This is a genomic window from Micromonospora sp. HM5-17 (genome assembly GCF_003762835.1).
Lineage (GTDB): Bacteria > Actinomycetota > Actinomycetes > Mycobacteriales > Micromonosporaceae > Plantactinospora.
This window is the reverse complement of record NZ_RJWA01000001.1, coordinates 977,461-1,035,131: the sequence shown is the minus strand read 5'-3', so window position 1 is coordinate 1,035,131 and position 57,671 is coordinate 977,461. Positions and strand designations below refer to the sequence as shown.

Genomic DNA, 57,671 nt, shown 5'->3' with positions numbered 1-57,671 from the left:
CGATCAACTGCTTGCCGTCGCGGTTGGGCAGCGTCGACTCGAGCAGACCGGCGATCTCCTCCTCGCGGGCGCCGTCGAAGACCGGCGTCGCCACGTTGGTGTCCGGTTCGGCCTCGTGGGCGTCGATCGCGCGCAGCGCTCGCTTCCAGTCCGCGTCGTCGCCCACGACCTTCCACCCGGTCTTGGCTACCCAACCGAGGTGGGTTTCCAGGACCTGGCCGATGTTCATCCGGCTCGGCACACCGAGCGGGTTGAGCACGATGTCGACCGGCGTGCCGTCCTCCAGGAACGGCATGTCCTCGACCGGCAGGATCTTGGAGATGACCCCCTTGTTGCCGTGCCGACCGGCGAGCTTGTCACCGTCCTGGATCTTCCGCTTCTGCGCCACGTAGACCCGGACCAGCTCGTTGACGCCCGGCGGCAGCTCGTCGCCGTCCTCCCGCGAGAAGGTCCGTACACCGATCACCGTGCCGGTCTCGCCGTGCGGCACCTTCAGCGAGGTGTCCCGGACCTCCCGGGCCTTCTCACCGAAGATCGCACGGAGCAGCCGTTCCTCCGGGGTCAGCTCGGTCTCACCCTTGGGGGTGACCTTGCCGACCAGGATGTCCCCGGTCACCACCTCGGCGCCGATCCGGATGATGCCGCGCTCGTCGAGGTCGGCGAGCATCTCCTCGCTGACGTTCGGGATGTCGCGGGTGATCTCCTCCGGCCCCAGCTTGGTGTCCCGCGCGTCGACCTCGTGCTCCTCGATGTGGATCGAGGTGAGGATGTCCTGCTGGACGAGGCGCTGCGACAGGATGATCGCGTCCTCGTAGTTGTGGCCCTCCCAGGGCATGAAGGCGACGAGCAGGTTCCGCCCGAGCGCCATCTCGCCCTTGTCGGTGCACGGCCCGTCCGCGATGACCTGGCCGGCCTCGACCCGGTCCCCCTCGAAGACGATCGGCTTCTGGTTGACGCAGGAGCCGGCGTTCGAACGACGGAACTTGTGCAGCAGGTACGTCCGCCGGTGGCCGTCGTCCTGGTGGATGGTGATGTAGTCGGCGCAGAGGTCCTCGACCACGCCACCGACCTCGGCCACCACCACGTCACCGGCGTCGACCGCGGCCCGGTACTCCATGCCGGTGCCGACCAGCGGCGCCTCGGCCTTGATCAGCGGGACCGCCTGGCGCTGCATGTTGGCGCCCATCAGGGCCCGGTTGGCGTCGTCGTGCTCCAGGAACGGAATCATGGCCGTCGCGACGGAGACCATCTGCCGCGGCGAGACGTCCATGTAGTCGACGGCGGACGGCGCGACGAAGTCGACCTCGCCGCCCTTCCGGCGGACCAGCACCCGGTCCTCGGCGAAGCGGCCGTCGCTGGTCAGCGGCGCGTTCGCCTGGGCCAGGACGTACCGGTCCTCCTCGTCCGCGGTCAGGTAGTCGATCTGGTCGGTGACCCGGCCGTCCACGACCTTCCGGTACGGCGTCTCGATGAAGCCGAACGGATTGACCCGGGCGAAGGTGGAGAGCGCACCGATCAGGCCGATGTTGGGGCCTTCCGGCGTCTCGATCGGGCACATCCGGCCGTAGTGCGACGGGTGCACGTCCCGGACCTCGAAGCCGGCCCGCTCCCGGGACAGACCGCCGGGGCCGAGCGCGCTCAGCCGGCGGCGGTGGGTGAGACCCGCCAGCGGGTTGGTCTGGTCCATGAACTGCGAGAGCTGCGACGTACCGAAGAACTCCTTGATCGCCGCCACCACCGGGCGGATGTTGATCAGGGTCTGCGGCGTGATCGCCTCGACGTCCTGGGTGGTCATCCGCTCGCGGACGACCCGCTCCATCCGGGAGAGGCCGACCCGGATCTGGTTCTGGATCAGCTCGCCCACGGTACGCAGCCGGCGGTTGCCGAAGTGGTCGATGTCGTCGGGCTCGTAGCCCTCCTCACCGGCGTGCAGCCGGCAGAGGTACTCGACCGTGGCGACGATGTCGTCCTCGGTCAGGATGCCGGTGGTGATCGGTACGTCGATCCCGAGCTTCTTGTTGAACTTGTAGCGCCCGACCTTGGCCAGGTCGTACCGCTTCGGGTTGAAGAAGAGGTTGTCGAGCAGCGTCTGGGCGTTCTCCCGCGTCGGTGGCTCGCCCGGCCGCAGCTTGCGGTAGATGTCGAGCAGCGCCTCGTCCGCCCCGGCGATGTGGTCCTTCTCCAGGGTCGTCATCATCAGCTCGGACCAGCCGAACCGCTCGCGGATCTGCTCGTTGGTCCAGCCGATCGCCTTGAGCAGGACGGTGACGGCCTGCCGGCGCTTGCGGTCGATACGGACACCGACGGTGTCGCGCTTGTCGATATCAAACTCCAGCCAGGCACCCCGGCTCGGGATGACCTTCACACTGGAGAGGTCGCGGTCGGAGGTCTTGTCCGGCTGCTTGTCGAAGTAGACGCCCGGGGACCGGACGAGCTGGCTGACCACGACGCGCTCGGTGCCGTTGATGATGAAGGTGCCCTTCGGCGTCATCATCGGGAAGTCACCCATGAACACCGTCTGGCTCTTGATCTCGCCGGTGGTGTTGTTGGTGAACTCCGCGGTCACGAAGAGCGGCGCGCAGTAGGTCAGGTCCTTCTCCTTGCACTCCTCGATCGAGGCCTTGACCTCGTCGAAGCGCGGCGAGGAGAACGAGAGCGACATCGTGCCGGAGAAGTCCTCAATGGGACTGATCTCGTCGAGAATCTCAGCGAGACCCGATCGAGCGTGCGGGTCGTCGGCCGACCGGCCCTGCCAAGCCTCGTTGCCGATCAGCCAGTCGAAGGACTCGTTCTGGATGGCAAGGAGGTTGGGGACCTCGAGGTGTTCGGTGATCCTGCCGAAGGAGATTCGGCGGGGCGCGAAAGCGCTCGACGTACGACTGGTCTTCGCAGGGCGGGAAGCTGCCAAGATGCGTCCTTCCGAGGACCGGTGCTGCTAGATGCGGCTGTTATGCGTGCACTCCAATGACCCCACTAGAAACGCCCAAAATGGGACATTCCGAGCAGGGGTCAAGTCGGAAGGCAGCGCAAACTAGCAGTGTAGCCGAGCGGCTAACCGCTGTCCAGGCCACCACGGCGGGGCGCCGGACAACGTGTCGCCAGCCCTCGGCCGGCTGCGCTCAACGGCGCTTACCCGTCCCGTACGCATCCCGCTAGGCCACAGTCAGCGGCCGGTGGTGCCGCCGCTCCTACCCAGGTGTCGGCCGTCGCAAGCGCGGAAGGTCTTGCTGTTGTCAGCGTGCCTGCCGCTTCGTGCCGCGTCAAGGGTTGATACCCGGGTCGGGCAACCTCTTTGGGCCCGCCGGTCCCATGACGCAGCGCCTCCGGGACCTTAGCCCCCGACCGCCGGTCTGGTCAAAGCGCTGATCATCGGTGGATGCCGGCCATCAACGGACGAAAACGGGCGGCGACCTGTTGCCAGATCGCCGCCCGTCGGCGCTGTGCTGTGTGTCAGCTCACTCGAACCGGCACGACCACCCTCCCGGCCTCGTGACGGCGGCCACGGCCCCGGTCGGCGGCGCCGGGACGCCACCACCGCGCGGGCCCGGGAGGACTCGACGGTCCGAGTTACTTGAGGGTGACCTTCGCGCCCTCGCCCTCGAGCTTCGCCTTGGCCTTGTCGGCGGTCTCCTTGTTGACCTTCTCCAGGACCGGCTTCGGAGCACCCTCGACCAGGTCCTTGGCCTCCTTCAGACCCAGGCCGGTCAGCTCGCGCACGACCTTGATGACCTGGATCTTCTTGCCACCGTCGGCCTCGAGGATGACGTCGAACTCGTCCTTCTCCGGCTCGGCCTCGGCGGCCGGGGCAGCCGGGCCGCCGCCGCCCTGGACCATCGCCACCGGCGCGGCGGCGGTGACCTCGAAGGTCTCCTCGAACTGCTTCACAAACTCCGAGAGCTCGATCAGCGTCATCTCCTTGAACGCGTCGAGCAGCTCCTGGGTGCTGAGCTTCGCCATGTCTGGCGTCCTTTCCTTACCTTGTCACACGAATATCGGGGTACGCCGAGGCCGGCCGTCTCAGGCCTGCCCCTCCTTCTCACGCTTCTCCTGCAGGGCAGCCGCCAGGCGGGCGGTCTTCGCCAGCGGCGCCTGGAACAGCGCGGCGGCCTTGCTCAGGTTGCCCTTCATCGCGCCGGCCAGCTTGGCCAGCAGCACCTCACGGGACTCGAGGTCGGCGAGTTTGTTGACGTCGTCCGCGGTGATCGCCCGGCCCTCGAAGATCCCGCCCTTGATGACGAGCTTCGGGTTGGCCTTCGCGAACTCCCGCAGACCCTTCGCCGCCTCGACCACGTCACCGGAGACGAAGGTCAGCGCGGTAGGACCGGTGAACAGCTCGTCGAGGCCGGTGATGCCCGCCTCCGCCGCGGCGCGCTTGGCCAGCGTGTTCTTCGCCACCGCGTAGGTGGTCTCCCGACCGAGCGAGCGACGCAACTGGGTCAGCTGGGCGACCGTCAACCCGCGGTACTCGGTCAGCACCGTCGCTTCCGCCTTGCGGAAGTGCTCGGTGAGTTCGGCGACGGCGGTGGCCTTGTCGGCCCGAACCGGCTTGTCCGCCATGTCCCTCCTCTCTCGTTGCTCCAGGCTGATCACCGTCGAGGCCGATCGGCCGTCCGGCGTGATCGGGCTTCGGGGTGTCGACAGCTCCGCCACAACGAGAAACGCCCCGGCGCAGGGCGCACGGGGCGAGAGGGATCACGCGAGCATGATCCGGCACGCTACCGTCTCTCCCTGCGCGGGCCGCCCGTGAAACGGGACCTTCGACCGTGCCGAGGCACGGTGACCAGCGGTCTCTGGGTGATGACTTCGGCCAAGCAGGCTTGGCCGAGGTTAAAGCCTACGGCACGGCCCGGGTGACGACCAAATCACCCCGGGTGCCCCACGTCACGCCCGCCGCCGCCGCAACCCGGCGTAACCCGCGATCGCCACCGCGCTCCAGAGCAGCGCGTGCCCGGTCAGCAGCGCGATCTCCGCCCCGGTCGGCCCGGCGGCGCTCGCCCGGGCGACCGCCAGCACCGGCGGCACCAGCCAGGGAACCACGGAGTCCCGCAGACCGAAGACGAAGACACCGACGACGCCGCAGACCAGGATCACCACCCCGTACAGCGGGCTGGTCACCGCCGCCCGGCTGGCCAGCGCGCCAAGCCCCACGGCCGCGGGCAGGGCGAGCAGGTGTGCCCACAGTCCGATCGCCAGCCCGACTCCCAGCTCACCCGCACGCACCGGAGCGGTCACCCCGCCGACCAGCCAGGGCACGGCGAGGGCGAGCGGGATCAACGCCACCCCGACCACGCCGGCGGCGAGCAGCCCGCCGACGAACTCCGACCGGCGCCCGGCCGCGACCGCCACGAGGCGACGCTGCGTGTCGGGCTCGGTGTCCAACAGGAGCTTGGTCTGCCAGGCCAGGATCGGGAAGAGGACCACCGCCGAGACGCCGTACGCCTCGGCCGCCTCCGCCCCGGCGCCGCCGTGCAGGACGACGAGGGCCACGAGTCCCGCGACCAGGGGCGGGACCGCCCGGGCGGTCCGCACGAAGCCGCCCAGCCGCATCCGGACCATCGCGATCACTGTGCCTCCCCAGTGCCGTTCCGGTCGCCGGACCCGACCAGCGGGGCGGACCCGGCCGGGCTCCCGCCCGCCACGCCGACCGGCGCGGCCGGCGTCGCCCCGCCAGCCGACACCACTCCGGCCGCCGGGGTCGCCCCGCCCGGAGCGGGCCCCGCGGTGTCGGCCGAGGCAGCCGGCGCCTCCGGCGTACCCGCCGGGCGCGTCCCGCCGGTTCCCGGCGCCCGGTCACCCGCCGACTCCGGGCGCGCGACCGGAGCGGCAGATACCGGCTCGGCGCGCGGAGCAGGGGTGGCCGGGGTCTCGACGGCTACGGGGGCACCGGATGTTGGGGCAGCCCCGGGTGGCGCGCCGGCGGCGGGTGCCCCGGACTCGGCCACCGCGGCCGGTCCCTCCCCTGATCCCACGTCCGGGCCGGGCGTCGTCTCGGCCGCCCCATCCGTCGGCTCGGGAGGTCGTACCCGCAGCACCTGGTGACCGGCGGCGCGCAGGTCCGCGACGACGCCCGCCACCCGGAAGGCCGGCACCGCCAGCTCGACCACCGAGATCCCCCCGGGGGCGACGCTCCCGGCGATCGTCGGAAACACCACCGAGACGGACCCGTCGGCGACCGTCCACTGCTCCGCGTCGGGCAACCGGACCGTCTCGCCCCGGTGGTCGCTGACCAGGACGGCGCCGCCGGCCTCGCGGACCTCCCGGATCAGTTCGGGCACCAACTCCCGGGTCGGGCCGTCCAGTCCCTCCCAGGGTTCGTCGAGGATGAGCAGATCCGGCGGCCGGAGCAGCGCCTGGGCGAGTCCGACCTTCTGCGCCGTCCCCTTGGAGAGGGCGGAGAGCCGTACGTCGAGGTACGCCGCCAGCCCCAGCCGTTCCGTCCAGTCCGCGACCGTCTGCGTCAGGGCCGAACCGGAGATCCCCCGGATGCTGCCCATCGCGGTGAGGTACTGACGGACGGTATGCGGCTGGTCCCCGGGAAACCGCTCGGGAACCCAGCCGACCGTGGCGGGTCGGTCCCGGACCGCCCCCCGGGTCGGGGTCAGCACCCCGGCAGCCAGCTGCAACAGCGTCGACTTCCCCACACCGTTACGCCCCAGCACCACCGCGCTGCGGCCGGGGCCGAGTTCCAGGTCGACGTCACGCAGTACCCATGGCGCGCGACGGCCGTACCGCAGCCAGACCCGATCGAGACGCACCAGTGGAGACTGCCACACCACGGGTCAAAAGGCGACGCGGGGCGCCCGCGTCCGTACGCCGGGCGCCCCGCGTCGTCGGGACGACTGCTCCGGTGCCGAGGCTCAGGCCTCGACCGCCTCCCGGAGGTTCTTCACCACGTTCGGGTCGACCGGAACGCCGGGCCCCATCGTGGTGGTCAGGGTGATCTTCTTGAGGTACTTCCCCTTCGCCGCGGACGGCTTGGAGCGCAGCACCTCCTCGAGCACCGCCGCGTAGTTGTCGATCAGCTGCGCCTCGGAGAACGAGGCCTTGCCGATGATCAGGTGCAGGTTGGCGTGCTTGTCCACCCGGAAGGTGATCTTACCGCCCTTGATGTCCGAGACGGCCTTGGCGACGTCCATGGTCACCGTGCCGGTCTTCGGGTTCGGCATCAGACCGCGCGGGCCCAGGATCCGCGCGATCCGGCCGATCTTGGCCATCTGGTCCGGCGTGGCGATCGCCGCGTCGAACTCCAACCACCCCTCCTGGATCCGGGCCACCAGATCGTCGGTGCCGACCTCGTCCGCACCGGCGGCGGTCGCCTCCTCCGCCTTCGCGCCGGCCGCGAAGACGATCACCCGAGCGGTCTTGCCCGTACCGTGCGGCAGGTTGACCGTGCCGCGGACCATCTGGTCGGCCTTACGGGGGTCGACGCCGAGCCGCATCGCGACCTCGACCGTGGCGTCGAACTTGACCGTGGTGGTCTGCTTGGCCAGCCGTACGGCCTCGAGCGGGGTGTAGAGCCGGCTCCGGTCGATGGCCTCGGCGGCCTTGCGGTAGTTCTTGCTGCGTTGCATCGGCGAACACTCCTGTGGTCTCTGTCGGGCCGCGAGCGCGGCCCTCCCACGATCAGCGGGGATGGGGTGGGGGAATCAGTCCTTGACCGTGATGCCCATCGACCGGGCGGTGCCGGCAATGATCTTCTCGGCCTGGTCGACGTCGTAGGCGTTGAGGTCGGCCATCTTCCGCTCGGCGATCTCGCGGAGCTGGGCACGGGTGATGGTGCCGACCTTCTGGCTCTGCGGGACGCCGGAGCCCTTCTGCACGCCGGCGGCCTTGAGCAGCAGCCGGGCGGCGGGCGGGGTCTTCAGCACGAAGGTGAAGGTCCGGTCCTCGTACACGCTGATCTCGGCAGGCACGATGTCGCCGCGCTGCGACTCGGTCTGCGCGTTGTACGACTTGCAGAACTCCATGATGTTGACGCCGTGCTGACCCAGCGCCGGACCGACCGGCGGCGCCGGGGTGGCCTGGCCCGCCGGGAGCTGAAGCGTGAACGTCTTGACGAGCTTCTTCTTCGGAGGCATGTCTCTTCCTGGGCGTGAACTGGAAAGGTGCACCTGCCGGCGCCGTCGGCGCGCACGGCCGAGCGCGCCTGCGGACAGGCGACGGTCAAGCCTAGCGCAGCGGGATGTCGGGCGATCCGTCGAGGTCGGTCCGGACCATCGGGCCGGGCGTGACGGGTGGGAATCCACACCGGTCCCGGGGCCGGCCCGATCCGGGGGCGGGGTCGCCCCCGGTGCGGCCCAGGGCCGACGGTCCGCAGCCAGCGGCAGCGGACCGCGGAAGGTTCACCCCGGCGGGTGCCCGGCCGTCAGATCTTGGCGACCTGGTTGAAGTTGAGTTCGACCGGGGTCTCCCGGCCGAAGATCGACACCAGGACCTTGAGCTTCTGCTGGTCGGCGTTGATCTCGCTGATCGTGGCCGGCAGCGAGGCGAAGGCACCGTCGGTGACCGTGACCGAGTCGCCGACCTCGAAGTCGAGGACCTTGACCTCGGGCTTGGCCTTCTTGGTCTCGGACTCCACCGCGGGCGCGAGCCACTTCACCACCTCGTCGAGCGAGAGTGGCGCCGGGCGGTCCGCCCGGTCGGTCGCGCCGACGAACCCGGTCACCCCGGGGGTGTTCCGCACGCAGGAGTACGACTCCGGGGTCAGCTCCATCCGGACCAGGATGTAGCCCGGAAAGACCTTCGCCTGGACCTGCGACCGCTTGCCGTTCTTGACCTCGACCTCTTCCCGGGTCGGCACCTCGACCTGGTAGATGTACTCCTCCATGTCGAGGCTGGTGATCCGGGTCTCCAGGTTCGCCTTGACCTTGTTCTCGTACCCGGCGTACGAGTGGACCACGTACCAGTCGCCCGGCGCGTACCGCAGCTTCTGCCGCAGCTCGGCAACGGGGTCGAACTCCTCGTCCGACTCGGTCGCGCCGAGCTCCGGTTCGTTGGCGGCCTCGACCGACTCGGCACCGCTCGCCGTCGCCACCGCAGACTGCTCGTCCGGGGTCTCGGCGGTCTCGTCGTACTCAGGCACGCTCGCTCACTTCCGTCACTATCAGGTGGGGCTCGGTGGTCAGCTGGAGCCGCCGAAGACCCACAACACGCCCTTGGCGAAGGCGTAGTCCAGCCCGGCCACGATCGTCAGCACCACGGCGACGAACACGACCACGACGGCGGTGTAGGTCAGCAGCTCCTTACGGGTCGGCCAGATGACCTTACGCAGTTCTGCCACTACCTCGCGGAAGAACCGGCCAAGCCGGCCGAATATTCCGACCCGGCCCGGCTCCGTCTTGGTCTTCCGGCTGTCCGCCGAGTCGGTCTTCGTCCGTTCCCGGGTGGCGGTACCACCCCGGGAAACCAGCTCGTCCGCGTCATCGTCGACGGCGTCGTCGAGCCTCTCGCTCTCGAGACGGCCGTTGTCGTCCTCGTCGCGCCGATCCTTCTCGGCCACTTCGCCCTCCGTCGCCGGGTGGTGGGTACGCGCGTCGGTGAACGCGCGCTGCGCTGGTCACGCCGGCCCCGGAGTCTCCGCCGCGGGCGCCGACCGCCCCCGACCGAACCCCCGACGACCGCCCCGGGACGGCCCGCGGCCGGCGGAACTCGGTGGACCGGACCGGAGCGGACGCTCCGCTCGGATCGGCCCCGCCGACACCACCAACACGGACCGGTCGCCAGTGGTGACGACGCCGATCCCGGGATCGGTCAGGCCGTAGGCGCAGGGGTGACAGGACTTGAACCTGCAGCCTGCGGTTTTGGAGACCGCTGCTCTGCCAATTGAGCTACACCCCTGTGGGGGCAGCCGAAACCTGACCAGGCATGCATGCCTGAGCAGGGGTCACTTGCCCCACGGCGGACCAGTGTACGGGTAGAGGCACGACTTTCCCAACCGGTCTGCCCACGCACGCCCGCGGCCGGCCTCAGCGCGACATCCGGACCAGCGCCCGGGCCTGGGCGAGCACCTTCTCGCCCTGGCAGGTGGCGGTGAGGTCGAGCCGGGTCAGCCCGTCCTCGGTGACCTCCCGGACCGTCGCCCTCACCTCGATCTCGGTCCCGTGGTCGTCGTCGGGCACGACCACGGGCCGGGTGAACCGGACACCGTACTCCACGACGGCGTCCGGGGAGCCGGCCCAGCCGGTCACCGCGCGACCGACCAGCGCCATGGTGAACATGCCGTGAGCGATCACCCCGGGCAGGCCGACCTTGGTGGCGATCCGGTCGCTCCAGTGGATCGGGTTGAAGTCACCCGAGGCCCCGGCGTAGCGGATCAGGTCCGCACGGGTGATCCGGAAGGTCTGCGGCGCGAGATCCATGATCAGCCCTCCCCGCGTACGACGAGCTTCGACCAGACGGTGACCACCGGCTCCCCGGCGACCGTACTGACGTCGGTGCGGGTGGTCAGGAAGCCGTGCCCGCCCCGATTCGTGATCTCCTCGACGGTGTTGACGCAGACCAACTCGTCCCCGGCCACCACCGGACGGTGGTACCGGAACCGCTGGTCGCCGTGGACGACGCGGCTGTAGTCGAGGCCGAGCGCCGGATCCTCGATGATCTGCCGGCTCGCCGTCATCGTGATCATGATCGGGAAGGTGGGCGGCGCCACGACGTCGGGGTGGCCGAGGGCCCGGGCGGCGTCCGGATCGTGGTACGCGGCGTCCGTGGCGCCGATCGCCGTGGCGAACTCTCGGATCTTCTCGCGCCCCACCTGGTACGGGGCGGTCGGCGGATACGTCCGGCCGACGAAGGACGGGTCCAGGGACATGCCGCCGAACCTACACGGCCGCGAGCGAGGTGCTGCTCCCCCGGTTCGGGTGGGCCGGGTCCGCCAGCCGGGGGCCACCGCCCCGGCCCGCGCGAGCGCGATCCCACTGGCGCCACCGCCGACCGGCGGACGCCGTGGTGCCCCGGCGGCCGGCGCGGGTCGAACCAACCCCTGCCGCCACACCCGCCCGACACCGGACGCGAATGGCGCCAGACGGGACGCGGACGACGTCAGACAACAAGCATCGCCGTCCCGGACGCGGACTCGAGCGGGCTCGCGGCACGCTCGGCCGGGTCGGAACGGCGATCCTACGAAGCTGCGGGGCCGACGCGGGTCGGCCCGGAGGTCAGCGGGTCTCGCGGTGCAGCGTGTGCCGGCCGTCCCGGGGGCAGAACTTCTTCAGCTCGAGGCGGTCCGGGTCATTGCGGCGGTTCTTGCGCGTGATGTAGTTGCGCTCCTTGCACTCCACGCACGCCAAAGTGATCTTGGGACGAATATCGGTCGCCTTGGCCACGGCGGGGCGCCTTCCTCGATAACGGACTCAATGACGAACGTACCAGCGTAGACGCCTGCCACGCGGACACGCAAAGTGGGCGCCGGAGCGCCCCTTGTCCCGGCTCCCCGGGTTTGCCCGGCAGCCGAAGCGTAGCGGTGGCCGGACTTGAACCGGCGACACAGCGATTATGAGCCGCTTGCTCTGCCAACTGAGCTACACCGCCGTAAACGGGTCCAGCTGAACCCTCTGAGCCCCCTTACGGAATCGAACCGTAGACCTTCTCCTTACCATGGAGACGCTCTGCCGACTGAGCTAAGGGGGCGCACGCGATCTTTCCCGTAGGCGCGCAGGGGTAAGAGTACACGGCATCCGGCGGGAGGTGAAATCAGATCCCCCGGTACCGGTCCGAGCGACCGATTCCGCGGGCCGCGGAGCCACTCAGGGAACGACGCGCAACCGTCGCGCGTCGCCGACGGCAGGGTGCGGCTCGGGCTCCGACCGCGCGGCGAACCAGGCCTCCAGCCGCTCGTACGGCAGTGGGCGGCTGAACAGGAAGCCCTGTCCGATCTGGCACCCGATGTCCTGAAGCAGCTCCAGGGTGAGTTCGCTCTCGACCCCCTCGGCGACCACCGCCAGGCCGAACTGTTGGGAAAGCGTCACGATCGCGTTGACGATCGCCAGGTCCACCGGGTCGGTCGCCATGCCCTGCACGAACGATCGGTCGACCTTGACCTCGTTGATCGGCAGCCGGCGCAGGGACGACAGCGAGGAGTGCCGGCTGCCGAAATCGTCGACGGAGAGCCGCACCCCGAGGTCGCGCAGCCGGCGCAGGGCCGGCACGGCGCGCTCGGTGCCGTCCAGCACGCCGGCCTCGGTGATCTCGAAGGTGAGCAGTTCGGGAGCGACGTCGTACTCGGTCAGCAGTTCCCGCACCCGAGCCGGGAACTGCGGGTCGGCGAGGGTACGCGGTGCCAGGTTCACCGCGACCGCCAACGGCCGGTCACCGTCGGCCCATTCCCGGCTGCGTCGCAGCGCCTCGCCGAGCACCAGCTCGGTCAGGTGTCCGAGCTGCCCGGTGTGCTCCGCCACCGCCACGAAGTCCTCCGGCGCGACCACGCCGTGGGCGGGATGCTCCCATCGGGCCAGGTACTCCACCCCGAGCAGCCGCCGGTCCGTCAGCGAGACCTTCGGCTGGTAGTAGACCTCGACCTCGGCGTTCTCCAGGGCGCGGCGTAGGTCGCTGGCGAGGCCGAGCCGGCGCGACGAGCGCGACTCGAGTCCCGGGCTGAACAGCTGGATCCCCTCCGGGGCCGCCTTGGCCTTGGTCACCGCGAGGTCGGCGCGTTGTAGCAGGGTGGCGGGGTCGTCGCCGTGGTCGGGGTGCACCGCCACCCCGACCACCGTGTCCACGTCCAGGACCAGCACGTCGAAGACCATCCGGTCCCGGATCTGCTCGCGCAGCTCGGCGGCGAGGACGAGGGCGGCGTCAACGCTCTCCATCCGGAGGGTCACCACGAACTCGTCGCTGCCGACCCGCCCCACCAGGGCGCCCGGCGGGGCCGAGGCGCGCAGCCGGGCCGCCACCTCGACCAGCACCTTGTCCCCGGCGGCGTGTCCGACCGACTCGTTGACCTGCCGGAGCCCGGTCACGTCGAAGAGCAGCAGCGCCACGACCTCGTCCGGCGCACGGACCCGCACCGCCTCCTCGAGCGCGCTGGTCACCCGACGACGGTTCGGCAGGTTGGTCAGCCCGTCGTGGTACGCGTCGTGTCGCAGGCGGTCGACCAGGCGGGAGTTCTCCAGGGCCACGGCGGCGTGCGCGGCGATCGTCTCGAGGATCGGTACGTCGGCCGGGGTGAAGTGGCCGATTGGCCGCCCGCCGATGCGGTTGACCACCTCCAGCGACCCGACCACGGCCTGGCCGGACCGCAGCGGTACGACGATGACGTCCTTGAGATGTGCGTCACGCAGCTCGTCCAGCAGCGCCGGCTCGCCGCCGAGCCCGGTGCCGACCGCGATCGTCCGGCCCTGCTCGTGGGCGCGCTGCCGGAGCGCCGCCGGGGTACGGGAGAGGTCGAGCAGTCCCGGATCGTCGACCCGGGCGGTCAGCAGCACCTCCGGGTGCCGTCCCTGCGCGGGTAGCCACAGGGTGGCGTACTCGGCCCGCATCAGCGCCCGGACCCGACCCAGCAGCGCGTCGGCCAGGGTGCCGTCCTGGCTGCTCGCACTCACCGCCTTGGTCAGCTCGTACACGTCGGCCAGTGCGCGGTGCTGCCGGAAGAACTCGCCGTAGGACCGGTAGATCAGAAACACCGCGATGCCGATGGCGAGCAGGGGCAGCACCGACCACCAGGTGGCGCGGATACAGATGGCGACGACGAGCCCGGCCGCCACGTTGAGGACGACGCCGACCAGGCCCGGCCCCGCGGTCCGCACCGTCTCCCAGCCGGCCTGTGCGCCGTTCATCGCCGCGAAGACCGCGGCCACCGCGGCGAGGGTGACCAGCGAGTGGATCCCGACGGTGGCGGCGAGGATCGCCCAGGTGCCGGGCCCGAACCCGCGCATCGGCGGGAGGGCGCGCAGTACGAGGCCGGCGACGGTGACCGCCACCGCCGCCCGGGCGACGTTGAACCAGAGCTGCGCGGGTACGTGCCGACGGCGCAGGCTGGTGATGAAGGCGCTCAGTGTGAAGACCGCCGACACGGTCAACGGTGGTAGCAGGTAGAACGCGAAGAGCAGGGAGACCTCGTTGAACGAGATGCTCATCGCCTGCCGGCGGATGACGATCTGCAGCACCTGGCGTTCGGCCAGGAGCACCAGCCCGAGCAGGCCGATCGCCAGGTGCCAGTTGCGAAGCGGATCGTCCTCCAGGACACCGAGCACGAGCGCGAGGACCACCGAGACCATCGCGAGCGGGCCGGTGACCAGCCAGGCACGGTCAGCAGACCGACGTGGTGATGCCGGGCGATCGGGCATGTCGCTCCCGATGTTCGAGGGCGCCTTCGGCAGCGTGAACTAGTGCCAGCTGAAGTCGCTCGTGAAATACGCCGGCTCGCTCGCGGACGTGCCGGCCACCGTCTCCGAATTTGCGGAGTCTGCGATCGCGAGCTGACCGGACTGCGTGGACCCGCCCGTGCTGGCGGCGTAGCTGCCAATGGCGAGCACCGCGAGCAACAGGAGAGAGCCTACGTGCCGGCCCAGCCTCCGTGCAGGCATTGGTTGCTCCCGTCGAGATGAGGTGGAGGAAGTAGACGTTCCATGATGGTGCCACAGTCCGCGGTCGCCGCAAAGGCGTCCACCATCCAACGGGCCGGGCGTCCGCCGTTTCCAACCGGTTGGTAGGGACTGCTCCGCCGGCCGGCCGCAAGCAGCTCGCCGGCAAATCGCCGACGTGATTCACTCCCCGCTCAATGCGACTCATCACCCGTACCCCACTGCCGTTAACAAAGCCCACTGATGAGGCAACGTACCTAAATAACTTCATCCACTTCAGTCCGGGTAATGCGGACGAAGTGCCGCAGCCGCGCGACGGAACCGAGCAATATGAGTCGGACATGTCCGATCCGAACCTCCATATCAGACCGTCGGCCGGAGCGGTCGCCGTCCGGACTGGCGACGCGGGCGGCTCGGTGTCGTCGCCGCGCCGCAGGTCGGGGTCGAGGCCGCGCCTCCACTCCGTGCAGACCGGTCAGGAGCCCATCGCCACGGACGTGTCGACGGTGAACGCCCCGGCCCGCGCGGCCGCCGCGGCGTCCCGGGCCGCCTGGTCGGCGAGCCGCGGGGTCGGCGTCGTCCCGAGCAGCACCAGCTCGTGGTAGAGCGGCGCGGTCGCCGCGACGAGCAGGCGATACGCGTCGACGTCGGCACGGATCTCACCCCGTGCCACGGCCCGCCGGACCACGGCCGCGCTGCGGGCGTACCGATCGGCCCAGAACGCGCGAAGGGCCTCGGCCGCCGGCGGCGACCGGAGCGCGGCGGTGATCAGTGCCGACGTGATCGGGGGATCGGCGGTCAACGCGGCGTACACCTCGTGGTTGAGCGCCCGGAGATCGTCCTTCGACGCTCCGGGAGTACCCAATGCCTTCCCAGCTCAGCCTGCATGCCGTCACCAAGTCGTACGGCGAACGGATCATCTTCGACGAGGTCAGCCACGCCATCGCCCCGGGCGAACGGACCGGGATCATCGGCGAGAACGGCTCCGGCAAGTCCACGCTGCTACGGCTTCTCGCCGGCCGGGAGCACCCGGACGAGGGGCGGGTGGTCGTGGTCGCCGAGGGCGGCCTCGGCTATCTCGGTCAGGACTCACCGCTGCCCGGACACCTGACCGTACGGCAGGTGATCGACAACGCCCTGGCCGAGCTACGCGAGATCGAGGCACGGCTACGGGCGCTGGAGCCGCGGCTGGCGGCCGGGGACGCGGGCGACCTGGCCGAGTACGCCGACCTGACGGCACGCTTCGAACTCCGGGGCGGGTACGACGCCGACGCCCGCGTGGCCCGGACGCTACACGGCCTCGGCCTGGCCGGGATCGACCAGGACCGCCGGCTCGACCACCTCTCCGGCGGCGAGCAGGCCCGGCTACACCTCGCGGCGGTGCTCTCCGCCGGTTCGGAGATCCTGCTCCTCGACGAACCGACCAATCACCTCGACGACGCCGCCCTCACCTGGCTGGCGGAGCACCTGCGGACCCGGGGCGGGACCAGCGTCGTCGTCTCGCACGACCGGATCTTTCTCGAGCAGGTCGCCACCACCCTGGTCGAGGTGGACGCCGACCGCCGTACCCTGCACCGCTACGGCGGCGGCTACCCCGGCTACCTCGCCGAGAAGGCCGCCGCCCGGCGACGGTGGGTCGAGGCGTACGAGCGCTGGCGGACCGAGGTCGAGCGGCTGCGCGAGGTCGCCTCGACCAGCGCCCGCGCCGTCGCGCCGGGCCGGATGATGAAGGACCGCAACAAGGTGGCGTACGACCGGCACGGCGGTCGGGTGCAGCAGTCGGTGGCGAGCCGGGTCCGCAACGCCGAGCAGCGGCTCCGCCGACTCCTCGACCGGCCCGTGCCGCCGCCACCGCAGCCGCTCCGGTTCGCGCTCCCGTCGAGCCTGTCGGCGGCGTCACCCGTGGCGTCGGCACCGTCGCCGACGGCGCCGCAGATGACGACGGCCGCGGCCCGGCCCTCGGCGACGACGTCGAGCGCGCGGGCGGAGTCGGCGTCGGTCGGCCCGGCGAAGTCGGTACCGACCGGGCCGACGACGGAGACGCCGACCGGGCACCCGGTCGCCGGTCCGCTGCTGGAAGCCGTGGCGGTCACGGTCGCTGATCGGCTCCACGAGGTCTCCCTGACCGTACGGGCCGGCGACCGGCTGCTGATCGACGGTGCGAACGGCGCGGGCAAGAGCACCCTGCTCGCCGTGCTCGCCGGTCACCTGTCCCCCGACGGTGGGCACGTACGACGGCGGGGACGGTGCGGTTACCTGCCGCAGGACCCCGTCGTCGCCGACCCACGGCAGAGCCTGCTCGCCGCGTACGCCCACGGGCTGCCCGGCCCGCCGGAGGAGCACCGTGACCGCCTCCTCGGCCTGGGGCTGTTCCACGGGGACCAGGTCACCGTCCCCGTGGGTGCGCTCTCCACCGGCCAGCGACAGCGGCTCGCGCTGGCCCGGCTACTCAGCGCGCCCGCCGACGTCCTGCTGCTGGACGAACCCACCAACCACCTCTCGCCCGGGCTGGTGGAGGAACTGGAGGCGGCCCTGGCCGACTTTCCCGGTGCGCTCGTCGTGGTCAGCCACGACCGCCAGCTCCGGCGACGCTGGCGCGGCGCGCGCCGCACCATGGCCGCCGGCCGACTCCACGCCGGAGCCGAGGTCGTGGCGTAGTCCGGAGCAGACGGTACGTGGGAACCCGACGATGAGCCACCGCACCACCGCCGCCGCGGGGCGACGGTCGTACCGCCGCTCGGCCCGTCGCGAGGCGACCTGAGCCGGCCATGCCGTCCTCGCACCACCGGGCCGGAGCCGTTCAGGTGGACGGCGGGTCCGGGGTGACGGACGGCAGCGTGGTTGCCAGAAGGGACTGCAACGCGTACGCGCGGGCCTCGATGACGCGGATCCGGGCGGCGTGTTCGCCGGGTTCGCGGTGGGCGAGTTGGCCGGTCATCTGGCCGGGCCACTTCCGGTAGAGCAGGCCGGGTTCGGCGATGAAGTAGCCGTCGGTGAGGACGTTGGCGGCGATGATCAGGCCCGTGTCCTCGCTGGCGGGGAGGGCCATCCAGCCGCCCAGGGCGACCAGCAGGTCTCGGCGCATGCACAGGGTGGCGGGGTGGACGGGCACCCGGTAGTCGTGGGCCTTCCAGAAGGCGAGGACGGAACCGCGGCTGATGGGGCCCTCGGGCGGGTCCTGGTCCCATTCCTGGGCGGTGCCGTCGGGAAGCAGGTCCAGGACCCGGGAGGTGGTCCAGCCGATGTGCGGGTTCTCGGTGAGGACCGCGATGTCCCGGGCGAGCGCGCCCGGGGTGAGCTGGTCGTCGGCGTCGAGGACCTTGACGATCTCGCCCTCGGCGCGGGCGAGGGCGAGCGTACGAGCGACGCCGGGGCCGCCGGGCCGACCGCTGCCGGGCACGATCCGGGGATCGTCGGGAAGGTGGTCGACCAGGAGCCCGTCCTGGCCGTCCTCCTGGACGAGCCACTGCCAGTCCCACCCGTCCGGCATCGTCTGTCCGGCCAGGGAGGCGTAGGCGTCGGCGAGGTAGCCGACGCTCGGCCAGTGAACCGGGGTGACGACCGAGACGAGACGCCTCACCGGTGCCACCGCCTCAGCGTGGTGGTGAAACAGAGCTCCGTCCGGTCGCCGGGGAAGACGATGTCCGCGACCTCGACCACCCGGTCGGTGGTGTCGTACGACGTCTTGCGCACGTCGAGGACGGCGACGCCGGGTTCGATGTCGAGGAGTTCCGCCTCGTCTGGCAGTGGAGGCCGGGCCCGGACGACCTCCTCGATCCGGTCCAGCTCGATCCCCACCGTGAACAGTTGGTGTTGCGTGCCCCCGGGCCAGGGTTCGTGGTCAGCCGACAGGAGTTGCGTGTTGGCCTTCACGTAGTCGTACGGCAGGTACGAGTACGACAGCGACAGCGGGGCGGTCTCGTGCCGGGAACTGGTCCAGTACGTCCGGCGCAGCAGCAGGGTGCCGACCGGCAGACCGAACGCCGCCGCCATGTCCTGGTCCGCCTCGACCTGCGAATACTCGGCGTGGAACGTGAGATCGTCGACGGTCAGGCCGGTGTCGTGCTCCGTCCCGCCGGTGCGACGCCGCTCGGCCTCGTCCCGCAGGACCCGATCCTTCTCCCACTGGTACCGCTCGGTGGTGCGCCGACGGATCCGCTGTCGAGGCTCCCGCACGTACGTGCCCCGGCCCGGTTCGGCCCGGACCAGGCCCCATTCCCGCAGCTGACGGATGGCGTTTCGGACACTGCTCCGCGACAGCCCGGACGACGCGGCCAGCTCCGTGTCGCCGGGCATGGCCGCTCCCGGAGGCAGTTCTCCGTTCACGATGCGTTCGCGCAGCTCCTCCGCCAGTCGCAGGTAGCGCGGACGCCCGTCACGGGAACTCACGCCGCCGACGCTACCGCCTCGGACGGTCGTCCCGGGCCTCACCAGGCCCACAGCGCGGGCCGATCCCGCGTGCCCGGTGGTGTGCCCGATGGACCGGACAACCAGGGGCGATCAAGGTCACCAAGCATCAGAAGGCGAAGAAGGCCCCTGACCAGGGTTATGGCTGGTCAGGGGCCTTCTCAGGCACCTGGTGGCGGGTCGAGGATTCGAACCTCGGTAGCTTTCGCGACGGATTTACAGTCCGCTCCCATTGGCCGCTCGGGCAACCCGCCTGGGCGTGCCGCCCCGTCGTGCGCGGCGACGGGAGCAAGGATAGCGGTTACATCGGGGGGCCGTGCAACCGGGTACGGTCGGCTTGTCGTGCCGCCGCCCGGGCGGCCCCGGCACACCGTCACGATGCATACAGCAGGAGCGGAGACCATGGCAGCCAACCCGTCGTTCGACATCGTCAGCAAGGTCGACCGGCAGGAGATCGACAACGCCCTCCGGCAAACCGAGAAGGAGCTTGGCAGCCGATTCGACTTCCGGGGCACCGGCGCCACCATCTCCTGGGCGGGCGACCAGGCGGTCACGCTGGAGGCGGAGACGGAGGAGCGGGTCAAGGCCGCCCTGGACGTGTTCAAGGAGAAGCTGGTCAAGCGGAACATCTCGCTCAAGTCGCTCGACGCCGGCGAACCACGCCAGTCGGGCAAGGTATACAAGATCGACTGCCGGATCATCCAGGGCATCGCGCCGGACAAGGCCAAGGCGATCAGCAAGAAGATCCGCGAGGATGGTCCGAAGGGGGTCCAGGCGCAGATCCAGGGCGACCAGCTGCGGGTCACCGGTAAGAAGAAGGACGACCTGCAGGCCGTGATCGCGATGCTCAAGGCCGAGGACTTCGGGATCGCGCTCCAGTTCACCAACTACCGCTGAGCTGCGCGATATCCAGGTGCACCGGGGCGGCCTCCGTGGAGGCCGCCCCGGTCTAGTCCTGGGCCGCCGTAGCCGCCGGCTCCCGGGTCTCCTCGATGATCCAGCGCAGGTAGTCCGGGTTGCCGTCGAGAATCGGCAGGGCGATCACACACGGCACCTCGTACGGGTGCTCCTGGTGGCTCCGCGCCACGATCTCCGGCACCAGCGCCCGGCGGGTGTGCAGCGCGACCCGGGCCTCGTCCTCGTCCTGGACGTTCCCCTCCCACCGGTAGATCGAGCGGATCACGGCGATGTTGTGCCCGCAGGCGGCGAGCCGGTCCGTGACGAGGCGGCGGGTGAACTCCGCCAGCCAGTCCGCGTCCGCCGCGGTGATGATCACCTCGCAGGTCTCCTCCATGCCAGGAGGCTACGATCCCGGCGCCGATTCCGACCATGGGGTGGGTGGCCCGGGACCGCCGGCACGGCGGGGAGACCCGCCTTCGGGACCGCCGGCGGGCCGGCGGCCGGCGCAGGCTAGCTCGGGTCGGTGGCGAGGGCGCGTTCGAGGCGTACCACGGCCATCGCCTCGGCCCGGGCGATCGAACCGGTCGGCAGCGCCGCGACCACCGCGGCGGCCGCGACCGCCAGCCCGGCGAAGACGAAGGCCCACGGTACGCCGACCAGGTCGACCAGGACCCCGGCCCCCGCACCACCGGCCGCGTTCGCCGCCACCGCCACGGTGACCATCCAGGTGTACGACTCGTTGAGCATGCTCGCCGGCGAGATCCGCCCGATCATGGTGTTCTCCACGGTCAGGGCCGGCGCGATCGTGGCGCCGCCAACCACCAGCGCCACCCCGAGCGCGACCGGGCCGGGCATCACGGCGAAGACCCCGAACGTCACCGCGAGCAGGGCGAGGAGCCGGGCGAACTGCCGGGTGGCGTTCCGGGCCGGCGGCCGGGTGCCGAACCAGAATCCACCGATCGCGCTTCCGGTGCCCCACATCGCGAGCAGGATCCCGGCCACGCTCTCCGCGTTGGGCGCGTCGTGCGCGCTGGCGTACGCCGGGACCGCCACTCCGGCGGCACCGAACGCGACACCGAGCCCGGCGACGCAGAAGAGCAGCGCCGGGAACCCACTGACCCGCAGCGGGCCGAGTCCCCTGGCGTGGGCCTCTCGCGGATGCGGGCGCCAGCTCCGCATCACCCGGCCGAGCGCGACGACGACGGTGCCGACCAGCGTCACCACCGCCACGCCGAGCAACGCGGCCCGGGCATCGGCGACCAGCACGAAGAGCGCGACGAGGGACGGACCGACCACGAAGACGAGCTCGAAGAGGGAGGTCTCCGCGGCGAGCGCCGTGTTGCGCAGGGCATAGCGGCCGGAGGCGGGGTCGGTCAGGTCGTGCCACGCACCCCGGATCGCGGCGGTCATCGGTGGGTACGTCGCTCCGGCGAACGCCGACGCAACGACGATCATCATGAGTGCGTCGGCTCCGGCGCGGCTGACGAGCAGCAGCCCGACCAGCGCCGCCGGGTGCGCCACGGCGGTGACCAGGAGTACCGGGCTGGGGCCGACCCGGTCCGCGATCCGGCCGGCGATCGGGCTGACCGCGGCGCCGGCGAGCGCGTACACCCCGCCGGCGACGGCGGCCAGCGAGTACCGGCCGGTGACCTGCTCGACGACCAGCAGCAGGGCCAGCGGCGTCATGCCGATGCCGAGCCGACCGACGATGCCGGCGATCAGCAGCATCGGCGCGCCGGGGATCCGCCACACCTCCAGGTACTGACGCAGCGCGGTCACCGGCAGGCACTCCTCGGTCGTGAAGGTGTAACGCGTGGATTCGGTTCCGACCATAACCAAAGCCCGCCTCGGGCTGAACCGGGTTACCACGCCCGCCGAGGCCCCACTCCGCCAGCACACCCCGCGGCTCGGCATCGGCGGAAAGCCATGGGATGAGGCTCACGCGCCACACCCGACCCGACCCACCCGGCCCGGTTCGGCCGTCGCCGGACGGCGCCGATCCCCGGCCCCGACCACGTCCGGACACCAGACGCGGGCCGGCCCCGGCTCCGTGGACAGGAGCCGGGGCCGAGGCCCGTGATGCGCGCTCTACACCGGTTACCGGGCGAAGCCGGTGTACGCCATCTGCTCCAGGCGGCGTACCCGCTCCTCCATGCTCGGGTGGGTGGAGAAGAGGGTCGCCAGCCCGCCGCCCCGGAACGGGTTGTCGATCATGAGGTGGGCGGTGCTGGTCAGCCGGTTGTCGGCCGGCAGCGGCAGCCGCTGGGTGCCGGCGTGGATCTTCCGCAGGGCGCTGGCCAGGGCCAGCGGGTCGCGGGTCAGGGCGGCACCGGAGGCGTCCGCCTGGAACTCCCGGTTCCGGCTGATCGCGAGCTGGATCAGGGTGGCCGCGATCGGGCCGAGAATGATCGTCAGCAGCAGGACGGCGGGGTTCGGCGCGTCCTCGTCGTCCCCGCCGCCGAGCGGGATGAACCAGGCGATGTTCGCCAGCATGGTGATGATGCCGGCCAGGCCGGCGGCCACGCTGGAGATCAGGATGTCCCGGTTGTAGACGTGCGACAGCTCGTGGCCGATCACGGCCCGCAGCTCCCGGTAGTCCAGGATCTGCGTGATGCCCTGGGTGACCGCGACAGCCGCGTGCCGCGGGTTACGTCCCGTGGCGAACGCGTTGGGCTGCATCGTCGGGCTGACGTACAGCCGGGGCATGGGCTGACCGGCCTCGGCGGCCAGTTCGCGGACCATCTGGTAGAGCGCCGGGAACTCGGCCTCGCTGACCGGCCGTGCCCGCATCGCGCTCAGGGCGAGCTTGTCGGACCAGAAGTAGCTGGCGGCGTTCATAGCCAGCGAGACGATCACAGCGATCACCAGACCGCTGCTGCCGCCGAACCAGTAACCGACGCCGAGGATCAGAGCGGTGAGCAGGCCAAGTAGCGCGGCTGTTTTGAGACCGTTGTGGTGGCTACGCACGATCACTCCTTCGGTGCGCGGGCCGGTGGGCCCGCCAACCGGTGCAACAATCGAGTCCCCACCAACAATCCGGATATGACTGTGAATTACCTGGGAAAACGCCGCACGGTCACTGGGCGGCGACGTCCAGGACGAGTTGCGGGGCGAAGCCGACGACGATCGCGACGACGGTGGCGGCGGCGAGCGCGGCGACAACCGCCCAGCCCGGGCGAAGGGCCGCCGGCCCGGACACCGGCGCTCCGCCCGCCGGGGCGGCCGGCGCCGCCGGGTCCGTCGGGGTGGGGGGCGCCGCGGCCTCGTCGCCGGCCCGGGTCACCGCCGGCTCCGGGGCGTAGAGCGTCGCGGCGACGCGTACGTAGTACGCGAGCCCGACCACCGCGTTCAGCGCGACCACCACGGCGAGCCAGCCGGCGTCCCCGGCCAGCAGCGACCGGACGACGACGACCTTGGCGAAGAGCCCGGCGAACCCGGGTGGCAGTCCGGCCAGCCCGACCAGGGCGAGCACGAACGCCGCGCCGACCCACGGCCGGCGCCGGGCCGCGCCGCGGTAGTCGGCGATCTCGCCACCGTCGGCGACCACCGGGCGCAGCGTCACCACCGCGGCGAACGCGGCGAGTTCCAGCAGGACGAAGAAGACGGTGTACGCGACCGCCGCGGCCACCGCGGCATCCAGCGCCTCCGGGGTCCGGCCGGCCGAGCCGGCAAGCGCGCCGAGCGGAGCGAGCACGTAGCCGGCCTGCGCCACCGACGACCAGGCCAGCAGCCGGACCATCCGACGCTGCCGCAGCGCCACCAGGTTGCCGACCGCCATGGTCAGCACCGCCACGACCGCCAACACCGGGCCGGTGACCTCGGTCGGCAGCGGGGTCGGTACGACGGGCGCCGCCGGCGGGGCGGTCGGCGCCGACGGGACCGCCGCCGGTCCGGGACCGGCGCCGACGACGGCGAGCAGCGCGACCACCCCGCCGAGCTTGGAGGCGGTGGAGAGGTATGCGGCGATCGGCACCGGTGCCCCGTCGTACGTCGCCGGGGCCCAGGCGTGGAACGGCACCGCCGCCACCTTGAAGACCAGTCCGAGCACCACCAGCGCCACCGCCACCACCGCCAGCGGCGGCTCCGGCGGTGTCGGCCCGGCCGCGAGGGCGGCGCCGAGCGCGCTCAGGTGCACCACCCCGGTGACCGCATAGAGCAGCGCCGCACCCAGCAGGGTCACCGCGGTCGCGACCACGCTGACCACGAAGAAGGTCAGCGCCGCCTCCGTTCCGGCAACGCTGCGCCGCCGGAGCCCGACCAGGACGTACAGCGGCAGGGTCAGCGTCTCCAGGGCCACGACCAGGGTGATCAGGTCGCCGGCCGCACCGAGCACCACGCCGCCGGTCATCGAGCAGGCGAGGAGGAAGCAGTACTCCCCGGACGGCGCCTCCCCGGCGCGCAGCAGCGGCGCCGACAGCGCCAGCACCGCGAGGGTGAGCAGGGCGAAGAGGCAGCCGACCAGGGCAGTCCGCCCGGTCGCCTGGTAGGAGCAGGCGGTGCCGACGCAGAACGTCCGCCGCGGGCCGTCGAGACCGACCAGGACGGCGCCGAGCCCGGTCGCGGCGGCTCCGGTCGCGACGACGGCCATCGTCACGCCCCGCCGGGCCACGAGCAGGTCGGCCAGGAGCACCAGTACGGCCGTACCGGCGGCCAGGTACGCCGGCACCAGCGCCACGTTGTCGACGGCCTGGGTCACGCCCACCACCCGCCCGCGCTCTCGCCGGTCACCCGCGTGCCCCGGTGCTCCGGCTCCACCGTGGCGACATCCGCGGAATCGAGACGGGTGGGAATCATCGGATCGCCTCCAGCAGGGCCGCGACCGGCGCCTCGGCGACCCCGAGCACCAGGGCCGGGGCGAGCCCGATCACGAGGGCGAGCAGCACCAGTGGTCCCCAGACGGCCACCTCCGCCCCGGCCAGGTTCGGGGCGAGGGCCAGCACCGCCGGGGCGGCCGGGCCGTGGGTGACCCGGCGCAGCAGCCGGAGCAGGTACGCCGCGGTGAGCGCCCCGCCGAGCGCCGCCAGCACGGCCAGGGTGGTCCAGAGCGCCCCTCCCCGCTGCCAGGCCGCGGCGACGGCGAACGCCTCGCCCCAGAAGCCGGCGAGGCCGGGCAGGCCGAGCGAGGCGATCGCCGCGAAGCCGAGCAGGCCGGCCAGCCGGGGGGTGGACTCGCGCAGCCCACCGAGTTCGGCCAGCGCCCCGGTGTGCGTACGGTCCTTGATCGCCCCCACCAGGAAGAAGAGCAGCCCCGTGATCACCCCGTGCGCGATGTTGCCGATCAGCGCCGCCTGGAAGCCGGTGGCGGTCAGCGTGGCGATGCCGAGCAGCACGAACCCCAGGTGTCCGACGCTGGAGTACGCGATCAGCCGTTTCAGCTCGCTCTGCGCCAGGCAGACCAGCGAGCCGACGACGATCGCCGCGACGGCGAGGATCCCGAGCACCGGGGCGGCCCACCGGGCGCCCTCCGGAGCGACGCCGACCGCCACCCGGATCAGCCCGTACGTCCCCATCTTCAGCAGCACCCCGGCGAGGATGACGCTGCCCACCGTCGGCGCCTGGGTGTGCGCGTCCGGCAGCCAGGTGTGCAACGGCCAGAGTGGACTCTTCACCGCGAACGCGATCGCCAGCAGGGTGAACGCGGCGAGCTGGGTGCCCCGGGACAGCCCGGTGCCGCCGGTCAGTGTCACCAGGTCGGCCGTGCCGGCGGCGGTGGTGACGGTGAGGACGCCGACCAGCAGCAGCACCGAGCCGAAGAGGGTGTAGAGAACGAACTTCCGGGCCGCCCGCCGCCGGTCCGCGTCCCCCCAGACCGCGATGACCGCGTACATCGGGAGCAGGACGACCTCGAAGAAGAGGAAGAAGAGGACGAGGTCGAGGGCGAGGAAGGTGCCGAGGATGCCGACCTCGACGACCAGCAGCAGCGCCACGAGGGTGCGGCCCCGTCCGGGGGCCGGCACCCGCCAGAGCAGGGAGCCGCAGCAGAGCAGGGTCAGCAGCGCGGTCAGCACGACGAGCGGGTACGAGACCCCGTCGACGCCGAGGTGGAACCGCAGGTCGAGACCGGGCACCCAGGGCAGGTCGAGATCGTGCCAGGGGCGCACCCCGGGGGCCCCGGCCGAGGATGGCAGGTAGGAGAACCAGTCGCCGGAGCCGCCGACGGCGAGCAGCGCGCCGACCACCAGGGTGGCGGCGGCGAACGCCGTACCGGTGACCCGGGCCGCCCGGTCGAGCCGGGCCGGGAACAGGGCGAGCACCAGCGCACCGAGCGCGGGCAGTCCGACGGTGGCGGCCAGCCCGACCCCGCCGAGGGTGAGGTCTCCGCCGCCGGTCACGTCGCACCGCCCCAGGCGAGCGCGGCGGCGCCGAGCAGCAGCGCGCCGGCCAGCACCGCGGCCGCGGCTCGGGGTACCCCGGCCCGATGCAGCAGCTCCAGTCCGCGGCCGAGCCCACTGGCACCCCGGCCGGTCCCCTCGACCGCCCCGTCCACCACCGTCTCGTCGGCACGCCGGGCGAACCGGCCGAGCGCCCGAACCGGCCGTACCACGAGGGTGTGCTGCACCTCGTCGAGCCAGAGGGCGCGGGCGAGGGCCGGGCGGAGCGGACCCAGCGCGGTCGCCGGATCGGTGGCGGGATCGGCCCGCCACCGCCACCAGGCGAGACCGGCGCCGAGGAGCAGCAGGGCCACCGGGATGATCACGAAGCCGTCCGGGTGCACCTCGGCCAGGTCGAGCGCGGACCGGAACGGTGCGACGAGGACGAGCAGGCCGAGCGCCACGGTCGGTACGGCGAGCAGAAGCATCGGCCAGCGCATCGTCGGGGGCGGATCGTGCGGGGACCCGGCGGTAGTCGGTGCGGGCGCGCTGGCCGGCGCGTCGATCGGCGCGGTGCCGAGGGTCCGGTCCGCCCCGGGGGTCGGGGCGTCCAGCGCCGCGGCCTCGGGCGTGTCGGTCGGCGCGCCGTCGATCGGGTGGGGGGTCGCCCGGGACGGGCCGAGGAACGTCCGCAGCAGCAGCCGGGTGGCGTACCAGGCGGTCAACGCCACCCCGACCAGGCCGGCGATCCAGACCAGCCAGCCGACCCAGGCGGCGGTCGGGCCGGCGTGGTGCCGGGCGACCCGCTCGGCGGCGACGAGGATGCCGTCCTTGCTCCAGAACCCGGACAGCGGCGGCGCCCCGGAGAGCGCGGCGAGGCCGAGCGCCGTACACCAGAAGGTGACCGGCATCGGACGGCGCAGTCCGCCCATCGCGGAGATCAGGTTGCTGCCGACGGCGTGGATCACCGCTCCGGCGGAGAGGAAGAGCAGCGCCTTGAAGGCGGCGTGGCTGAGCAGGTGGAACAGCGCGGCCGGGGGCGAGCCGACGGCGAGGGCGCCGGCCATGTAGCCGAGTTGCGAGACCGTCGACCAGGCGAGCACCCGCTTGATGTCGTCCTGGGCGGTCGCGGCGAGCGCGCCGAGCAGCAGGGTGACCGCGCCCATCACGCCGAGCACCGCCAGTGCGGCCGGTGCCCGTGTGAAGAGCGGGAAGAGCCGGGTCACGGCGTAGATCCCGGCCGCGACCATCGTCGCCGCGTGGATCAGCGCGGAGATCGGGGTCGGGCCGGCCATCGCGTCGGGCAGCCAGGTGTGCAGCGGGAACTGGGCACTCTTGCCGGCCACCCCGGCGAGCAGCAGCAGGCAGGCGGCGGTGAGCTGCCCGGCGGAGAAGTCGTGGGCGAGCACGTCGGCGATCCGGAAGCTGCCGGCGGCCACCCCGAGCACCACGATGCCGAGCAGGAAGCCGACGTCGCCGACCCGGGTCACCAGGAACGCCTTCACCGCCGCGGCCGGTGCCTCCGGCAACCGCCGGTCGTGACCGATCAGGAGGTACGAGCAGATGCCCATCACCTCCCAGCCGACCAGCAACAGGATCAGGTCGCCGGAGACCACCACCAGCAGCATCGCCGCGGTGAAGAGACTGACCTGCGCGGCGTACGGGGCGTACCGGTCATCGTCGCGCAGATAGCCGACCGAGTAGACCTGCACGGCCAGTGCCACGGCGGCGACGGCGACCGCGACCAGGGCGGCGGCCGGGTCCAGCCGGACGGCGAGGGCGACCGCGAGGCCGCCGACGTCGACCCACTCGGCGGCGGCCTCGGCGGCCCGGCCGTCCAGGGCGATCACCAGCGCGACCGCGACCGCGAGCGAGACCGCCGCGCCGGCGATGCCGAGGGCCGCCGCGCCGGTCCGGGACCGCTGCGGCAGCAGCAGCCCGAGCAGGGCCAGCCCGAACGGTACGGCCGGCAGCAGCACGCCCAGCGTCACCGGCCCGGTCATGTCTCGGCTCCCCGCGTCGCCGGTCCCGGAGCGGCGGGCGAGGCCGGTGACGCCACGGTCGCCTGCGGTCCGCGGTCCGGCGTGTGCGTGTCGAGGCGTACGTCGTCGACCGCGATCGTGCCGCGTAGCCGGTAGAGCTGGAGCACGATGGCCAGCCCCACCCCCACCTCGGCGGCGGCGATCACGATGACGAAGAGGGTGAACGCCTGCCCGGTGTACGGCAGGGCGGCGGCGGTCTCGGCGGCCGAAGACGGTTCCGGGGCGACCGGGGCCGGGGCGGGTCGACCGAGGGCCGTGGCCAGCGGGGCGGCGTTGGCGGTGACCAGCAGCAGGTTCACCGCGTTGAGCATCAGCTCCACCGACATCAGCACCAGGACGGCGTTGCGCCGGCGCAGGACGCCGTAGACGCCGAGCCCGAAGAGGAGCGCGGCGACGACGTACGGGATGACGGGTCTCACCGGCGCCGCCCGGGGATCCGTACGCTGACCGCGATCGCCCCGACCAGGGCGGAGAGGAGCAGGACGGAGAGGACCTCGAACGGCAGCACCCAGGAGCCGAAGATCTCGGTGCCGAGCCGTTCCGCCGTCCCCGGCTCCGGCAGTTCCACAGTGGACCACCGGTACGCGTCGACGAGCAGTACGGCCAGGCCCAGCCCGGTACCGCCGCCGACCAGTGTGGCCGGCCAGCCCGGCCGGTCGAGGTCGTCGGCGGCCCCGATCGGTGCCCGGGTCAGCATCACCGCGAAGAGCAGCAGGACCACCACCGCGCCGACGTAGATCAGCAGCTGTACCCAGGCGACGAGCTCGGCGGTGAGGACCAGGAAGATCCCGGCGACCGCGCCGAGGCTGACCACCAGGTAGAGGCCGGCCCGGACCAGGTGCCGGGTGGTCACCACCAGCGCACCCGCCCCGACCGCGACCGCGCCCAGGGCGAGCATCAGCACGTCGGCGGTGGTCACGTCGACTCCCTCCCGCCGGACGCCTCCGGATTCCCGGCCGACCCCGGGCCGGCCGGTGGGCGGCGGGCGGGGCGGCGTATCCGTACCTCCGGACCGGCTCCGCGCTGCCCGGCCGTGGCCGGGGCGGCGGCCTTCCTCGCGGCGGTCGCCTCCTCCTTCGACGGTTCACCGTTGGGGTCGTGCGCGGGCGGGGGTGGCACCGTGGCCACCCACTGGCCGAGGCGGGTCTTGTCGTGGAGCAGGTCCCTGATGTCGTACTCGGCGTACTCGAACTCGGGCGACCAGTAGAGCGCGTCGAAGGGACAGACCTCGACGCAGATGCCGCAGTACATGCAGAGCGAGAAGTCGATGTCGAAGCGGTCCAGGACGTTGCGCTGGCGGGGCCGGGCCGCGCCGGGCATCGCCACCTCCTCCTTGTGGGAGTCGATGTAGATGCACCAGTCGGGGCACTCCCGGGCGCAGAGCATGCAGACCGTGCAGTTCTCCTCCAGCAGCGCGATCACACCCCGGGAGCGGGGCGGCAGCTCGGGGGCGACATCCGGGTACTGCTGGGTGTGTGCGCGCCGGGTCATCGTCCTGAGGGTGACGGCCAGCCCCTTCGCCAGCCCTTCGCCGGGGAGGCCCGTGCGCTCACTCATGCGCCATATCCTGCCGTGTCGGCGCGTCCCGCGCGACCACCCGACCGTCCGGACGGACCCGGAGACGCGTGAGACCGTGGTGCGACCCCGCCGGGGGGCGCCGCCCCGGGCGTCCGCCCGCGGGTCCTCCGCGCCGGCGTGGGTCACGTCCGCCGGCGGAAACCGCGCCTTGGGCGGGTGTGGTCCGCCTCCGCCGGCGGCGCCGGGGCGACGGAGCCCGGGGTCGGAGCTCACGCGATGGCGAGCCGGACCCCGGCGGTGAGGACGAGCTGGCCGAGCGCCACCGGCACCAGCACCAGCCAGCAGAGCCGCTGCAGCTGGTCCTCACGGAGCCGGGGATAGCTCACCCGCAGCCAGATGATCACGAAGGAGACCAGGAACACCTTGATCAGGGTCCAGAGCCAGCCGAGGTAGGCGTCGCCGAACGGGCCCTGCCAGCCGCCGAGGAAGAGCACGGTGGTGAGGGCGGCGATCACCACGATGCCGACGTACTCGGCGAGGAGGAAGAAGGCGAACCGCAGGCCGGTGTACTCGGTCATGTACCCGAAGACTAGTTCGGAGTCGGCGACCGGCATGTCGAACGGTGGTCGCCGGATCTCGGCCAGCCCGGCGACGAAGAAGACCAGCATCGCCGGCGCCTGCCAGAGCAGCCACCACGGCCGCCACGCCTCGACGATGCCGGGGAGGCTGAGCGTGCCGGCGGCCATCGCCACGCTCGCCGCGGCCAGGACCAGCGGCAGTTCGTAGCCGAGCAGCTGGGCCGCGCCCCGGAGCCCGCCGAGCAGGCTGTACTTGTTCGCCGAGGCCCAGGCTGACATCAGCACCGCGACCACCCCGACCCCGACCACCGCGAGTACGAAGAACAGCCCGATGTCCAGGGGCTGCCCGACCAGGTCGTTCGGGCCGAGCGGGATGACCAGCAGGGCCAGCAGGTACGGCACCAGCGCCACCACCGGAGCGAGCCGGAACACCGCCCGGTCCGCCTCGCGCGGGGTGACGTCCTCCTTCTGCACGAACTTGACCCCGTCGGCGATGAGCTGGGCCCAGCCGTGGAAGCCGCCCGCGTACATCGGGCCGAGCCGGCCCTGCATGTGCGCCATCACCTTGTGCTCGGCCTGCCCGACGACCAGCGGCAGGACCAGGAACGCGGCGACCACCCCGACGACCCGGACCACCAGCTCCAGCCAGACCGGCATCACGCCTCCTCCCCACCGTCCCCCGACGTCCCGTCGGAGGTCGCCCGCCCCGGAGCCACCCCGCCCGGGGGCGTCGGTGCCTCCGATCCGGAGCCGGGACGACCGGCCACCGGCGGCCGGGACGGCGAGCCCGGGGTCCCGGTCGTGGGCCGGCGCCGGGCCGGTCGCCCCGGTGGACTCTCCGTCCCCGGTACGGCCGCCGCCGGTCCCCACTCCCCCGGAGCCGGTACGCCCGGTGGCCGGGCCGCCTGTCGGCGGGAGGTCCCGGCCTCGGACTCGCCGGGCTCCTTCGCCCCCGGCCAGGCCTTGGCGACCCGGGCGGCGAGCACGAATTCCTTGCGCAGCGGGTGCCCCTCGAACTCCGGCGGCAGCAGCAGCGGGGCGAGGTTGGGGTGACCGGCGAAGTCGATGCCGAACATCTCGTGGGTCTCCCGCTCGTGCCAGGCGGCCCCGGGGAAGAGGTCCACCACCGACGCCACCCTGGGCGCCTCCCGCGGCACCCGGGTCCGGAGCAGGACGCCGTGCCGGTGCCGGGTCGACCAGAGGTGCGCCACCACGTCGAACCCGGCGTCCAACTCGTCGACGGCGGAGAGCCAGTCGAAGAAGTCGCAGGCCAACTCGGTGTCGTCCCGGGCGGCCTGGAGTGCTGCCCGCCACCGGGCCGGCGGCACGTCGACGGTCGCCCGGGCGTACGCCTCGCCGCCGGAGCGGCCGACGGTGATCTCGGCGTCCGCGAGCAGCGCGCCCAACCGGTTCCCGACCTCTTCCGGCGTCATGCCCGCGATCCTATGGCCATCCGGCGCCGTCGTCGCCTGGCAGACGCCGCTCCCCGGGCCCGGGTTCGTGGCCGGTTTGGGCATACCGGACGCGTCCATTGGGAAGAATTGGCCAGGTGCGTGCGATTACCGTGATCCCGGGCCAGCCCGATTCGCTACGGCTGGTCGACGACCTGCCCGAGCCGGGTACCGACGAGGGCGCGGTGCTGGTGGAGGCGATCGCGGTCGGCGTCTGCGGCACCGACCACGAGGTCATCGAGGGGGGCCACGGCGAGCCCTCGCCCGGCTCGGCCGCCCTGGTGCTCGGGCACGAGTCACTCGGTCGGGTGATCGAGGACCCCACCGGTGCCCTGGCCCCGGGTGACCTGGTCGCCGGCATCGTCCGGCACCCCGACCCGGTGCCCTGTAGCAACTGTGCGGCCGGCGAGTGGGACATGTGCCGAAACGGCCGGTACACCGAGCACGGCATCAAGGGCCTGCCGGGCTTCGCCCGCGACCGCTGGCGGGTTCCGCCGAAGTTCGCCGTACGGCTCGACCCGAGCCTCGCCGAGCTGGGGGTGCTGCTGGAGCCGACCAGCATTCTCGCCAAGGCGTGGGAGCACATCGAGCGGATCGGTGTCCGGGCCGCCTGGGAACCGCAGACGGTGCTGGTCACCGGCGCCGGGCCGATCGGCCTGCTCGCCGCCCTGCTGGCCTGCCAGCGCGGGTTCGAGGTGCACGTGTTGAACCGCACGGAGAGCGGCGCCAAGCCAGGCCTGGTCCGGGCGCTCGGCGCCCGCTTCCACACCGGCAGCGTCGCCGAACTCCCGGGTGAGTTCGACATCGTCCTGGAGTGCACCGGCGCCCCGCCGGTGATCCTCGACGCGATGTGCAAGGCGGCGCCGAACGGCATCGTCTGCCTGACCGGCGTCTCCACGGGCGGCCGGACCATCGATTTCGACGCGGGGGCGCTCAACCGCTCGCTGGTGCTGGAGAACAACGTCGTCTTCGGCACCGTCAACGCCAACCGGCGGCACTGGGAACTCGCCGCCGAGGCACTGGCCGCCGCCGACAAGGGCTGGCTCCGGAGGATGATCACGCGCCGGGTGCCGGTGTCGGCGTACGCGGAGGCGTACCAGCGGCAGCCCGACGACATCAAGGTGGTCATCGACTTCCAGGCATGAGCCCGGACCACCGGCGTCCCGTCGGGCCGGCCGGAGTGGGCGGCGGCCGAACGGCCTCGGCTACCGCGCGGGCCGGACGACCGGTGGGGCGGTCAGTGACGCGACGCTGCGACCGGGGTTGGCCGTCCCCGGTACGTCGCCCGGTGCCGGCGCGGGAGTCTCGGCCGGCGAGGCCAGCGGGTCGGGTCGGGCGACGCCGCCGATCCCGGACTGCTCGCCGGCGATCTTCTCCTGGAGTCGCAGGATGCCGTGCAGCAGCGCCTCCGGCCGGGGCGGACAGCCGGGGACGTAGACATCGACCGGGATGATCTGGTCGACCCCCTTGGTCACCGAGTACGAGTCCCAGTAGGGTCCGCCGCAGTTCGAGCAGGCGCCGAACGAGATGACGTACTTCGGCTCCGGCATCTGGTCGTAGAGCCGCTTGATCGCCGGGGCCATCTTGTCGGTGACCGTGCCGGAGACCACCATCAGGTCGGCCTGGCGCGGTCCGTGCGCGAACGGGATCACCCCGAGTCGGATGAAGTCGTGCCGGCCCATGCTGGTGGCGATGAACTCGATGGCGCAGCAGGCGAGCCCGAAGTTGAAGACCCAGAGCGAGTAGCGGCGGCCCCAGTTCAGCACGAACCGGATCGGCTCGCCGAGTACCGCCGGTAGCCGCACCACGTACCCTCCTCTCCCGGTCCCTCTGCCAGTCAACCACAACCGCCCGGCCGGCCGGAGTGCCGGCCGGCGACGGGACCGGCGGTAGGGCAACCGGCGGTACGGTCGGCGCCGTTGCCGACCGCACCGCCGGAGGCGGTTCAGATCCGTTCCCAGAGCGCCGGGACGTTCGGCGGCTCCCAGCCGGGGAGGGCGGTGTGGGCCTGTCGGCAGCGGTACGTCAGCCCGCCGTAGGTCACCTGGCTGCCGACCTGGTACGTCGTACCGGCCCGCCAGGTCCCGCCGGCCGGGGGCGGGGTGGTGGGGGGCGCCGTGGTGGCCGGTGGGGGGGTGGGTGTCCGGGTCGGGGTGGGGGTCGGGTTCGGGTTGCCTCCGCCGCCGATCTGAAGGTCGACGCAGGCGTAGAAGGCGTTCGCCGTGTCGGCGATGTTCCAGATCGCGAGCAGCTTCTGTCGGCCGGTGAAGCCACCCAGATAGACGGTGTGCGACACGGTGGCCGGGGGCTGCCGCCCGCCGTCGTCGAAGACGGCGAGCCGGGTGTTGCCGATGTAGTACTCCCAGGTGCTGGTGGCGTGCCGGGCGGTGAGCACCCAGGTGAAGTTCACCGTGCTGCCCACCGAGGTGGCGGGCCAGTTGCGGCTGTCGTCGTTCAGCACGGCGAAGCGCGCGTTGTTGGCGTGGCAGTTCCGCAGGCCCTTCGGCCCCTCGACGCTCTGCGGCTCGTACTGGATCTGGCCGCAGTCGGGGACCACCCGCTGCGCGCAGAGTGCCTGCCGACTGGGCGGTGACGAGACGTAGCCGTGTGCCTGGGCGGCCGGGACGGCCACGAGCACGCTGGCGAGGACGGCGGCGGCCGTCGCCGTCGTCAGAACCACGGGTCTTCGCATCACGGGCTCCTCACGTCATGGGAAGGTCTCCTAACCATAAGAAAAGGATTGTTAACAGTAAATACGCCTGTGCGCCGTTTATCGATACCGACCGACGGCCACCGACCCGGTCGGCGGCCTCGTCCCCGTGATCACCCCGAACATCAGCACCACCTCCGGCCGTGAACCCCTGCCGCGCGAGCTGCGGATAACAGGTGACGATTCCCGGCTCCGCGAAAGGTCGTGCGGGAATCACCAGGACGAGTCGAGGCCATCGACGCCGGCGGGCTGACAGCAGCGGCGATCATCGCGCGCTCCGTCCACGATCCCGTGCGGGTACCTGGTGCGCCGGCCGTCGCCGTCGTCGACGAGGTCGGCCAGACGGGCTGACCGCCGACCCCGATGCGGCGGGGACCGGGATACGCGATGATCCGAGTGCGCGGTACGCAGACAAGGAGCGAGCCGGATGCGGATCCTGTTGGTCGAGGACGATGCCCGGGTGGCCGGCGCGATGGCCTCCGCGCTGTCCCGGCGCGGGTACGACGTCGAACGCGCGGCCACCGCCGCGGCCGCGCTCGCCGCCGCCCCCTGTGACCTGGTGCTGCTCGACCTCACCCTCCCGGACGGTGACGGGGTGGAGGTCTGCCGCACCCTGCGCCAGCGCAACGCACAGCTCGGGATCATCGCGGTGACCGCCCGAGGCGAGGAGCGGGACCGGATCGTCGGGCTACGAATGGGAGCCGACGACTACGTGGTCAAGCCCTTCTCCATGGCCGAGTTGGAGGCCCGGATCGTCGCCGTGCTCCGGCGGACCAACTCCGGTCTGCCCCGCCCGGAGACCATCGAGGTCGGCCCGGTCTGGATCGACGCCGCTGCGCGGCTGGTCACGGTGCACGGCCGGGCCGTCGCCCTGACCCGCAAGGAGTTCGACATCCTGCTGTCGCTGGCTCGGCAGGCCGGTGCGGTGGTGCCGCACGAACGCATCGTGCTGGACGTCTGGCCCACCACCGGGGCGGCCCGGCACACCGTCGAGGTGCACGTCGGATCGCTGCGGACCAAGATCGGCGACCCGGATCTGGTCCAGACCGTCCGCGGTGTGGGCTACCGGCTCCGCACCGAGTAGACCGGAGTCGACGTGCGCCGCCGCCTGGTCTTCAGCTACTCCCTGCTGATAATCCTGGTCCTGCTCGCCCTGGAGACACCGCTGGCGATCACCCTGGCCAACCGCGAGACCGAACGAATCCGGGCGGACCGGCTCGCCGACGCCAACCGGTTCGCCTCGCTCTCCGGTCCCGCACTCCGCAACGGGACGATCAGCGCCATCCGGGACGAGCTGCAGCGCTACCGTGAGCTGTACGGGATCACCGCCGCGCTCGTCGACCGGGAACGCCGGCCGGTGGTCGTGACCGGTGCCCCCGTCGGCACGGACCTCACCGACCCGGCGATCTTCGGTGCCCTGGCCGGACGACAGATGACCGTGCCGGACGTGGTCTGGCCCTGGCGGTCGGCGCCGCTGGTCGTGGCCGTACCGGTGAACGACGGCGGCGAGGTGATCGGCACCGTGGTCACCGTCTCCGCCACCCACCGGGTACGGCGGACCGTCACCGTCTGGTGGACGCTCCTCGCCACGATCGGGCTGCTCGCCGTCACCGCGGGGGTGATGATCGCGTTCCGGCTGGCCGGCTGGGTGCTACGCCCGGTGACCATCCTCGACGTGGTGACCCACGACATCGCCGCCGGTGACGGCACCGCCCGGGTGCCGACCCAGCAGGGCCCACCCGAGCTGCGCCGGCTCGCCGCCAGCTTCAACGAGATGGCGGACGCGGTCGCCGACGCGCTGGAGCGGCAACGGGCGTTCGTCGCCCACGCCAGCCATCAGCTCCGCAACCCGCTGACCGCGCTGCGGCTGCGCGTCGAGGAACTCGGTCCGAGCCTGGCGGACGACTACGGCCGCGCCGAGCACAAACTGGCGCTGGAGGAGACCGACCGGCTCGCCCACGTCCTCGACGGGCTGCTCACCCTGGCCCGCGCCGAGCGGGCCCAGCACACGATGGTCGTGGTCGACGCCGCCGCGGTCGCCGCCGCCCGGGTCGCCGCCTGGCAACCGCTGGCCACCCACCGGGACATCACGCTCACGCTACGCCCGACCGACGGTCCGCACCTGGCCCGGGCGGTCCACACCGGGATCGACCAGGTGCTCGACGCGCTGATCGACAACGCGGTGAAGTTCGGCCGGAGCGGCGGCCGGGTCGAGGTCTCGGTCGACCGGCGCGACGACGGCGTGGTCGTCCGGGTCAGCGACGACGGTCCGGGCATGACCGAGGCACAGCTCGCCTCGTCGACCGAACGGTTCTGGCGGGCCCCGGACACCCAGAACATCGAGGGGGCCGGGCTCGGACTCACCATCGTCGCCGTGCTGGTCGACGCCTCGGGCGGCCGGCTCACCATGCGGCCGGCCGTACCGACCGGCCTGGTCGCCGAGGCGTGGTTCCGGGGCGTCGAGCCGCCGCCCCGGTCCTGACCTCCCGATCAGGGCTTGTGGCTCTGGTAGTAGCGGGCCGCGCCGGGATGCAGGGCGAGCGGAGTGGTGGTGATCGCCGACTGCGGGTTCAGCCGCGCCGCCTCCGGATGGGCGTCGGCGAGCTCGTCCCGCCGCTGCATCAGCAGCCGGGTGACGTCGTAGACGAGCTGTTCGGGCAGGTCCGCGGCGACCACCAGGTAGTTCGGCACGGCCACCGTGGTCACCGGCTCGGTGCCGTAGGCCGAGGTGGGGATGTCGCGGCCGACGTACACCTCCCGGTAGGACCGGCGTAGCGGCTCGACCCACGCACCGAGGTCGACGAAGCGGGCCGGGACCTCGGCGGCGAAGTCGGCGACCGCCTTGACCGGCAGCCCACCCGAGAAGAAGAAGGCGTCGACCTGTCCGGCCCGCAGCGCCGCCACCGAGTCGTCGATACCGAGCCGGAGGGTGTCGGCCAGCTCGTCCGCCACGCCAGCGACCTCGAGCAGCCGGGTCGCGGTGACCGCCGTACCCGAACCCGGCGCGCCGATCGACACCCGGCGCCCCCGCAGGTCCTCCAGCCGGTGTATCGGCCCCTGGGCCCGGGTGACCAGGTGCAACAGGTCGTCGTAGATCCGCGCGATCGCGCTCAGCCCGGGACCGGGGGAGGCGTCGGCCGGCAGGATGTCCGCCTGGGTGAACCCGAGCTCGGCCTGGCCGCTGGAGACCAGCTCGACGTTCTCCGCCGACGCCGCCGTCACCAGCACGCTCGCGGACACGTCGGGAAGCTCGCGGTTGAGGATGGTGGCGAGGGACTGCCCGACCGCGTGGTAGACGGCGGTCGGGCTGCCGGTGGCGATCCGGAGCTGGCGTGCCTCGGTCCGAGGCTGCGTGCAGGCGGCGGACAGGAACGTGGTGGCCAGCAACGCCACGGAGGCGAGGGTGGCGATCCGCCGAGGGGTCGGTCTCCGGTCCGGGCGCTGGCCCGCCCATCTCCCGGCCACCCCACCACCACCCCGGCGACGCTCGTGCTCAACGCAAATTTTGCTCAAGCCTTGTGGCGATATCTACCACCCAGCGGCGTCAAAGGCCACCGTTAAGGTAGCTATCCGTCGCGAGCACGGGGGGCGGCAGAATGATCTGGAGCACCGGAACCCACCCCTCCGGGCGGCCGTCGGTACGGCCCGTCGGCGTCGGCCCCCTGGACCGAACCTCCCTCACCGACGCCTTCGAGGCGGGGTGTCTGATTCGGTGCACCCGGACGGTGAGCGTACGGCAGCCGGCCAGTCTCCTGGCCGAGTTCAGCTCGGCCGCCGCCGCCGCTCGCCTCGCGGAACTGCTGTCCCGGTTCGGCCCGCCACCCCGACCGGAACGGGTCGTCGCCGGAGTCCGGCGCCGCTACGAGCTGCACCGGCTGCACGCCGTCGACTCCGGCCAGTCGGCCCTGCTGGTCGGCGGCTGGCGCCAGGGCCGGTCCGTGCTGCTGGACCCCTCCGTCGCCGGTGCCACCGCGCCCCGGCACGCGCTGCGTCACGACCTCGCCGCCGCCGCGTGGCGGGCCGCCCTGCTGGCGGCCGGGCGCTACGTCCGCACCACCATCCTCGGGGTACGGATCACCGACACGGAACTCGCGGCGGTGCTGGTCCGCGGTGCCCATCTGCTCGGCTCGACGGCAACCGTGGCCCGCCGCTCGGGCTGCCTGCTGGTGACCGTGCCCGGTGGCGCCGACCGGGAGCGGATTCTCCGGCACGGCGTCCGTCCGGCCTCGCTGGCGAGCTGACGCGCGCCCCCACCTCACCCGCCCCCACGCGGCGAGGACCGGCGCTCGGAGACGACACCCCCGGTCAACGGGGCGGGGCCGCGGGGTCCTCCGGCCACCACGCCGCCGCCATGTCCACCCCGGCACCGCGCAGCGGGGCGCCCTCGGCGGCGAGCCGGGCCCGGGCCTCGGTCTCGTGGCCCGGCGGCAGCCGGCCGGCGGCGGTGACCACCCGGTGCCAGGGCACGCCCGCGCCGTACCGCGCCATGATCGAGCCGACCAGCCGGGACGACGAGCGGCCAGAGCGGTCGGCCAGGTAGTCGGCGATCGCGCCGTACGACATGACCCGGCCCGGCGGGATGCGTTCGACGAGCGCCAGCACCTCCTCGACGTACTCCTCTGGCGTCATGAACTGCCACGATATGGGAGCGCCGGGGCACCCGGAAGATCGCCTGGGAAGATGCCGGAGCACAATGGTGCGAGTGCGGGAAGCAGTAACCTCAGCGCGCCGGATCGTGGTCAAGGTCGGGTCGTCCTCGCTGACCACCGCCGCCGGCGGGCTGGACGCCGAACGGGTCGACGCGCTGACCGACGTTCTCGCCGGGTGGCTGGGCGGGCGACCGCCGGCGACCGGCACGGCCGGGCGCAAGCGGTCCGGCGCCGACCGCCGGGAACTCGTCCTGGTCTCCTCCGGCGCGATCGCGGCGGGTCTGGCGCCGCTCGGGCTCTCCCGCCGGCCCCGCGACCTGGCCACCCAGCAGGCCGCGGCGAGCGTCGGGCAGGGGCTGCTGATCGCCCACTACACCGCCGCCTTCGCCCGACACGGCCGCACCGTCGGCCAGGTGCTGCTCACCGTCGACGACGTCACGCGCCGGGCCCACTACCGCAACGCCTACCGGACGCTGCGGAAACTGCTCGACCTCGGCGCCGTGCCGATCGTGAACGAGAACGACACCGTCGCCACCGACGAGATCCGGTTCGGCGACAACGACCGGCTGGCCGCGCTGGTGGCCGCGCTGGTCCACGCCGACCTGCTGGTCCTGCTCTCCGACGTCGACGCGCTCTACACCGGCGACCCGGCCCGTCCCGGTGCGGTCCGGATCGCCGAGGTTCGGGACGAGCAGGACCTGGCCGGCGTGGCGATCGGCCGGGCCGGTCGTTCCGGTGTCGGCACCGGCGGCATGGTCACCAAGGTCGAGGCGGCCCGGATCGCGACCGGTTTCGGCATCCCGGTGGTGCTGACCGCCGCACCGCTGGCCACCGAGGCGCTCGCCGGCGAGCCGGTCGGGACGTTCTTCCACCGGGTACGCCAACGCCCCGCGGCCCGGCTCTTCTGGCTGGCCCACGCGACCTCGCCCCGTGGCCGGCTGCACCTGGACCCGGGCGCGGTGCGGGCCGTGGTGGCCGACCGGAAGTCCCTGCTGCCGGCCGGGATCACGGCGGTGGACGGCGCCTTCACCGCCGGCGACCCGGTCGACCTGGTCGACGACGCCGGTGCGGCGGTCGCCCGCGGGCTGGTCAACTACGACGCGGTCGAACTGCCCAGCCTGCTCGGCCGCTCCACCGCCGAACTCGCCGCCTCCCTCGGCCCGGAGTACGAGCGCGAGGTCGTGCACCGCGACGACCTGGTGCTGCTCGTCTGAGGCCACGCCCGGCCGCCCCGTGAGCGCACGGGGTCTGGCGGGTGGGCTTCGCACCGCGCGGAGGGGTTCACCCGGCCGTCAGGGTTCCGGCACCACCGCGCCACCGGCCGGCGTCGTCGTCGGGCCCCGGCGTCCGGCTGCACACCACGGTGATCGGGCCGACGGGCAAACGGTTCGGCCGCGCTGCCAGCACCAGCGGATCGCTACAGTATGGGGATGTCCACGCAGACATCCCCCAGCATCGGGACGGTGGAGGCGGCGAGGCGCGCCCGGGTGGCGGCGTCGGAGCTGGCCACCGCGACGCGGGCGGCCAAGGACGCGGCGCTGCACGCGATGGCGGACGCGCTGGTCGCCCGTACCCCGGAGATCCTGACCGCCAACGAGGCGGACCTGGCCGCCGGCCGCGAGGCCGGCCTGTCCGCGGCGATCCTGGACCGGCTCGCCCTCACCGAGGCCCGGGTCACGGCGATCGCCGACGCGCTGCGCCAGATGGCCGCGCTCGCCGACCCGGTCGGCGAGGTGGTCCGGGGCAGCACGCTGCCGAACGGGCTGGAGCTGCGGCAGATCCGGGTTCCGTTCGGGGTGGTCGGGATCATCTACGAGGGGCGACCGAACGTCACCGTGGACGCCGCCGGCATCTGTCTCAAGTCCGGCAACGCCGCCCTGCTGCGCGGCTCGTCCTCGGCCGTTCACTCCAACACGGCGCTGGTGGCGGTGCTCCGGGACGCGATCGCCGGGGCCGGGCTGCCGGCCGACGCCGTCCAGTTGCTGGACGCGTCGTCCCGGGACTCGGTCAAGGAGCTGATGCGGGCCCGGGGCCTGGTCGACGTCCTGATCCCGCGCGGCGGGGCATCGCTGATCCGCACCGTGGTCGAGGAGTCCACGGTGCCGGTGATCGAGACCGGGGTCGGCAACTGCCACGTCTACGTCGACGCCGCCGCCGACCTCGACAAGGCGCTGGCGATCGTGCTCAACTCCAAGACCCAGCGCCTGTCGACCTGCAACACCGCCGAGTCGCTGCTGGTGCACGCCGACATCGCCGACGCGTTCCTGCCCAGGGTGCTGGCCGCCCTGCACGAGGCCGGGGTGACGGTGCACGGCTCGCCGGAGGTGGCGGCGTACTCCCCCGACGTGGTCCCGGCCACCGAGGAGGACTACGGCACCGAGTACCTCTCCGCGGACATCTCCGCCGCCGTCGTCGACTCGCTCGACGCGGCGGTCGCGCACATCAACCGGTACGGCTCGCAGCACACCGAGGCGATCGTCACGGAGTCGATGGCGGCGGCCCGAGCCTTCGTCGCGCGGGTCGACGCGGCGGCGGTGATGGTCAACGCCAGCACCCGGTTCACCGACGGCGGGGAGTTCGGGTTCGGTGCCGAGATCGGCATCTCGACCCAGAAGCTGCACGCCCGGGGGCCGATGGGCCTGCCGGAGCTGACCTCCACCAAGTACGTCGTCACCGGCGACGGCCACCTGCGGGGCTGACCGCCCGAACGGCCATCCGGGTGACCCGCGACGGGATCACGCCTGACCGCCCCGAACGGGTCACCCGGCCCCACCCCAGAACCGTCTCCGGCCCGACGACGCCCCACTGCCTCCGGTCAGGCCACCACCTGATGGGTCGCGCCGATCCGGGGAAACGGCTCGGTGGAGAAGACGGCCTCCACCGGCACCTCGAAGAACCGGGCGATCCGCAGCGCCAGATACAGGCTCGGGTTGTACTCGCCACGCTCCAGGTAACCGATCGTCTGGTAGTGCACCCCGAGCGCCTCGGCCAGCTCCCGGCGCGAGATGCCCCGCTCGGCCCGCAGGACGGCGATGCGGTTGTAGATCGCCTCACTCATCAGGTGGTCCTCTGCATCGCCTTCTCCCTGCGGGCCGCCACGGCCGACCCGGACTCCCGCCGGGCCATCCGGCGCAGCACGACCGGCGCGATCAGCAGCCCGAGCACGGCCCAGGCGCCGAGCATGCCGAACGTCTCCAGGTGCCGCCAGGATCCGCCGATCTCGGCCGCCGCCAGTTCGTCCGGCAACAGCGCCGAACGCATACCGAGGCCAAGCCAGTAGATCGGAAACGCCTGTCCGATCCACTGCAACCAGGTCGGGAAGCCGTTGATCGGATAGAAGATCCCGGAGATGGCGACGAGGCCCATGATAGGCAGCGTGATCACTCCGAGGTTGCGCGGGTTCTCGAAGAGCGAGCCGAAGATGGCGCCGAGCGGCAGGCAGGCGACCAGGCCGAGCAGCACCACTCCGAGCAGGGTCAGCCCGGCAACCGGGCCGCCGGGCGCCAGCCCGTCCACCAGCAGCATCCCCGGGACCACCAGGACGACGGAGCTGACCACGGTCATCCCGGCCACCTGCACGACCTTGCCGATGAGGTAGCCAAGCATGCCGTGCGGGACCGCCTTGGCCCGGAGTAGCGTACCGTCCTCGCGCTCGAGGGCGAGCGTCATCATCATCGTCACCATGGCGCCGAACGCCACGCCCCCACCGAGCAGGCTCGGCAGGGTGCGGGCCCCGAGCGAGAAGGTGGTGCCGGGCACGGTCGCGTTCCGCATGAAGAACATGACGACCAGGAAGATCAGGTTGGGGAAGAGGTAGTTCCACAGGTCCTGCGCGTTGGTCAGGGTGTGCCGTACCTCGATCCCGCCACGTACCAGCCCGGCACGCGCCGCCGCCAGCATCGGGTTCACCGTTCCACCTTTCGCTCCCGGCCGTGCCACCCGCGGGCCGGCTCCCTGGTTCCTCTCCCCAGCCGCCCCGGCCGCGCCCGGTACGCGACCCCCGGGTGCCGACTCGCTCCTCGCGCTCACCGGTCCGCTCCGGAGAGCTCACGCAGTGCCGTGCCGCTGCGCCCGGACTCGACCTCACGGACCAGCGCCATGTAGGTGTCCTCCAGGGTGGCCCGCCGGATCTCCAGGTCCTCGAGGTCGTCGCCGTACTGGCGGAACAGGTCCCGGACGAAGCGGGTCGCGTCCGTGGTGGAGTGCACGAACCGCTCGCCGTGTCGGCTCCACCTCACCTCGGCCTTCGCCGATATCCGCCGGGCGAGCTGCTCGGCCGAGCCGTCAGCGATGATCGATCCGCCGGCCAGGATGAGGATCCGGTCGGCCAGCTTCTCCGCCTCGTCGAGGTCGTGGGTGGTGAGCAGGATGGTGGTCTGCTCCAGGTCGGCCAGGCGGTGCACCAGGTCGTGGAACTCCCGCCGGGCCTCGGGGTCGAAGCCGGCGGTGGGCTCGTCGAGGAAGAGCAGTTCGGGGCGGCCGACGATGCCGATCGCCACGTCGAGCCGGCGCCGCTGCCCGCCGGAGAGCTGGTTGACCCGCTTGTGCGCATGCGGGGTCAGGCCGACGGCGTCCACGAGGTCGTCGACATCCCACGGCCGGGACGCCTGTGGGGTCGAGTACGGCAGGTAGTACGAGCCGAGGTGGGCGAGGAGTTCCCGTACCCGCCACTTCGCGTGGTCCCGCCAGGACTGGAGCACCACGCCGAGGCGGGCCCGCCAGCGCTCGTCGCCGCGCGCCGGGTCCACCCCCAGCACCCGGACCTCACCGGCCGAGCGCATCCGGAAGCCTTCCAGGATCTCGATGGTGGTGGTCTTGCCCGCTCCGTTCGGGCCCAGCAGCGCCACCACCTCTCCGGGGTGGGCGGCGAAGGTGACCCCGGTCAGCACGTCGGTGCTGCCGTACCGCATCCGCAGATCGCGGACGTCGATCACGGGTTGGTCGTCCGGCGGGCCGACCGGCTCCGGCGGCGGGCTCGACTCTTCGAGCACGGTCATAGACCTGCCCCCTCTCGTCTAACACCTACGAGAAAAGATAGTACATCTACTACATCACGCGGCGATGTCACCGCTGTCACCCGGACACACCGCCGCCCAGCCCCACCGGCGGTCCGCACCCGCGGACAGGTCCGCGCCGGCCCCCGGACAGACGACAGGGGCGGCCGGCGGGTCTCCGCCGGCCGCCCCTGGGGTGAGACGCGTCAGTAGCTGGGCAGGGACGGGTCGATCTGCTTGACCCAGGCGAGCACGCCGCCCTGGACGTGCACCGCGTCTCGGAACCCGGCGGCCTTCACCGCGGCGAGCGCCTCGGCGGACCGTACGCCGGACTTGCAGTGCAGCACGATCTGCTTGTCCTGCGGCAGCCGGGCCAGGGCCGCCCCGGAGAGGATCTCGCCCTTCGGAATCAGGGTGGAGCCGGGGATCCGGACGATCTCGTACTCCGCCGGCTCCCGGACGTCGACCAGGAAGATGTCCTTACCGGCGTCCTGCCACTCCTTCAGCTCCCGCACCGAGATGGTCGAGTCGACCACCGCCGCCTCGGCGTCGGCCGAAACCGCGCCGCAGAAGTCCTCGTAGTCATCCAGCAGGGCGGTGAGCGTCGGGTTCCCGCCGCAGAGCACGCAGTTCGGGTCCTTGCGGACCTTGATCTTCCGGTACGTCATCTCCAGCGCGTCGTAGATCATCAGCGACCCGACCAGCGGCTCGCCGGTCCCGGTGAGCAGCTTGATCGCCTCGGTCACCTGGATCGCGCCGATCGAGGCGCAGAGCACACCGAGCACCCCGCCCTCCGCGCAGGACGGCACCATGCCGGGCGGCGGCGGCTCCGGGTAGAGGCAGCGGTAGCAGGGACCGTGCTCGGCCCAGAAGACCGACGCCTGGCCGTCGAAGCGGTAGATCGACCCCCAGACGTACGGCTTGCCAAGCAGCACCGCCGCGTCGTTGACCATGTACCGGGTGGCGAAGTTGTCCGTCCCGTCGACGATCAGGTCGTACTGGGCGAAGATGTCCAGGACGTTGTCCCGGTCCAGCGCGGTGTTGTGGATGACCACGTTGACCAGCGGGTTGATCTCCCGGATGCTGGCCGCGGCCGACTCGGCCTTCGGCCGGCCGACGTCGGAGACGCCGTGAATGATCTGCCGCTGCAGGTTCGACGCGTCGACGGTGTCGAAGTCGATGATCCCGAGCGTGCCGACCCCGGCGGCGGCCAGGTACAGCAGTGCGGGCGAGCCGAGCCCTCCGGCACCGACACAGAGCACCCGGGAGTTCTTCAGGCGCTTCTGCCCCTCGACCCCGACGTCAGGGATGATCAGGTGGCGCGAGTAACGACGGATCTCGTCAACGGTCAGCTCGGCGGCGGGTTCGACGAGCGGGGGCAGTGACACGGTGGACTCCCCGGTTCCGTTCCTCGCTCAGCCGGCGGCTGAGCGCATCGACACTGGCATGTCGAGCCATTGTCGCTCGCGGCGGGCAATATCGACCATGAGCTGAGACACCTGCCCGAAATCCGAGAGCGGGAACATCCTTGGGCGGCACCGAAGGCGGTACGCCCGCTCAGGGGATCGCCGGGCCCGTGTACCGTCGCCCGTCCACGTACGGCCAGCCGTTCGGCGCGCAGCCACGCAGCCCGTACGTCTGCTGCTGCATCACCGGGGCCGGGGCACCCGGGCGCGGACACGCCTGGTGTCCCTCCCCGAGTTCGTGCCCGACCTCATGGTTCAGCGCGTACGCCCGATAGACCTCGATCGGCGCGCCGTAGTCCGGTACCGCGGTCAGCCACCGGGCGACGTTCAGGATGACCTTCCCGGGGGTGTGGCACGAGCCGTACCGCTCGGTGTGCAGCCCGGCCTCCGCGCACATCCGCTCCGAGGTGCCCGGGGTGGCCAGGAAGATGGTGAAGCGCGCCGCCGCCGTCCTGCCGACCCGCTGGAACCGGACCCGTTCCGCGGCGGTCCACCCGCGCGGATCGCCGAGGATCGCGTCGACCTCGGCGGCGAACCCGTCGACGTCCTGGCCCATCCCGCGCTCCACCGCGACCCGGTACCGCCACAGCTCACCGCCGGAGCCGAGGGTTCGGCCACCGCCGGCGTACCCGAAGGTGCCGGAACCGGTGGTCGGATAGTCGGCGTCCGCCTCCGCCGCCGGCGACCCGGACGCGGCGCCGGCGGCGTCCGGGTCGCCGACCGTGGCCGCGGCGGCGCCCTCCCGGTCGGCCCCGGCGGCCGCCACTCCGGCCACGCCACCGGAGCCGACCGGCCAGCCGCGCGCCAACCCGACCAGGGCGATGACGGCGCTGGCGACGAGGAGGGCGACGGTCGCGACACGGCGGCGACGCCGCCGGGCCCGGGCCCGGGCCAGCCGCTGCCGTGTCGGCCCATCCCCGGGCCGCGGGGCACGCCCGGCGGCGGCACCGTCGGCCAGGGGATGGCCGGCGTGATCGGGGAGGGTCGGCCCGGCGACGGAGGCAGGGCCGGCGTCCGGCGCCCGCGTCTGTGCACCCTCCCACCCGGGGGTGCGCCCGGGTCGCACCCCGGGCGCGTGCCGGTCACCGAGGCGCCGCGCCTCGACGGAATCGGGATGCTGTGCCGGGACCGCCATCGCGGGGCTCAGGGTGCCACGCCGCCGATGTCGACACCAGTCGACTCACCGATCGACCAGATCCGCTGTCACAGTGGCGGGCCGGCGTACCGCTTGCCGTTCAGGTACGGCCACGGGTTCGCCGTACAGCCCCTGAGGAAGAGCGTCTGCTGCATCATCACCGGGGCCGGCCGGCCCGCGCGGGGGCAGCGTTCGTGTCGGTGGCCCAGTTCGTGCCCCACCTCGTGGTTGAGCACGTAGCTCCGGTACGTGTCCAGCGGCACCCTGGCCCGGACGAAGTGCGGCACCGAGAGCCGCCACCGGTCCAGGTTGATGATCACCCTTCCCGTGCCCCGACAGGAGGTGTAGGGCTTTCCGTCGACCCGGATGTCCACTCCGGACTCCGCACACATCCTCCGGGCCGTACGGGCGGTCACCAGGTAGATCGTGAAGTCGTGCCGGTCGTCGCCGGAGACCCGTTGCAACCGGAGCCGCCCGCTCCCGATCCAGCTCCGCTGGTCGGCCAACGTCTCGTCCACCTTCGTGACGAACTCGTCGAGGTCCTCGCCGGTGCCGCGCTCCAGGGCGACCCGGAACCTCCGCAGCGTGCCGGCACGTCCGAGCACCTCGCCCCGACCCCTGGCATAGCTGAAGGTTCCCGGTCCGGCGGACGGCACCGGCCCGGAGAGTTGCAGCACCGGCGGGGGCGTCACCGACGGTGTGGGGCTCGGGCTGGCCGTCGCACCCGGCGGTGCGGCGTACCCGGCGGCCCCGGCGGGGGGCGGTGTGTCGTCCGCCTCCGGCAGGTTGGTGGGCGGCGGCACCAGGATCCCCAGTACCGCGACCACACCGGCCACGCCGAGCAGCGCGACCGCGAGATAACGAAACCGGGGCGGCCGGGGTTTGACGCCGGCTGACTCTGTCTCGGGATCAGGGTTGGTCACGTCTTCTTGAGACGCGACCGAACCCGATCTTGTTGCCTCGCCTGATCCACCGGCTGCGGACCGGTCCCGCCCGCCCCGACGACACGACGACGCGTATTCCGAGGTCACCCGGGGGATGCGAGCCAGCGCGGTCACGCCGGGGATGCGGTCCGGCGCGCCTCGTTGAGCAGTGCGACCACCGCCCGGGCGACGGTCCGGGGCACCTCCAGCTGGGCGACGTGGCCGACGCCGTCAAGCATCAGCAGCCGGCTGTCCGGGATCGCCCGGGCCACCTGGGCCGGCACCCGGACGTCGACCAGGCGGTCCTGCCAACCACCGATCACCAGGGTCGGCGCGCTGATCATCCGGGCGATCCGCCACAGCGACCCGGCACCGGGCAGGTACGCCCGGACGAAGCTGCCGACCAGGCCGCGCAGCGTCCGCACGTACGCGCTGGCGTAGTGCGCCGTGGTGTAGCGGATTCTGATCTCCTCGATCGCCTCCCGGCGGCGCTGATCGCAGATCCGGCTCAGGTCCGCGACGCACGCCTCCATCACCTGGCGGGCCATCTCCTCCGGCGGTAGCTGGGTCAGCCAGCGGGCGGCGAGCCGCTCCGCCCCGGGCAGCGCCAGCAGCGGCAGCATCCGACTCTGCGCCGAGCGCCGCGGGTCGAGGAACGGCATGGCCGGCGAGATGAGGGTGAGGGTACGGACCAGGTCGGGACGGAGCCCGGCGACGCGTACCGCGATCGCGCCGCCGAGCGAGTTGCCGAAAAGGTGCACCGGCCCCCGGCCGGAGTGTTCGAGGTACCGGACGACCCGGTCGGCGAGGGCCGGGACCGTGTACCGGCGGCCCGGGTCGCTCAGGCCGAACCCGGGCAGGTCGATGGCCTGGCCGTCGAGCCGGTCGGCGAGCAGGCCGGCGAGGTCGGTCCAGTTCTGCGCCGAGCCACCCAGGCCGTGCACGTAGAGCGCCGGCTCGGCGTCGGGAGAGGTGGCGGGGGTGTCCCGGACGTGAGTGACGAGGCCGTCGATCCGTACCGTACGGCCGGGCCAGGGCGGCGGCACCTCGGTCCGGACGAGCAGCTCGTCCGCCTCCAGCAACGCACGCTTCATCGTCCAAGTGTGCCGCCCGGGCCGGGTCGGCGCCGGGCGCTCACGGGAAAACCGGCCGGCGTCGACGCGGGGAGGGCGGAGGTACGTCCCCCTCCCCCTCGCCGGTCGGCGCCGGCTTCCCCGTGCCGGCCCGACCCGCGCCCGGGGTGCCCGGGTGGCGGGGCCGGGGGCCGCGCGCCGATTCAGTGGACCGGACCCCGGCCGGGCCTCGACGGAGTGCCCGGCCGGCGGGATCGGTCAGGCCAGCAGCGCCTCCAGCCGGCGGTTGACCGCGGCGAGGGTGGCCCGGACGACGGCCTGCCGCGGGTCGCCCGCGACCAGCGCCGATCCGGCGAGCTGTTCGACCCATCCGTCGCAGACCAGCAGCACCACCACGGTCGCCACCTCGCAGCTGCCGAACGGCACGACGGCCGCGTGCTCGACGAAGCAGCGTCCCCGTTCGGTGACCCGGGTCGAGGAGCTGAGCAACTCGTCGATTGCCGCGGCCGCCGCGACGGCACAGAGTCGCAGCACGTACCCGTCGACCGCCGGACCGGTGGCCAGCCCGGCGGCCGGGCGGTCACCGGCGGCGAGCCGGACCTCGACCGTGGCGTCCAGGCCGAACGTACTGACCTGCACGTGATCGATGATCACCCGCGGCCCCGGCGGTGCCCCCGGGTTGAGTGGCCGGGACGGGGCCGTCTCGGTGGTCGTCACCGGGCTGCCCGAGTAGGCCCCGACGGTGGTGGGTCCCGCCCCACCGGGGCCAGCCGGGGCCCGGCCGGGTTCCGACGCCTCCTCCGGGTGCTCGCCCCCGGTCGGGCGGCTTCGGGGCGGACTCTGTCGGCGCCGGCGGGGCACCTCGGTCGGGGGCCCGTACGCCCCGGCGGCGGCGCCGGACGGCCCGCCCGGGGCGGAGCCACCCGGCCGGGACGCGCCCGCCGGCGCGTGCCGGGGCTGCCCGGCCCCGTGCGGTGCGCCCGGGGCACGGCCCCGGCCCGGCTCGCTCGACGCCGGAGCGGGCAGGTTCCGGGGCGCTGCCGCCAGCCCCATCCGTTCCTGGAGCAGCCGGGCCACCTGTCGGCTCACCTCGGCCGGGTCGGCGCCGTCCGCGAGGTCCAGCCGGAGGCTGTGCGCGCCGGCCGGGGTCGTCCGCACGGAGGCGTCCCGGACCCCCGGCACTCCCCGTACCGCCGCCACGATCGCGTCGACGTCGAATCCGTCAGGTCGCTCCCGGGGCTGCACCGGACCGTCCTCCCGGCGCAGGTGGGTGGCGATACGGGCAAGTTCCGGCGTCTCGGTGGGAGGCTCGACGGCGGGCGGCTCCGGCACGGTGGGAACGTCGGGCTCGGCGGGAATGCGCTGCGGCAGCGCATCGACGCCCTGCTCGGCCGGGCGGACCATCGGGGCCGACTCGCCGACCGGGCGCGGGTACCCCGTGCCGGGACCGCCCGACGCGGTCGGCAGGGCAAGCGCCTCGCGGCGGGCCGGGTATCCGCCGGGGTCGGCCGACGCGTAGCCGCCCGGGGCCGCCGGCGGGTGGCTCGGCTCCGCCGGCCCGTAACCGCCGGGAGACGCGGCCGGATATCCGTCACCGCCGGCGGCCGGGTAGCCCGACGACTCGGGGTGCCGTGCCGCGCCCGGCCCCGACGGATAGCCGAGACCGTCCGGCCCCGGCTGGGCCCCCGGGCCCGTGTGGTGGCCCGACGAGTCGGCGGGCGCGAGGCTGGTCAGACCAGTCGGGTACGCCGGCTGGTGGGGATGACCGTCTCGGTGTCCCGACTCGCGGGCACCACCATCCCGTGCCCCGGAACCCCCCGCCGACTCGGCGGGCTGCCGCTGCACGGGGAGACGCTGCACCGACTGCTCCGCCCAGCTCGGAGGCGACCAGGCGCCCCGGTCGGGGTGGGCTTCCGCGTCCCGGCGGTGTCCGCCGCCCCGGGCCTCGTCGGCCGGCTCGGCGCCGCCGACCGGGACACCGGGCGCGGGGTCGCCGTTCGGCGGAACGCCGGCCGGGCCGCTCGTCGGCGCCGGGCTCGGCGCGGCCCACCGCGGCGCCCAGCCCGACGACCAGGCGTGTCCGGGTGCGTGCGGCTCGGCCGGCCCTCCGGCGGCGCCGTTCGGGGCGCCCGGCCCACCGCCGGAGCCGCTCTCCGCCCCGCCGGGTCCACCCAGCATGGCCTCGGGGCCGGAGACCGCGGACGAGACTCGACTCGACTGGCGGGGAGGCGCGGGCAGCAGCGCGGTCCGCTCGCGCGCCCCGCGGTCGCCGCCGCTCGTGGCCGGGAACGACCGCTGCTCGCTGATCTCCGCCGTACCGGGCTCGTCGTACGGCGGCGCCGACGTCTGGGGCGGCGGTCCGGACACCGCGGCCGGTAGCCCGGAGGTCGGGCCGGGGTGTCCGTGGGCCGGCTCCCAGCGGGAGGCTGGGCGCGCCGTTCCGGACTCCTGCTCGGCGTACCCGTGTCGGGCCGGGTCACCCGCGTCCGCGTCGCCGCTCCCCGGGGACGGCGTCAGCGAGCCGGCGTAGTCCTCCGGGGTGGCCACCTCCGGCCCCGACGAGTGCCGGGGGTACGACTCCGCCTCCGGCGCGTACGGGTAGCCGGGCTCGCCCGGCGACGTCCGCCCGCCGGACCAGCTCCGCTCGGCGTCGCTCGCCTCACCCACGTGAACGCCGTTGACCGGCTGCCGCAGCTCCTGGGAACCGGCCGGCGCCCCGGGGAACGGGGACGGACCGTACGGTGTCGACCTGTCTGCCCAGCCCTGACCCGACGCCGGCTCCGCGGACTGCCGCCACTGCCGTCCGGCGGCGTCGGCCCCACCGTCCGCACCGGGCCAGCCCGCGTCGGCCGCCCAGCCATTCGCCGAACGCGCCGGGTCACCCTGCGGACCTGCCCCGTTACCGTTCTCTCCCGGTGTGGGGGCCCCGGGTTGCCCTGTTTCGTCCACCGTGCGCTCCTTGGTCGCCCCCGCTGAGGCTACCGTGTGGTGGCAGTGCCGATAAGTTACAGCGGCAGGCTAATTCCGCGCCCGGGTGCGTCGACCCGCGGCCCGGAACGATGATCGGAACGGGGGTCGGCGACGTGCGAGGCGAAACGGAGGTGACCGTGACCCAGGTGAGCGACGACGCGCAGACCGCCGGCCGACCGACTCGGCTGCCTCGCTCGGCGCGACGCAAGCAGCTGCTGGCGGCGGCGCAGGAGGTCTTCGTCGCCCAGGGGTACCACGCGGCGGCGATGGACGACATCGCCGAGCGGGCGGGCGTCTCCAAGCCGGTCCTGTACCAGCACTTCCCCGGCAAGCTGGAGCTCTACCTGGCGCTGCTGGACACCCACTGCGACGCCATCGTCGCCAAGGTCCGGGAGGCCATGGCGGCGACCACGGACAACAAGGAGCGGGTCAGCGGCGCGGTCCGGGCGTACTTCGACTTCGTCGACCACGAGAGCGGGGCGTTCCGGCTGGTCTTCGAGTCGGACCTGCGTAACGAGCCGGCCGTGCGGGAGCGGGTGGAACGGGTCGAGCAGGGCTGCATCGCGGCGATCACCGACACGATCATCTCGGACACCGGGGTGAGCCGCCCCCATGCCGAACTGCTCGCCTCCGGGCTGGTCGGCGCGGCCGAGACGGCGGCCCAGTTCTGGCTGGCGAACGGCCGGAAGGTGCCGAAGGAGGAGGCTGAGGCGCTGCTGACCGGTCTCACCTGGCGGGGGATCGCGAGCTTTCCGCTCCAGGGCGAGTCGGCCTGACCCTCCCCCGTGACGATCGGATAGCCTTGCCGGCGGCGGATCTCTCGCCCTGAATGAGGAGGCCCCGTGGAGGTCAAGATCGGCGTGCAGTACGCGCCGCGCGAGCTCGTCCTGGAGAGCGCGCAAACGCCGGCCGAGATCGAGCAGATCGTGACGGAAGCCCTCAGCGACACCGGCGGCAACACCCTGTGCCTGACCGACGAGAAGGGCCGGCGGGTCATCGTCCCCACCGACAAGGTGGCGTACGTCGAGATCGCCGAGGCGGCTCCGCGGGCGGTCGGGTTCGTCGTCCGCTGACCAGACTCCGTCGACCCGCTCCGGTCCGGGCGACCGGAGCACCCACCCGTCCGCCCGGACCGGTCAGTTGTTCAGCCCCACCGCCGACATCCGCGCGGTGTGGGCGGCGGTCAGGCGTTTGAACAGGTCCGGGACCCCGGACTGCCCGTCGCGGCCGACCCCGGTCAGCGCGGCCAACGCGCTCCGCTCGCCGGCCACCCGGACCGCCTGGGAGAGTCCCTCCCCGACCAGCCGCCGAGCCCACATCGAGAGCCGGTTCGCGACCTTCGGGTCGGCGGCGATGGCCCGCCGGATCTCCTCCGCGGCGAACTCGTCGTAGCGGGAGCTGTGTAGCACGTCGAGGACGAGCCGCCGGTCGGGTTCGCCGAGGAAGGCGGCCATCTCCCGGAAGAAGTCGTCGGCGATGCCGTCACCGACGTACGCCTTGGTCAGCGCCTCCAGCCAGTCCTTCGGCTCGGTCGAGTCGTGGTACGACCGCAGCGCGGCCACGAACGGCGACATCGCCTCCTCCGGGGCGATCCCGAGTTCGGTCAGGCGGTCGGCGAGGCGCCGGTAGTTGGTGATCTCCGCCGCCGCCATCTCGCTCAGCACCGCCCGTCGGGTCAGGTCGGGCGCGAGCCGGGCGTCGGCGGCCATCCGCTCGAAGGCGAGCAGTTCGCCGTACGCGACCAGGCCGAGCAGGTCGACGACGGCTTGGTGGGTGGGTGCCGGGGGCGGCTCCGGCTGGTCCGGGTCCGCGGCGGACCGGGCGACGCTCGCCGGAGCGGGAGCTGGCAAGCCGGCACCGAGTGAAGCCGGGGCCGGCGGAGCGGCGGTGCCCGGAGCCGGTGAACCGGCACCGAGCGGGGCCGGGGTCGGGGGATCGACGGACGCGGCGGGAACGGGTTCCACGGGGGCGGACACGCCCGCAGGTTACCGCCCATCGGTCTCCTCGGTGCCCGGAACCGGACGCGCCGGACCGTTCCTCCTGGCCGCGGCGATCATCCGGCGGTTCGGCCAGCCGGTGGCGCCCCCAGCGACCGCCCGGCCCTCGGCCGAAGACGGCGGAGGGTAACCACCGTCACAGCCGACCATCCCGGGTACCGCGTCTCCGCAGAGTAGCGACGACGTCTCGCCGGCTCAGGTAGCATGGCTCAGTTGCCGCAGACAGCAGAGTTCCACGGGGTCCCGACGGTTCCCGCTCACGGGCGCCGAGGTTCCCGCCGGAGTCCCTGACGTTCCCCGGAGATTCTGCCCCGCGCGGCGCGCGTGCGGCCCGGTCTCTTCCTCGGCGAAGCGCCGTCGACCGTGTGGCCCGCGCCACAGCAGACATCGCGCCCTTTGGACGAACGGGGCGCACCACGAGAGGGCACCCCCACAACCACATGAGCGATCACACCGACAACACCGCGGCCGGCCCGGCGCCGACAGCTACCGCACTGGTACGTCCCGGGGCTCCCACCTTCGCGGAGCTGGGCGCGCGCGAGGAGACCGTGGCGGCGCTCGCCGCGGTCGGCATCACCCGGGCCTTCGCGATCCAGGAGTACGCCCTGCCGATCGCGCTCCGGGGTTCGGACCTGATCGGCCAGGCGCCGACCGGGACCGGTAAGACCCTCGGCTTCGGCATTCCGCTGCTGGAGCGGGTCCTCGCCCCGGCCGAGGGCGGGGACGGGCTGCCCCAGGCGCTCGTCGTCGTACCGACGCGGGAGCTGGGCCTGCAGGTCGCGAAGGATATCGCCACGGCCGGCCAGACCCGGGGTGTCCGGGTGCTGCCGATCTACGGCGGTGTGGCGTACGAGCCACAGGTCGCCGCGCTGCGCAAGGGCGTCGAGATCCTGGTCGGCACGCCCGGCCGGCTGCTGGACCTGGCCAAGCAGAAGCAGCTCCGGCTGGACCGGGTCCGGGCGTTGGTGCTCGACGAGGCGGACCGGATGCTCGACCTGGGCTTCCTGGACGATGTCGAGAAAATCCTGGCGATGCTGCCGGAGAACCGGCAGACCATGCTCTTCTCCGCCACCATGCCCGATCCGATCGTGGCGCTGTCGCGGCGGTTCCTGCGGCAGCCGGTCACCATCCACGCCGGGCACATCGCTGAGACCGGACCGTCGCCGCAGACCCGCCAGGTGGTCTACCGCACGCACGCGCTGAACAAGATCGAGATCGTCGCCCGGATTCTCCAGGCCCGGGGTCGTGGCCTCACGATGATCTTCACCCGAACCAAGCGCGCCGCCGACCGGGTCGCCGACGACCTCGACTTCCGCGGGTTCGCGGTGGCCGCCGTCCACGGCGACCTGGGCCAGGGTGCCCGGGAACGCGCCCTGCGGGCGTTCCGATCCGGCAAGATCGACATTCTGGTCGCCACCGACGTGGCCGCGCGCGGGCTGGACGTCACCGGCGTCACCCACGTCATCAACTACGACTGCCCGGAAGACCAGGACACGTACACCCACCGGATCGGCCGGACCGGCCGGGCCGGCGCCACCGGCGTCGCGGTGACGTTCGTGGACTGGGACGACATGCCCCGGTGGCGGATCATCGACAAGACGCTCGGGCTGGACATGCCGGAGCCGCCGGAGACGTACCACACCTCCGCCCACCTCTACACCGACCTGGACATCCCCGAGGGGGCCCCGGGGACGCTGCCGTCGAGCGCGCGGACCCGTGCCGGGCTCGCGGCCGAGGCCGAGGAGGACCTCGGGGGCCGGTCGTCGCGGGGTCCGGGAGGCCGGCGCGGCCCGGGCCGGGCCGACGGTTCCGGCCGGTCCCGCCGGCGCCGGCGCGGCAGCGACACCGGACCGACCGACCAGACCGGACCGGACTCTCCTGAGTCGGAGGTTGGCGGCGACGAGGCGCCGCGACGGCGGCGTCGCCGCCGGCGCCGGGCGGGTGAGGTGATCGCCGGACCGACCACCGAGCCGGAGGCCACGGCCGGGACCGCCGGCGAGCCCGACGCCACCGACGCCGCGGCGGTCGAGTCCGGCACCGACCCCAAGCCGCGGCGTCGACGGCGACGCCGCCGTCGCTCCGGGGCCGGGGGCACCGAGGCCGAGGCCACCCCGGCCGCCGTCGGTGAAGCGCCCGCCGAGGACTGACGAGACGACGTACCGAGCCGGCGCCGGCATCCGCTGGCGGCGACGGCTCGCGGAGACCGGCCGACGGGAACGGGCCGGGCGCCGACCGGCGGGAGACGCCGGCGGCGGGGAGTGGAGAACATGCCCCAGGATCTCGGCGTCGCGCTCGCCGAAGTACGCGCGCTCCTGTTCGACCCAGGGCTGACCAGGGCCGTTGCCGCCGGGCGCCGCCGGGGTCAGACTCCGAGCGTGGTCCGCGCCGAGCTGCGCCCGGTGACGCTCAAGGCCGGCCCCCGGCTCCAGGTCGTCACCGACGACGGCGCACGGCCGTACACCCGCAACGTTCGGTTCGGTCCCGAGGCGGAGGCGGCGGTGGACGCCCTGTTGGCCGAGCCGTTCGGCAACTGGTACGTGGAGACGGCGACCAGCACCGTACAGCTCCGGGTGACCAAGCGCGGCGAGGCTCAGCTACACCGCGCCCCGGCGCGGCGCCCACAGCCCGACCGCGCCGAAGCGTCCGTCCGAGCCGCCGGGCCGGGCGGGGACGCGGAGGGTGACCCGCCCGCCGACCGTCCGGCCCGACCAGCCACGGGACACGACCGGGTCCGGAAGCACCTTCTCGATCCCGGCGACCCGCTCTTCGCGACGATCGGTGGCAGCGCCGCCAAGCGGCGACAGGTCGACGCCTTCCTCCGCGCCCTGGACGCCACCCTCCCGGCCGGGCTGACCGGCCCGCTGCGCGTGGTCGACCTCGGCTGCGGCAACGCGTACCTGACCTTCGCCGCGTACCGCTACCTGACCGGGCGCGGAATCGAGGTGGAGCTCGTCGGCGTCGACGTCCGTGAGGACCAGCGGCGCCGCAACACCGCGCTGGCCGACCAGCTCGGGTACGGCGACCGGGTCCGCTTCGTCGCCGGCACCATCCTCGACGCGGTGGTGGAGCCGGCCCCCGACCTGGTGCTGGCCCTGCACGCCTGCGACACCGCAACCGACGAGGCGCTGGCCCGGGCGGTGTGGTGGGGTGCCCGATGGGTGCTGGCCGCCCCGTGCTGCCACCACGACCTCGCCGCGCAGTTGCGGGCCCACCCGGCACCGGCGCCGTACGACCCGCTGGTCCGGCAGGGCATCCTGCGCGAGCGCTTCGCGGACGTCCTCACCGACGCTCTGCGGGCCGCCCTGCTCCGGCTGCACGGCTACCGGGTCGAGGTGGTGGAGTTCGTCGACTCCCAGCACACCCCGCGCAACCTGCTGCTGCGGGCCCGGCGCACCGGCGCCGCACCGACCGCGCGGCAGCGGGACGACTATGCCGGGCTGGTCAGCCAGTGGCGGGTCACCCCGCGCCTGGAGACCCTGCTCACGGCCCCTGGTCCGGCGCGGTCCTGAGTTCGGCGCGACCCGGGGCCTCCTGCCCGCGGCGGCCCCGGCGATCCCCAGCGGCCCCGCGACTCATCAGTCGACGGAACGGCCCCACGACTCAGTCGACGGTCATGGTGAACCCGGCGGTACGCACCACCCCGCCGACCTGAACATCGAGGTAGAGGCGGTAGCGCCCGGGGCTCGGCACGGTGATCCAGAACTTCACCGCCCCATCGACCAGCTCGGGCTCCGGATGGACGTGCAGGTACGCCAGGTCGCCCTCGCGCACCGCCACCAGGTGCCCGTACGCCCCGAGGTAGGGCTCGATCGCGGTGACCGGGTTCCCGCCGGCGAAGACCCGGAACAGCAGCGGCGCGCTGGCCCCGACCTGCCCCGTCCCCTCGTACGTCACGGTGAGCTCGCCGACCGTCGCCTCGCGGGCCGGGGCCGGCAGCGGACGCGGGACGTAGGCGCCCGCGACGACCAGATCGACCCCGAGCGTCAGCGGCACCTCGGCGCCACCGGCCTCGCGCACGGTGAAGTCGGCGT

At 72.9% G+C, this 57,671-nt stretch carries 53 protein-coding genes and 4 tRNA genes (2 of these 57 only partly in view); 12 read left to right on the top strand and 45 right to left on the bottom strand.

Features of this window, described 5'->3' with window-relative positions; all coding sequences use genetic code 11:
• The 17 genes from rpoB to EF879_RS04625 form a co-directional block, all read right to left on the bottom strand.
• On the bottom strand, positions 1-2,908 hold the 5' portion of the coding sequence (rpoB, locus tag EF879_RS04710; protein ID WP_123554904.1) for a DNA-directed RNA polymerase subunit beta. The gene continues 524 nt to the left of window position 1, outside the view; only the first 2,908 of its 3,432 coding nucleotides appear in the window; its start codon is at positions 2,906-2,908; the stop codon falls past the left edge of the window.
• 659 nt (positions 2,909-3,567) lie between these two features.
• The gene (gene rplL, locus EF879_RS04705) at positions 3,568-3,957 is read right to left on the bottom strand and encodes a 50S ribosomal protein L7/L12 (protein WP_123554902.1); all 390 of its coding nucleotides are present in this window, start codon (positions 3,955-3,957) and stop codon (positions 3,568-3,570) included.
• A gap of 60 nt (positions 3,958-4,017) precedes the next feature.
• On the bottom strand, positions 4,018-4,557 hold the full coding sequence (rplJ, locus tag EF879_RS04700; RefSeq protein ID WP_123554900.1) for a 50S ribosomal protein L10: 540 nt from the start codon (positions 4,555-4,557) through the stop codon (positions 4,018-4,020).
• Positions 4,558-4,881: 324 nt separating this feature from the next.
• Positions 4,882-5,556, bottom strand: coding sequence for a hypothetical protein (locus tag EF879_RS04695; protein WP_370375451.1), 675 nt, complete (start codon positions 5,554-5,556; stop codon positions 4,882-4,884).
• Between the two features lie 5 nt (positions 5,557-5,561).
• Positions 5,562-6,755, bottom strand: a complete 1,194-nt coding sequence (locus EF879_RS04690; RefSeq protein WP_123554896.1) for an ABC transporter ATP-binding protein — start codon at positions 6,753-6,755, stop codon at positions 5,562-5,564.
• A 102-nt stretch (positions 6,756-6,857) separates the two neighbouring features.
• On the bottom strand, positions 6,858-7,571 hold the full coding sequence (gene rplA, locus EF879_RS04685; protein ID WP_123554894.1) for a 50S ribosomal protein L1: 714 nt from the start codon (positions 7,569-7,571) through the stop codon (positions 6,858-6,860).
• Positions 7,572-7,646: 75 nt separating this feature from the next.
• Entirely contained in the window at positions 7,647-8,078 is a 432-nt protein-coding gene (gene rplK, locus EF879_RS04680; protein WP_123554891.1) for a 50S ribosomal protein L11, read from the bottom strand.
• Between the two features lie 287 nt (positions 8,079-8,365).
• A complete protein-coding gene (gene nusG / locus EF879_RS04675; RefSeq protein ID WP_123554890.1) occupies positions 8,366-9,082 on the bottom strand; it encodes a transcription termination/antitermination protein NusG in 717 nt (238 codons plus the stop codon).
• Positions 9,083-9,121: 39 nt separating this feature from the next.
• Positions 9,122-9,499 carry a preprotein translocase subunit SecE gene (gene secE / locus EF879_RS04670; protein ID WP_123554888.1) on the bottom strand — a complete coding sequence of 126 codons (378 nt, stop codon included), beginning with the start codon at positions 9,497-9,499 and terminating at the stop codon, positions 9,122-9,124.
• A gap of 265 nt (positions 9,500-9,764) precedes the next feature.
• Positions 9,765-9,837, bottom strand: a tRNA-Trp gene (locus EF879_RS04665).
• 128 nt (positions 9,838-9,965) lie between these two features.
• On the bottom strand, positions 9,966-10,358 hold the full coding sequence (locus EF879_RS04660; RefSeq protein ID WP_123554886.1) for a MaoC family dehydratase: 393 nt from the start codon (positions 10,356-10,358) through the stop codon (positions 9,966-9,968).
• 2 nt (positions 10,359-10,360) lie between these two features.
• Positions 10,361-10,807 carry a MaoC family dehydratase N-terminal domain-containing protein gene (locus tag EF879_RS04655; RefSeq protein ID WP_123554884.1) on the bottom strand — a complete coding sequence of 149 codons (447 nt, stop codon included), beginning with the start codon at positions 10,805-10,807 and terminating at the stop codon, positions 10,361-10,363.
• Between the two features lie 346 nt (positions 10,808-11,153).
• The gene (gene rpmG / locus EF879_RS04650; protein WP_123554882.1) at positions 11,154-11,321 is read right to left on the bottom strand and encodes a 50S ribosomal protein L33; all 168 of its coding nucleotides are present in this window, start codon (positions 11,319-11,321) and stop codon (positions 11,154-11,156) included.
• A gap of 132 nt (positions 11,322-11,453) precedes the next feature.
• Positions 11,454-11,526, bottom strand: a tRNA-Met gene (locus tag EF879_RS04645).
• A 26-nt stretch (positions 11,527-11,552) separates the two neighbouring features.
• Positions 11,553-11,625: transfer RNA gene (locus EF879_RS04640), tRNA-Thr, on the bottom strand.
• A gap of 116 nt (positions 11,626-11,741) precedes the next feature.
• Positions 11,742-14,279, bottom strand: a complete 2,538-nt coding sequence (locus EF879_RS04635) for a bifunctional diguanylate cyclase/phosphodiesterase (RefSeq protein ID WP_123554880.1) — start codon at positions 14,277-14,279, stop codon at positions 11,742-11,744.
• A 712-nt stretch (positions 14,280-14,991) separates the two neighbouring features.
• On the bottom strand, positions 14,992-15,381 hold the full coding sequence (locus tag EF879_RS04625; protein ID WP_123554876.1) for a TetR-like C-terminal domain-containing protein: 390 nt from the start codon (positions 15,379-15,381) through the stop codon (positions 14,992-14,994).
• On the opposite strand from EF879_RS04625, the gene EF879_RS27945 reads away from it, so the two are divergent.
• Positions 15,381-17,174 (top strand): ABC-F family ATP-binding cassette domain-containing protein, encoded by a 1,794-nt coding sequence (locus tag EF879_RS27945; RefSeq protein WP_123554874.1) that lies wholly within the window; start codon positions 15,381-15,383, stop codon positions 17,172-17,174. The two genes, EF879_RS04625 and EF879_RS27945, sit on opposite strands and share 1 nt — an antisense overlap.
• A gap of 142 nt (positions 17,175-17,316) precedes the next feature.
• Here EF879_RS27945 and EF879_RS04615 read toward each other — a convergent pair whose 3' ends face one another.
• The 3 genes from EF879_RS04615 to EF879_RS04605 all read right to left on the bottom strand — a co-directional run bounded on the left by EF879_RS04615 (position 17,317) and on the right by EF879_RS04605 (position 19,177).
• On the bottom strand, positions 17,317-18,105 hold the full coding sequence (locus tag EF879_RS04615; RefSeq protein WP_233604215.1) for a glycosyltransferase: 789 nt from the start codon (positions 18,103-18,105) through the stop codon (positions 17,317-17,319).
• Entirely contained in the window at positions 18,093-18,905 is an 813-nt protein-coding gene (locus EF879_RS04610) for a GntR family transcriptional regulator (RefSeq protein WP_233604214.1), read from the bottom strand. The genes EF879_RS04615 and EF879_RS04610 overlap by 13 nt, the downstream gene beginning before the upstream one ends.
• 188 nt (positions 18,906-19,093) lie before the next feature.
• A tRNA-Tyr gene (locus EF879_RS04605) sits at positions 19,094-19,177 on the bottom strand.
• A 148-nt stretch (positions 19,178-19,325) separates the two neighbouring features.
• On the opposite strand from EF879_RS04605, the gene EF879_RS04600 reads away from it, so the two are divergent.
• Positions 19,326-19,820 (top strand): YajQ family cyclic di-GMP-binding protein, encoded by a 495-nt coding sequence (locus tag EF879_RS04600; protein ID WP_158624110.1) that lies wholly within the window; start codon positions 19,326-19,328, stop codon positions 19,818-19,820.
• Positions 19,821-19,872: 52 nt separating this feature from the next.
• Here EF879_RS04600 and cutA read toward each other — a convergent pair whose 3' ends face one another.
• From cutA to EF879_RS04545, 11 genes are all read right to left on the bottom strand, one after another.
• Entirely contained in the window at positions 19,873-20,217 is a 345-nt protein-coding gene (gene cutA / locus EF879_RS04595; RefSeq protein ID WP_123554870.1) for a divalent-cation tolerance protein CutA, read from the bottom strand.
• 116 nt (positions 20,218-20,333) lie between these two features.
• Positions 20,334-21,602 carry an MFS transporter gene (locus EF879_RS04590; RefSeq protein ID WP_123555423.1) on the bottom strand — a complete coding sequence of 423 codons (1,269 nt, stop codon included), beginning with the start codon at positions 21,600-21,602 and terminating at the stop codon, positions 20,334-20,336.
• Between the two features lie 318 nt (positions 21,603-21,920).
• A complete protein-coding gene (htpX, locus tag EF879_RS04585) occupies positions 21,921-22,790 on the bottom strand; it encodes a zinc metalloprotease HtpX (protein ID WP_123555421.1) in 870 nt (289 codons plus the stop codon).
• Positions 22,791-22,899: 109 nt separating this feature from the next.
• Positions 22,900-24,525 carry an NADH-quinone oxidoreductase subunit N gene (locus EF879_RS04580; RefSeq protein WP_123554868.1) on the bottom strand — a complete coding sequence of 542 codons (1,626 nt, stop codon included), beginning with the start codon at positions 24,523-24,525 and terminating at the stop codon, positions 22,900-22,902.
• A gap of 88 nt (positions 24,526-24,613) precedes the next feature.
• Positions 24,614-26,155 (bottom strand): NuoM family protein, encoded by a 1,542-nt coding sequence (locus tag EF879_RS04575; RefSeq protein WP_123554866.1) that lies wholly within the window; start codon positions 26,153-26,155, stop codon positions 24,614-24,616.
• Positions 26,152-28,137, bottom strand: a complete 1,986-nt coding sequence (locus EF879_RS04570) for an NADH-quinone oxidoreductase subunit L (protein WP_123554864.1) — start codon at positions 28,135-28,137, stop codon at positions 26,152-26,154. The genes EF879_RS04575 and EF879_RS04570 overlap by 4 nt, the downstream gene beginning before the upstream one ends.
• Positions 28,134-28,595: an NADH-quinone oxidoreductase subunit K gene (locus EF879_RS04565; protein WP_123554862.1), complete on the bottom strand. Its 462-nt coding sequence runs from the start codon at positions 28,593-28,595 to the stop codon at positions 28,134-28,136. Before EF879_RS04565 ends, EF879_RS04570 begins: the two co-directional genes overlap by 4 nt.
• On the bottom strand, positions 28,592-29,095 hold the full coding sequence (locus EF879_RS04560) for an NADH-quinone oxidoreductase subunit J (protein WP_123554860.1): 504 nt from the start codon (positions 29,093-29,095) through the stop codon (positions 28,592-28,594). The genes EF879_RS04565 and EF879_RS04560 overlap by 4 nt, the downstream gene beginning before the upstream one ends.
• Entirely contained in the window at positions 29,092-29,733 is a 642-nt protein-coding gene (locus EF879_RS04555) for an NADH-quinone oxidoreductase subunit I (protein ID WP_123554858.1), read from the bottom strand. The genes EF879_RS04560 and EF879_RS04555 overlap by 4 nt, the downstream gene beginning before the upstream one ends.
• Before the next feature lie 230 nt (positions 29,734-29,963).
• Positions 29,964-30,929, bottom strand: a complete 966-nt coding sequence (locus tag EF879_RS04550; RefSeq protein WP_123554856.1) for a complex I subunit 1 family protein — start codon at positions 30,927-30,929, stop codon at positions 29,964-29,966.
• Entirely contained in the window at positions 30,929-31,705 is a 777-nt protein-coding gene (locus EF879_RS04545) for an NADH-quinone oxidoreductase subunit C (RefSeq protein ID WP_123554854.1), read from the bottom strand. The genes EF879_RS04550 and EF879_RS04545 overlap by 1 nt, the downstream gene beginning before the upstream one ends.
• 116 nt (positions 31,706-31,821) lie before the next feature.
• On the opposite strand from EF879_RS04545, the gene EF879_RS04540 reads away from it, so the two are divergent.
• Positions 31,822-32,868: a glucose 1-dehydrogenase gene (locus EF879_RS04540; RefSeq protein WP_199736122.1), complete on the top strand. Its 1,047-nt coding sequence runs from the start codon at positions 31,822-31,824 to the stop codon at positions 32,866-32,868.
• Between the two features lie 60 nt (positions 32,869-32,928).
• Here the strand turns inward: EF879_RS04540 and EF879_RS04535 are convergent, their stop codons facing one another.
• Together EF879_RS04535 and EF879_RS04530 are read right to left on the bottom strand one after the other, a co-directional pair.
• Positions 32,929-33,528: an NADH-quinone oxidoreductase subunit B gene (locus EF879_RS04535; protein ID WP_123554852.1), complete on the bottom strand. Its 600-nt coding sequence runs from the start codon at positions 33,526-33,528 to the stop codon at positions 32,929-32,931.
• 140 nt (positions 33,529-33,668) lie between these two features.
• The gene (locus EF879_RS04530; protein ID WP_123554850.1) at positions 33,669-34,415 is read right to left on the bottom strand and encodes a lytic polysaccharide monooxygenase; all 747 of its coding nucleotides are present in this window, start codon (positions 34,413-34,415) and stop codon (positions 33,669-33,671) included.
• A gap of 445 nt (positions 34,416-34,860) precedes the next feature.
• Here EF879_RS04530 and EF879_RS04525 point away from each other — a divergent pair, with 445 nt between their 5' ends.
• Both EF879_RS04525 and EF879_RS04520 read left to right on the top strand, forming a co-directional pair.
• On the top strand, positions 34,861-35,517 hold the full coding sequence (locus EF879_RS04525) for a response regulator transcription factor (RefSeq protein ID WP_123554848.1): 657 nt from the start codon (positions 34,861-34,863) through the stop codon (positions 35,515-35,517).
• 12 nt (positions 35,518-35,529) lie between these two features.
• Positions 35,530-36,915, top strand: a complete 1,386-nt coding sequence (locus EF879_RS04520) for a HAMP domain-containing sensor histidine kinase (protein WP_123554846.1) — start codon at positions 35,530-35,532, stop codon at positions 36,913-36,915.
• Between the two features lie 8 nt (positions 36,916-36,923).
• Here EF879_RS04520 and EF879_RS04515 read toward each other — a convergent pair whose 3' ends face one another.
• Complete coding sequence (locus EF879_RS04515) at positions 36,924-37,898, bottom strand: TAXI family TRAP transporter solute-binding subunit (protein WP_255420891.1); 975 nt, start codon at positions 37,896-37,898, stop codon at positions 36,924-36,926.
• Positions 37,899-38,158: 260 nt separating this feature from the next.
• Between EF879_RS04515 and EF879_RS04510 the strand changes: the two genes are divergently transcribed.
• Positions 38,159-38,674, top strand: a complete 516-nt coding sequence (locus EF879_RS04510; protein WP_233604213.1) for a hypothetical protein — start codon at positions 38,159-38,161, stop codon at positions 38,672-38,674.
• A gap of 64 nt (positions 38,675-38,738) precedes the next feature.
• Here the strand turns inward: EF879_RS04510 and EF879_RS04505 are convergent, their stop codons facing one another.
• Positions 38,739-39,062, bottom strand: a complete 324-nt coding sequence (locus EF879_RS04505) for an MGMT family protein (protein WP_123554844.1) — start codon at positions 39,060-39,062, stop codon at positions 38,739-38,741.
• A 73-nt stretch (positions 39,063-39,135) separates the two neighbouring features.
• On the opposite strand from EF879_RS04505, the gene proB reads away from it, so the two are divergent.
• Complete coding sequence (proB, locus tag EF879_RS04500) at positions 39,136-40,296, top strand: glutamate 5-kinase (protein WP_199736121.1); 1,161 nt, start codon at positions 39,136-39,138, stop codon at positions 40,294-40,296.
• A 240-nt stretch (positions 40,297-40,536) separates the two neighbouring features.
• Positions 40,537-41,781 carry a glutamate-5-semialdehyde dehydrogenase gene (locus tag EF879_RS04495; RefSeq protein WP_123555414.1) on the top strand — a complete coding sequence of 415 codons (1,245 nt, stop codon included), beginning with the start codon at positions 40,537-40,539 and terminating at the stop codon, positions 41,779-41,781.
• A 116-nt stretch (positions 41,782-41,897) separates the two neighbouring features.
• On the opposite strand, the gene EF879_RS04490 is transcribed toward EF879_RS04495, so the two are convergent.
• The 8 genes from EF879_RS04490 to EF879_RS04455 all read right to left on the bottom strand — a co-directional run bounded on the left by EF879_RS04490 (position 41,898) and on the right by EF879_RS04455 (position 51,340).
• Positions 41,898-42,140 carry a helix-turn-helix transcriptional regulator gene (locus tag EF879_RS04490; RefSeq protein WP_123554840.1) on the bottom strand — a complete coding sequence of 81 codons (243 nt, stop codon included), beginning with the start codon at positions 42,138-42,140 and terminating at the stop codon, positions 41,898-41,900.
• Positions 42,140-42,991, bottom strand: a complete 852-nt coding sequence (locus EF879_RS04485; RefSeq protein WP_123554837.1) for an ABC transporter permease — start codon at positions 42,989-42,991, stop codon at positions 42,140-42,142. Before EF879_RS04485 ends, EF879_RS04490 begins: the two co-directional genes overlap by 1 nt.
• Positions 42,992-43,107: 116 nt before the next feature.
• Positions 43,108-44,079: an ABC transporter ATP-binding protein gene (locus tag EF879_RS04480; RefSeq protein WP_123554835.1), complete on the bottom strand. Its 972-nt coding sequence runs from the start codon at positions 44,077-44,079 to the stop codon at positions 43,108-43,110.
• Positions 44,080-44,282: 203 nt separating this feature from the next.
• Entirely contained in the window at positions 44,283-45,464 is a 1,182-nt protein-coding gene (gene moeZ / locus EF879_RS04475) for an adenylyltransferase/sulfurtransferase MoeZ (protein ID WP_123554833.1), read from the bottom strand.
• 169 nt (positions 45,465-45,633) lie between these two features.
• Positions 45,634-46,677, bottom strand: a complete 1,044-nt coding sequence (locus EF879_RS04470) for a DUF3152 domain-containing protein (RefSeq protein WP_199736120.1) — start codon at positions 46,675-46,677, stop codon at positions 45,634-45,636.
• Positions 46,678-46,745: 68 nt separating this feature from the next.
• Positions 46,746-47,600 carry a DUF3152 domain-containing protein gene (locus EF879_RS04465; RefSeq protein WP_123554831.1) on the bottom strand — a complete coding sequence of 285 codons (855 nt, stop codon included), beginning with the start codon at positions 47,598-47,600 and terminating at the stop codon, positions 46,746-46,748.
• A 131-nt stretch (positions 47,601-47,731) separates the two neighbouring features.
• Positions 47,732-48,694: an alpha/beta fold hydrolase gene (locus tag EF879_RS04460; RefSeq protein WP_123554829.1), complete on the bottom strand. Its 963-nt coding sequence runs from the start codon at positions 48,692-48,694 to the stop codon at positions 47,732-47,734.
• 237 nt (positions 48,695-48,931) lie between these two features.
• Complete coding sequence (locus EF879_RS04455) at positions 48,932-51,340, bottom strand: hypothetical protein (protein ID WP_233604212.1); 2,409 nt, start codon at positions 51,338-51,340, stop codon at positions 48,932-48,934.
• A gap of 392 nt (positions 51,341-51,732) precedes the next feature.
• Between EF879_RS04455 and EF879_RS04450 the strand changes: the two genes are divergently transcribed.
• Complete coding sequence (locus EF879_RS04450; RefSeq protein WP_370375441.1) at positions 51,733-52,419, top strand: TetR/AcrR family transcriptional regulator; 687 nt, start codon at positions 51,733-51,735, stop codon at positions 52,417-52,419.
• Between the two features lie 66 nt (positions 52,420-52,485).
• On the top strand, positions 52,486-52,716 hold the full coding sequence (locus EF879_RS04445; protein ID WP_123554827.1) for a DUF3107 domain-containing protein: 231 nt from the start codon (positions 52,486-52,488) through the stop codon (positions 52,714-52,716).
• Positions 52,717-52,779: 63 nt separating this feature from the next.
• Here EF879_RS04445 and EF879_RS04440 read toward each other — a convergent pair whose 3' ends face one another.
• A complete protein-coding gene (locus tag EF879_RS04440) occupies positions 52,780-53,493 on the bottom strand; it encodes a ferritin-like fold-containing protein (RefSeq protein WP_123555408.1) in 714 nt (237 codons plus the stop codon).
• 587 nt (positions 53,494-54,080) lie between these two features.
• Between EF879_RS04440 and EF879_RS04435 the strand changes: the two genes are divergently transcribed.
• Positions 54,081-55,787: a DEAD/DEAH box helicase gene (locus EF879_RS04435; protein ID WP_123554825.1), complete on the top strand. Its 1,707-nt coding sequence runs from the start codon at positions 54,081-54,083 to the stop codon at positions 55,785-55,787.
• A gap of 120 nt (positions 55,788-55,907) precedes the next feature.
• A complete protein-coding gene (locus EF879_RS04430) occupies positions 55,908-57,149 on the top strand; it encodes an SAM-dependent methyltransferase (protein ID WP_123555406.1) in 1,242 nt (413 codons plus the stop codon).
• Positions 57,150-57,240: 91 nt separating this feature from the next.
• Here the strand turns inward: EF879_RS04430 and EF879_RS04425 are convergent, their stop codons facing one another.
• On the bottom strand, positions 57,241-57,671 hold the final stretch of the coding sequence (locus EF879_RS04425; protein ID WP_123554823.1) for a hypothetical protein. The gene runs 616 nt beyond the window's last position; the window shows 431 of its 1,047 coding nt (coding positions 617-1,047); the start codon falls outside the window, past its right edge — the gene reads right to left on this strand; it ends in the stop codon at positions 57,241-57,243.

Bases quoted from the DNA above. Each gene is read 5' to 3' on its own strand.
- rplL (WP_123554902.1), bottom strand. From the start codon at position 3,957: ATGGCGAAGCTCAGCACCCAGGAGCTGCTCGACGCGTTCAAGGAGATG.
- rplJ (WP_123554900.1), bottom strand. From the start codon at position 4,557: ATGGCGGACAAGCCGGTTCGGGCCGACAAGGCCACCGCCGTCGCCGAA.
- EF879_RS04695 (WP_370375451.1), bottom strand. From the start codon at position 5,556: ATGGTCCGGATGCGGCTGGGCGGCTTCGTGCGGACCGCCCGGGCGGTC.
- rplA (WP_123554894.1), bottom strand. From the start codon at position 7,571: ATGCAACGCAGCAAGAACTACCGCAAGGCCGCCGAGGCCATCGACCGG.
- rplK (WP_123554891.1), bottom strand. From the start codon at position 8,078: ATGCCTCCGAAGAAGAAGCTCGTCAAGACGTTCACGCTTCAGCTCCCG.
- EF879_RS04660 (WP_123554886.1), bottom strand. From the start codon at position 10,358: ATGGATCTCGCGCCGCAGACCTTCCGGATCACCCGTGCGGACCTGATC.
- EF879_RS04655 (WP_123554884.1), bottom strand. From the start codon at position 10,807: ATGTCCCTGGACCCGTCCTTCGTCGGCCGGACGTATCCGCCGACCGCC.
- EF879_RS04635 (WP_123554880.1), bottom strand. From the start codon at position 14,279: ATGCCCGATCGCCCGGCATCACCACGTCGGTCTGCTGACCGTGCCTGG.
- EF879_RS27945 (WP_123554874.1), top strand. From the start codon at position 15,381: ATGCCTTCCCAGCTCAGCCTGCATGCCGTCACCAAGTCGTACGGCGAA.
- EF879_RS04600 (WP_158624110.1), top strand. From the start codon at position 19,326: ATGGCAGCCAACCCGTCGTTCGACATCGTCAGCAAGGTCGACCGGCAG.
- cutA (WP_123554870.1), bottom strand. From the start codon at position 20,217: ATGGAGGAGACCTGCGAGGTGATCATCACCGCGGCGGACGCGGACTGG.
- EF879_RS04570 (WP_123554864.1), bottom strand. From the start codon at position 28,137: ATGACCGGGCCGGTGACGCTGGGCGTGCTGCTGCCGGCCGTACCGTTC.
- EF879_RS04555 (WP_123554858.1), bottom strand. From the start codon at position 29,733: ATGAGTGAGCGCACGGGCCTCCCCGGCGAAGGGCTGGCGAAGGGGCTG.
- EF879_RS04550 (WP_123554856.1), bottom strand. From the start codon at position 30,929: ATGCCGGTCTGGCTGGAGCTGGTGGTCCGGGTCGTCGGGGTGGTCGCC.
- EF879_RS04545 (WP_123554854.1), bottom strand. From the start codon at position 31,705: ATGACGCCGGAAGAGGTCGGGAACCGGTTGGGCGCGCTGCTCGCGGAC.
- EF879_RS04530 (WP_123554850.1), bottom strand. From the start codon at position 34,415: ATGCGAAGACCCGTGGTTCTGACGACGGCGACGGCCGCCGCCGTCCTC.
- EF879_RS04525 (WP_123554848.1), top strand. From the start codon at position 34,861: ATGCGGATCCTGTTGGTCGAGGACGATGCCCGGGTGGCCGGCGCGATG.
- EF879_RS04505 (WP_123554844.1), bottom strand. From the start codon at position 39,062: ATGACGCCAGAGGAGTACGTCGAGGAGGTGCTGGCGCTCGTCGAACGC.
- EF879_RS04490 (WP_123554840.1), bottom strand. From the start codon at position 42,140: ATGAGTGAGGCGATCTACAACCGCATCGCCGTCCTGCGGGCCGAGCGG.
- EF879_RS04480 (WP_123554835.1), bottom strand. From the start codon at position 44,079: ATGACCGTGCTCGAAGAGTCGAGCCCGCCGCCGGAGCCGGTCGGCCCG.
- EF879_RS04470 (WP_199736120.1), bottom strand. From the start codon at position 46,677: ATGGCGGTCCCGGCACAGCATCCCGATTCCGTCGAGGCGCGGCGCCTC.
- EF879_RS04460 (WP_123554829.1), bottom strand. From the start codon at position 48,694: ATGAAGCGTGCGTTGCTGGAGGCGGACGAGCTGCTCGTCCGGACCGAG.
- EF879_RS04450 (WP_370375441.1), top strand. From the start codon at position 51,733: ATGATCGGAACGGGGGTCGGCGACGTGCGAGGCGAAACGGAGGTGACC.
- EF879_RS04435 (WP_123554825.1), top strand. From the start codon at position 54,081: ATGAGCGATCACACCGACAACACCGCGGCCGGCCCGGCGCCGACAGCT.
- EF879_RS04430 (WP_123555406.1), top strand. From the start codon at position 55,908: ATGCCCCAGGATCTCGGCGTCGCGCTCGCCGAAGTACGCGCGCTCCTG.